Source organism: Planctobacterium sp. AWM4_229, from assembly GCF_056160305.1.
Map to the genome: position 1 here is coordinate 57,672 of NZ_JBSWWX010000012.1, position 49,105 is coordinate 106,776.

The 49,105-nt window shown below is 44.0% G+C and carries 45 protein-coding genes and 1 pseudogene (1 of these 46 running past the window's edge); 21 read left to right on the forward strand and 25 right to left on the reverse strand.

The window, feature by feature from the left end; all coding sequences use genetic code 11:
- From ACXAGP_RS20725 to ACXAGP_RS20775, 11 genes are all read right to left on the reverse strand, one after another.
- On the reverse strand, positions 1-807 hold the beginning of the coding sequence (locus tag ACXAGP_RS20725) for a contractile injection system protein, VgrG/Pvc8 family (RefSeq protein WP_475263639.1). It extends 1,992 nt beyond the left edge of the window; the window shows 807 of its 2,799 coding nt (coding positions 1-807); its start codon is at positions 805-807; its stop codon lies off the left edge, out of view.
- Positions 804-1,820, reverse strand: a complete 1,017-nt coding sequence (gene tssG, locus ACXAGP_RS20730) for a type VI secretion system baseplate subunit TssG (RefSeq protein ID WP_475263641.1) — start codon at positions 1,818-1,820, stop codon at positions 804-806. The genes ACXAGP_RS20725 and tssG overlap by 4 nt, the downstream gene beginning before the upstream one ends.
- Positions 1,784-3,613, reverse strand: coding sequence for a type VI secretion system baseplate subunit TssF (gene tssF / locus ACXAGP_RS20735; RefSeq protein ID WP_475263643.1), 1,830 nt, complete (start codon positions 3,611-3,613; stop codon positions 1,784-1,786). Before tssF ends, tssG begins: the two co-directional genes overlap by 37 nt.
- Positions 3,613-4,029, reverse strand: a complete 417-nt coding sequence (locus ACXAGP_RS20740; protein ID WP_338292578.1) for a GPW/gp25 family protein — start codon at positions 4,027-4,029, stop codon at positions 3,613-3,615. Before ACXAGP_RS20740 ends, tssF begins: the two co-directional genes overlap by 1 nt.
- Positions 4,029-4,574, reverse strand: coding sequence for an Hcp family type VI secretion system effector (locus ACXAGP_RS20745; RefSeq protein WP_229527273.1), 546 nt, complete (start codon positions 4,572-4,574; stop codon positions 4,029-4,031). The genes ACXAGP_RS20740 and ACXAGP_RS20745 overlap by 1 nt, the downstream gene beginning before the upstream one ends.
- Positions 4,575-4,597: 23 nt before the next feature.
- Positions 4,598-6,691, reverse strand: a complete 2,094-nt coding sequence (gene tssC / locus ACXAGP_RS20750; protein ID WP_475263644.1) for a type VI secretion system contractile sheath large subunit — start codon at positions 6,689-6,691, stop codon at positions 4,598-4,600.
- A 47-nt stretch (positions 6,692-6,738) separates the two neighbouring features.
- Positions 6,739-6,978: a hypothetical protein gene (locus tag ACXAGP_RS20755; RefSeq protein WP_338292581.1), complete on the reverse strand. Its 240-nt coding sequence runs from the start codon at positions 6,976-6,978 to the stop codon at positions 6,739-6,741.
- A 725-nt stretch (positions 6,979-7,703) separates the two neighbouring features.
- The gene (locus ACXAGP_RS20760; protein ID WP_475263646.1) at positions 7,704-9,026 is read right to left on the reverse strand and encodes a sigma 54-interacting transcriptional regulator; all 1,323 of its coding nucleotides are present in this window, start codon (positions 9,024-9,026) and stop codon (positions 7,704-7,706) included.
- A 269-nt stretch (positions 9,027-9,295) separates the two neighbouring features.
- Positions 9,296-9,943, reverse strand: coding sequence for a peroxiredoxin-like family protein (locus tag ACXAGP_RS20765; RefSeq protein ID WP_475263647.1), 648 nt, complete (start codon positions 9,941-9,943; stop codon positions 9,296-9,298).
- Positions 9,944-10,021: 78 nt separating this feature from the next.
- A complete protein-coding gene (locus ACXAGP_RS20770; protein ID WP_475263648.1) occupies positions 10,022-10,438 on the reverse strand; it encodes a hypothetical protein in 417 nt (138 codons plus the stop codon).
- Between the two features lie 227 nt (positions 10,439-10,665).
- Positions 10,666-11,862 (reverse strand): endonuclease/exonuclease/phosphatase family protein, encoded by a 1,197-nt coding sequence (locus ACXAGP_RS20775; RefSeq protein ID WP_475263649.1) that lies wholly within the window; start codon positions 11,860-11,862, stop codon positions 10,666-10,668.
- Positions 11,863-11,985: 123 nt separating this feature from the next.
- Here ACXAGP_RS20775 and ACXAGP_RS20780 point away from each other — a divergent pair, with 123 nt between their 5' ends.
- The 4 genes from ACXAGP_RS20780 (at position 11,986) to ACXAGP_RS20795 (ending at position 14,612) form a co-directional block, all read left to right on the forward strand.
- Positions 11,986-12,852, forward strand: a complete 867-nt coding sequence (locus ACXAGP_RS20780; protein ID WP_475263650.1) for a putative RNA methyltransferase — start codon at positions 11,986-11,988, stop codon at positions 12,850-12,852.
- Positions 12,849-13,526, forward strand: coding sequence for a YceH family protein (locus tag ACXAGP_RS20785; RefSeq protein ID WP_475263652.1), 678 nt, complete (start codon positions 12,849-12,851; stop codon positions 13,524-13,526). The genes ACXAGP_RS20780 and ACXAGP_RS20785 overlap by 4 nt, the downstream gene beginning before the upstream one ends.
- Positions 13,527-13,528: 2 nt before the next feature.
- Positions 13,529-13,948: a hypothetical protein gene (locus ACXAGP_RS20790; RefSeq protein ID WP_475263654.1), complete on the forward strand. Its 420-nt coding sequence runs from the start codon at positions 13,529-13,531 to the stop codon at positions 13,946-13,948.
- Between the two features lie 403 nt (positions 13,949-14,351).
- The gene (locus ACXAGP_RS20795; RefSeq protein ID WP_338292589.1) at positions 14,352-14,612 is read left to right on the forward strand and encodes a helix-turn-helix domain-containing protein; all 261 of its coding nucleotides are present in this window, start codon (positions 14,352-14,354) and stop codon (positions 14,610-14,612) included.
- 256 nt (positions 14,613-14,868) lie between these two features.
- On the opposite strand, the gene ACXAGP_RS20800 is transcribed toward ACXAGP_RS20795, so the two are convergent.
- Complete coding sequence (locus tag ACXAGP_RS20800; RefSeq protein ID WP_475263656.1) at positions 14,869-16,587, reverse strand: cytochrome-c peroxidase; 1,719 nt, start codon at positions 16,585-16,587, stop codon at positions 14,869-14,871.
- 335 nt (positions 16,588-16,922) lie between these two features.
- Positions 16,923-18,083 carry an iron-containing alcohol dehydrogenase gene (locus ACXAGP_RS20805; protein WP_475263658.1) on the reverse strand — a complete coding sequence of 387 codons (1,161 nt, stop codon included), beginning with the start codon at positions 18,081-18,083 and terminating at the stop codon, positions 16,923-16,925.
- A 187-nt stretch (positions 18,084-18,270) separates the two neighbouring features.
- Between ACXAGP_RS20805 and ACXAGP_RS20810 the strand changes: the two genes are divergently transcribed.
- Positions 18,271-19,164 carry an AraC family transcriptional regulator gene (locus tag ACXAGP_RS20810; protein ID WP_475263660.1) on the forward strand — a complete coding sequence of 298 codons (894 nt, stop codon included), beginning with the start codon at positions 18,271-18,273 and terminating at the stop codon, positions 19,162-19,164.
- Here ACXAGP_RS20810 and ACXAGP_RS20815 read toward each other — a convergent pair.
- Positions 19,106-19,654 carry a DinB family protein gene (locus ACXAGP_RS20815; protein ID WP_475263662.1) on the reverse strand — a complete coding sequence of 183 codons (549 nt, stop codon included), beginning with the start codon at positions 19,652-19,654 and terminating at the stop codon, positions 19,106-19,108. The two genes, ACXAGP_RS20810 and ACXAGP_RS20815, sit on opposite strands and share 59 nt — an antisense overlap.
- 63 nt (positions 19,655-19,717) lie before the next feature.
- On the opposite strand from ACXAGP_RS20815, the gene ACXAGP_RS20820 reads away from it, so the two are divergent.
- Both ACXAGP_RS20820 and ACXAGP_RS20825 read left to right on the forward strand, forming a co-directional pair.
- Complete coding sequence (locus ACXAGP_RS20820) at positions 19,718-20,635, forward strand: aminotransferase class IV (protein ID WP_475263663.1); 918 nt, start codon at positions 19,718-19,720, stop codon at positions 20,633-20,635.
- Position 20,636: 1 nt separating this feature from the next.
- Positions 20,637-21,356: a sulfotransferase-like domain-containing protein gene (locus tag ACXAGP_RS20825; protein WP_475263665.1), complete on the forward strand. Its 720-nt coding sequence runs from the start codon at positions 20,637-20,639 to the stop codon at positions 21,354-21,356.
- Positions 21,357-21,360: 4 nt separating this feature from the next.
- Here ACXAGP_RS20825 and ACXAGP_RS20830 read toward each other — a convergent pair whose 3' ends face one another.
- Positions 21,361-21,759, reverse strand: coding sequence for a hypothetical protein (locus ACXAGP_RS20830; RefSeq protein WP_475263666.1), 399 nt, complete (start codon positions 21,757-21,759; stop codon positions 21,361-21,363).
- 106 nt (positions 21,760-21,865) lie between these two features.
- Between ACXAGP_RS20830 and ACXAGP_RS20835 the strand changes: the two genes are divergently transcribed.
- The 3 genes from ACXAGP_RS20835 to ACXAGP_RS20845 all read left to right on the forward strand — a co-directional run bounded on the left by ACXAGP_RS20835 (position 21,866) and on the right by ACXAGP_RS20845 (position 23,729).
- Positions 21,866-22,234 (forward strand): hypothetical protein, encoded by a 369-nt coding sequence (locus tag ACXAGP_RS20835; RefSeq protein WP_475263668.1) that lies wholly within the window; start codon positions 21,866-21,868, stop codon positions 22,232-22,234.
- 109 nt (positions 22,235-22,343) lie between these two features.
- Complete coding sequence (locus tag ACXAGP_RS20840) at positions 22,344-23,312, forward strand: hypothetical protein (protein ID WP_475263669.1); 969 nt, start codon at positions 22,344-22,346, stop codon at positions 23,310-23,312.
- Positions 23,313-23,369: 57 nt separating this feature from the next.
- Positions 23,370-23,729: a hypothetical protein gene (locus tag ACXAGP_RS20845; protein ID WP_475263670.1), complete on the forward strand. Its 360-nt coding sequence runs from the start codon at positions 23,370-23,372 to the stop codon at positions 23,727-23,729.
- 5 nt (positions 23,730-23,734) lie between these two features.
- Here ACXAGP_RS20845 and ACXAGP_RS20850 read toward each other — a convergent pair whose 3' ends face one another.
- Both ACXAGP_RS20850 and ACXAGP_RS20855 read right to left on the reverse strand, forming a co-directional pair.
- Positions 23,735-24,667, reverse strand: coding sequence for an aldose epimerase family protein (locus ACXAGP_RS20850; protein ID WP_475263671.1), 933 nt, complete (start codon positions 24,665-24,667; stop codon positions 23,735-23,737).
- A 138-nt stretch (positions 24,668-24,805) separates the two neighbouring features.
- A complete protein-coding gene (locus tag ACXAGP_RS20855) occupies positions 24,806-26,647 on the reverse strand; it encodes an FAD-binding oxidoreductase (RefSeq protein ID WP_475263673.1) in 1,842 nt (613 codons plus the stop codon).
- Positions 26,648-26,772: 125 nt separating this feature from the next.
- On the opposite strand from ACXAGP_RS20855, the gene ACXAGP_RS20860 reads away from it, so the two are divergent.
- Complete coding sequence (locus ACXAGP_RS20860) at positions 26,773-27,375, forward strand: hypothetical protein (protein WP_475263675.1); 603 nt, start codon at positions 26,773-26,775, stop codon at positions 27,373-27,375.
- A 5-nt stretch (positions 27,376-27,380) separates the two neighbouring features.
- Here the strand turns inward: ACXAGP_RS20860 and ACXAGP_RS20865 are convergent, their stop codons facing one another.
- The 4 genes from ACXAGP_RS20865 to ACXAGP_RS20880 form a co-directional block, all read right to left on the reverse strand.
- Positions 27,381-27,989: a MarC family protein gene (locus ACXAGP_RS20865; protein ID WP_338292603.1), complete on the reverse strand. Its 609-nt coding sequence runs from the start codon at positions 27,987-27,989 to the stop codon at positions 27,381-27,383.
- A 94-nt stretch (positions 27,990-28,083) separates the two neighbouring features.
- Positions 28,084-29,307: a DUF1552 domain-containing protein gene (locus ACXAGP_RS20870; RefSeq protein WP_475263676.1), complete on the reverse strand. Its 1,224-nt coding sequence runs from the start codon at positions 29,305-29,307 to the stop codon at positions 28,084-28,086.
- Positions 29,308-29,347: 40 nt separating this feature from the next.
- Positions 29,348-32,479 carry a DUF1592 domain-containing protein gene (locus tag ACXAGP_RS20875; protein WP_475263677.1) on the reverse strand — a complete coding sequence of 1,044 codons (3,132 nt, stop codon included), beginning with the start codon at positions 32,477-32,479 and terminating at the stop codon, positions 29,348-29,350.
- 5 nt (positions 32,480-32,484) lie between these two features.
- Positions 32,485-34,281: a cellulose binding domain-containing protein gene (locus ACXAGP_RS20880; RefSeq protein WP_475263678.1), complete on the reverse strand. Its 1,797-nt coding sequence runs from the start codon at positions 34,279-34,281 to the stop codon at positions 32,485-32,487.
- A 478-nt stretch (positions 34,282-34,759) separates the two neighbouring features.
- Between ACXAGP_RS20880 and ACXAGP_RS20885 the strand changes: the two genes are divergently transcribed.
- Positions 34,760-35,140, forward strand: a complete 381-nt coding sequence (locus ACXAGP_RS20885; RefSeq protein ID WP_475263679.1) for a hypothetical protein — start codon at positions 34,760-34,762, stop codon at positions 35,138-35,140.
- A 163-nt stretch (positions 35,141-35,303) separates the two neighbouring features.
- Positions 35,304-37,154 (forward strand): methyl-accepting chemotaxis protein, encoded by a 1,851-nt coding sequence (locus ACXAGP_RS20890; protein ID WP_475263680.1) that lies wholly within the window; start codon positions 35,304-35,306, stop codon positions 37,152-37,154.
- Positions 37,155-37,218: 64 nt separating this feature from the next.
- Here ACXAGP_RS20890 and gpmA read toward each other — a convergent pair whose 3' ends face one another.
- From gpmA to ACXAGP_RS20905, 3 genes and pseudogenes are all read right to left on the reverse strand, one after another.
- Positions 37,219-37,965, reverse strand: a complete 747-nt coding sequence (gene gpmA, locus ACXAGP_RS20895; protein WP_475263681.1) for a 2,3-diphosphoglycerate-dependent phosphoglycerate mutase — start codon at positions 37,963-37,965, stop codon at positions 37,219-37,221.
- A 231-nt stretch (positions 37,966-38,196) separates the two neighbouring features.
- On the reverse strand, positions 38,197-38,535 hold the full coding sequence (locus tag ACXAGP_RS20900; protein ID WP_338294838.1) for a cation:proton antiporter regulatory subunit: 339 nt from the start codon (positions 38,533-38,535) through the stop codon (positions 38,197-38,199).
- A gap of 9 nt (positions 38,536-38,544) precedes the next feature.
- Positions 38,545-39,402, reverse strand: a pseudogene (locus ACXAGP_RS20905) (ATP-grasp domain-containing protein); the annotation flags it as partial.
- Between the two features lie 155 nt (positions 39,403-39,557).
- On the opposite strand from ACXAGP_RS20905, the gene ppk2 reads away from it, so the two are divergent.
- Entirely contained in the window at positions 39,558-40,325 is a 768-nt protein-coding gene (gene ppk2, locus ACXAGP_RS20910; RefSeq protein ID WP_475263682.1) for a polyphosphate kinase 2, read from the forward strand.
- Positions 40,326-40,490: 165 nt separating this feature from the next.
- Here the strand turns inward: ppk2 and ACXAGP_RS20915 are convergent, their stop codons facing one another.
- Positions 40,491-43,418 carry a TonB-dependent receptor domain-containing protein gene (locus ACXAGP_RS20915; protein ID WP_475263684.1) on the reverse strand — a complete coding sequence of 976 codons (2,928 nt, stop codon included), beginning with the start codon at positions 43,416-43,418 and terminating at the stop codon, positions 40,491-40,493.
- Positions 43,419-43,950: 532 nt separating this feature from the next.
- On the opposite strand from ACXAGP_RS20915, the gene ACXAGP_RS20920 reads away from it, so the two are divergent.
- From ACXAGP_RS20920 to ACXAGP_RS20950, 7 genes are all read left to right on the forward strand, one after another.
- The gene (locus ACXAGP_RS20920; RefSeq protein WP_475263686.1) at positions 43,951-45,045 is read left to right on the forward strand and encodes a sensor histidine kinase; all 1,095 of its coding nucleotides are present in this window, start codon (positions 43,951-43,953) and stop codon (positions 45,043-45,045) included.
- 27 nt (positions 45,046-45,072) lie between these two features.
- Complete coding sequence (locus ACXAGP_RS20925; RefSeq protein WP_475263687.1) at positions 45,073-45,825, forward strand: LytR/AlgR family response regulator transcription factor; 753 nt, start codon at positions 45,073-45,075, stop codon at positions 45,823-45,825.
- 209 nt (positions 45,826-46,034) lie between these two features.
- Positions 46,035-46,541, forward strand: a complete 507-nt coding sequence (locus tag ACXAGP_RS20930; RefSeq protein WP_475263688.1) for a hypothetical protein — start codon at positions 46,035-46,037, stop codon at positions 46,539-46,541.
- A gap of 32 nt (positions 46,542-46,573) precedes the next feature.
- Positions 46,574-47,380, forward strand: a complete 807-nt coding sequence (locus tag ACXAGP_RS20935) for a hypothetical protein (RefSeq protein ID WP_475263689.1) — start codon at positions 46,574-46,576, stop codon at positions 47,378-47,380.
- A 15-nt stretch (positions 47,381-47,395) separates the two neighbouring features.
- Positions 47,396-47,980, forward strand: a complete 585-nt coding sequence (locus ACXAGP_RS20940; RefSeq protein ID WP_475263690.1) for a hypothetical protein — start codon at positions 47,396-47,398, stop codon at positions 47,978-47,980.
- Between the two features lie 99 nt (positions 47,981-48,079).
- Positions 48,080-48,523: a hypothetical protein gene (locus tag ACXAGP_RS20945; RefSeq protein WP_475263691.1), complete on the forward strand. Its 444-nt coding sequence runs from the start codon at positions 48,080-48,082 to the stop codon at positions 48,521-48,523.
- Between the two features lie 18 nt (positions 48,524-48,541).
- Entirely contained in the window at positions 48,542-48,874 is a 333-nt protein-coding gene (locus ACXAGP_RS20950; RefSeq protein WP_475263693.1) for a hypothetical protein, read from the forward strand.
- Positions 48,875-49,105: the final 231 nt, after the last annotated feature.

Sequence of the window (49,105 nt, forward strand, 5' to 3'; positions counted from 1 at the left end):
AGTGTAGTAAGGCTGATCAGTGATAATCATCTTGTGATGTTTATCGTCATGCTCGAAATAATAAAACAAACTGACTTTTTGCATCAGTTTGTTGAGAAAATCTAAATCGGTTTCACCTGCCTGTAACCAGTCTTGTTTGCGATAGCTGGCAAGTCCTCTTACCACTCGGGAAGGTTTCTTCTCTAATTCTTCTTTGTTGAACTCAATACTGTTTTCACTGAGGATCTCGATAATGACATCCAGAATAGTTTTTTGTGAGAACAGGCGGTAGTTGTTTTGTAGTGAAAGTTTAAACACTGCCGGTTTCAGGTTGGCGGTATAAACACCGCGTTCAGCCATGGAGAAGTTACTGATTATGCCATTGAAATACAGTACCGGGCGGTCATTTGGGTATTCTCCCTCGTACATGTCTTTTTGGGTTTCCGGCAGACCCATGCGAATACAGGCCTTTGCTCCCAGGATTTTTTGAAAATCTAATTTTTGAGAAGTAACACCACCCTCACTTAGCAAAGAGCCATACTTACCCGCCAGTTCTTTTCCCCAAGGACTGTTGATGCCAGAAGAAAAATAGGTGTTGGCTCTGAGATTCAAAGTGAAATCAAACATTTGAGATAAGGATTCTTGACCAGAAAAGTTCTGCAATCGCAATGTCTGATCATCAATAATAGTGCCGTCATCCAGCTCAATATAAAAATCCAGGCTACAGCGGGGGGCTGGCGGCGTATCTGCTTGCCGAGTACCGGGATATTCGGTGTAATCAATTTTCTCCGCTATCTGAGTGGTGTTTTTTCCCGTGTTAAACTTCACGCGATATCCTCCCAAAACTGGTTGTTGAGAGTGGGGATCACCGTAAACTTAGGCAGGTTGAGGGTTTTACCCTGGCCAACATCTGACTTCAACCAACTGGATTGTCCTAAAAACATGGAAGATTTTTGGCTGAGTTGTGACTTGGGTAAACATTCCCAGTCTAGTTTTAGTCTGACATCTATTTCGTAGCGACCATCAGTGAGATAGGCCAACATAGATTTTAATACTTCGTGAAGATTGCCCTTGGGCATCAAACGACGACATTGATCGATGTTCTTTAAAGTGAGTAGTAACCCGATTTTTGCTTGGTTATCCCAGTGTTTTTTGCCCAAACCAACACCTGAACCTAAACGTGCGTTTTCTTTCCCTAATCGAGTTTGCCAGTTTTCCGGTAGCTTTCGCCAACCGCCCTTACAAGGCTCAATTTCCACCTTGCAATCAAACATACATTCAATAATTTGTTTTAATGAGGAATAATTTTGTCGATTACCGATCAATAACGCTGAGAAAGTAAGAAGCTTCTCCTGAGTGATAGGCAGACGTTTAAATAGATCAAAAGTGCTAAGCCCCGTCAAGGACTCCAGAATATTGAAGATTTCACTGTTAATACTGATATCGTTAAACAGCATCGGATCCAGCTGTTTTTTGATGTCGAATAGCAAGTGCAACAGGCGATTATTAAACAGATCAAGGAACGCTTCAGGACCCCGATTACCGCGTGACTTTTGTTCTAACAATAAATCGTTATACACATCGGGGAGTGGGCCTTGCTGACCTGTGAGTGCATAACCATTTACCTTAACTTCAGTAACCTGGTCATCGGATTTGAGATTGGCAATGAAATTAGGCATGAACGCCTGTTCGTTGACCGCTTTAAATCTTATTTGCGGGATGCCTTCTTCTTCCCGTACAACACACTCAAGTACGCGAATCGCTTGATAAAAATTGAATTCTTCTGCCTGACCTGTTAACAGATCTAGGCAAGATATTTGTGACCGCTCAGGGGTTTCCACTGATAAACCTTCTTATTGCCAACCATTAATTCCAGTCGGACGAACGAGTTGATATGGGCAAACAATGCCAAAAACTGGTTTAAAACAGAGCCGAATAAAATCATGCTGCTGCCTTCAAACTTGCGACCGTATAGGGTGAGTTTGAAGTTAACGCCGTGATAGTAGCCTCGCCAACCACTTTTTTGAACCGGAAACATATCATTTTCAGCAGTAAAATTTTCAATGCTTTCGATTTGGCGTTGTGCAACGTTGTTATCTTTTCCGGCATAGAGGTTTAGTATCGAAGTTAGAGAGTCCTGAGCGAGCTTAGGGTCTGTCAAAGACACATAGTACAAAGATAAGTGAGAAAGCACCTTCCACATGTGTTCTGAGTTGGCCTTTTGCGAACGATAACGGGTAGGGCGGGTAAGCAGTTTTGCAGACTTAATCGGTGAACTACCAATAACGGAAAACTCTTGCCCAATATTAAATAGTTCACTCCAGGTGCGATTGCAGCATAGTGTTTCTGCATAGAGAGTTTCGCCAATAGGAACATCTCTTACAAAGGCCTCACTGAATACCGATAACCAGGTTTCTGTTCCCGGCGTTTTGGTTTTGTGGCTGGCCTCTGTTTGTGCCAGCCAGCGAAAATCCGAGTCTTTGTGATCACTTCTTACAATAGAAAAGTAAGGTTGTAACTCTTTAGATTCGCCACGGCGATTCATGGAAAACACTTTGTCAACGCGATATATCTCCAGACAGTCGTAGTTTTCTCTGCTTGGGAATAATTTATAGCGATAGTCTTTGTGGGTCAGCGGTAAAGGCTCTGAGGTTTTCTTAAACAGATTTACCACTGGCATACAATTAAGCTTAAGGCTGTTGCGCGACAGGTTGATATTCTTTGGAATGGGCTCATCAAATACCAGCATCAACCGCAAAGATTGATTGAACTGTACTTGCTCCATGCCATCCACTTCGAAAAACAAAAATTTCTCAGGGAAGTGGAAGTAGTCAAATAACAGCGAATAACCTAAGTCTTGCTGATTAGTGCAAGGCATAGTGCGCTCGTCATCTTCGTAGCCACAGAATTTGAGGTTGTCCTTGCCTAGCGTTGCCACCCGTTCATTATTAGCGTCGTATACAACGGCACCGACAAAACCTTTGGCAAGGACATTATAAAACTGGTACTTGGCGTTATCATCGAGATTAATGAAGAAACGCAGCGGTTTTTTCATCATCAAACCATCGGCTGCCGCCTCTGGTGATGAAACCAAATTGATATCAATAATCGATTGGCCTGTTTTAAAGTGATTGCGAACGTAGTCTTCCTGGTTTATGGGAAACTTAGCAATACTGTTAACCTTCAAAGGCCAAAGGTTAACCGGGTGGCAAGAAGAAAAACGACACTGGTTCAAGCGCGCAGTTGCTTCTGTTTTACCCGAAACATTGATGGGTTCGAATTGGCGTTGGCCATTGAACAAATAGCCATTGTCAAAATCGGCAGAAAAACCATCCACGTCGCATTCCATAATCGCCATTGAAGGGATGGATGATACGAGTTGAGGGTAGAGCTGTTGCAATAGAATCGCTGGAAGCTGCTTAGTCTCAGCTTCCATATTTTGCCGCAGACGGCTGGTCATCCAGGCGAAGGATTGCAACAGCAACTCAATATGCGGATCTCTGGATTTGCCTTGGTTTAGCGCCAGTTCGTCAGCAATTGCGGGATAATCGCGGGCAAACTCCAAGGCATCACTGCGCAATTCAGCCAGCTCAGATTTAAAATAATCTGTTAGTTGATCTCGTGAATTGCTCATTACTTAACTCCAGCGACGCTCAGGGTGTGACTAAAGTCCTCTCTTACATCTGCTACTTTAATTTGACCTGAAACCGCTATTCTCTTGGGACTTAGCGGATTTTTGTTGCCTGTCAGGCTAACTTTGGGATTGATAATTCGTGGCTCGTAGTTTTTAACCATTTCGAGTACTTGCTCCATCAGCAGGGTACTGTCTTGACTATTAGCTGCGTAGTCTACCGGACTATCAATGCCAAAGTTAAGTATCGATTTCTCACCTTTGTGGCCTTTCCTCACGCCATCAAACCAAGAACGACCCGATACTAAACGTTGAAGCTCCTCTCTGATCGACTCCCGCAGGACGCTCATTTTGCCAAAGGTATCCTCTGGCATCTTGAGGTCAGGCTGACAAAGCCGATCAAAGAGAAAGCGACGCATTACATTGGTCCTCTGTTACGCGCCACGCTCCAGCTGTATACAAAGCTACCGGTGATCTGAGCTTGACTATCTTGATGCGAAGTCGTCCACTCGATATCGGTAAAGTTAAGCGTGATTTGCTCAGTTGCCATGTCATTTGGATGTGACTGGGCTTCTACTGAACTGATCATGCAGTTATACAGTTTAACGGTCATGATGTTACCGATGATTGAGTTACCGTCACCATCCATATTTGCATTGCGGCAAAGGAAGATTTGAGTCGGCTCAGAACCATCATCAATCGGTGCTGCAGACAGGCAGTACTTGTATAAAAGCGGTGACGTTTTATCAAGGTACTTAACTGCAGTAATATCATTCAAGTTAGGACGACCAGAGGTACGCGCAGCGTTACTCACGTCGGTTGTCATTTGCTGTTTCATGCCAAAATGCATGGATACCAGTTCAATACAACCTGACAGATCATCACCTGCGTCTACCAGCTCACCATCAATTAAGCTGGCGCCAGCAAGGTCTTCCAAACCTGGTTTTAATAATACTAAATCCATAACGATTTCCTCTTAACTAGTTATCAGGAAGGAAGATCTGCAACCAGTCGAATCGACGTGGATAGTTCTTCTAACTGAAAATGGGGTTTCAGGAATACTGTCGCTCTATACGCGCCTGGCTTTCCTGGTACATCAGTTACATCGATACGCGCTTCACGTAACGGATACTTGGCCTTAATGTGCTGAGGCGGCGTATCGTCGAGCAGTACGTATTGTGCGATCCAGGTGTTTAGATAGTTTTCAACGTTTTGACGCGTCATGAAACTACCAATTTTTTCACGCATGATGACTTTGATGTAGTGAGCAAATCGCGATGCAGACATTACGTATGGCAGCATTGATGAGATGCGCGCATTCGCAGTGGCTGAATCAGTCAGATACATCTTAGGTTTGTTGGTACTTTGACCACCGAAGAATGCAGCCTTATTGGTGCCCTTACAGTGACAGATTGCCATGAAGCCTAAGTCGTTTAGCTCTTTCTCACGACGGTCGGTGATTGCTACCTGTGTAGGGCAGTTCAATTCGATATCGCCGCTTTCAGTTTCAAATGTGTAAGCCGGTAAGCCTTCTACCAAACCACCACCTTCAACACCGCGGATCGCAGCTGTCCAGCCGTGTAGGGAGAACGCATTAGTAATACGCTGACCTAAGATGTAGGCAGGGTTACTCCACAAAATCTTACGAGCGTCTACTTGCTTAAGCGTTTTCTCAGTGGCATTGCCATCTTCATCGGTATCAACCAAGGTTACAGCAACATCTTCGTCGAAGTAGATACCTTCTACCGGGTTGTTCTCGTGATGATACGGCAGACGCATCATAACTTTAGGCAACGTTAATGTGACGTAGCGAGAGTCTTCACTTTCGCGGAATGAGCGCCATTGAATTAGTTCAGCACTCTCAAATAACTTGCTTAAGTCACGAGGTTTGTAAAGGTTTGAGAAATCATCCATATCGAATAATTTCGCATACGCTGATGCAATGAATGGCGCGTGAGCTGCCGCTGCGACACCTGAAATCATTTCCAGGAATTTGATGTCTCGTGCAGTACGACCAAATTCAAAATCACCTAACAATACGCTGTAGGGTTCGCCACCGAAGGTACCGTATTCTTCTTCATAAATGATTTTGAATAGGGCGCTTTGGTCAAACTCAACCGCTTTATCCAAATCTTTGAACAAATCGTCATAAGACACGTTCAACAGGCGGATTTTAAGCTTGTTGTTAGTTTCACTATTCATTACCAGGAAGTGTAAACCTCTCCAGCTGCCTTCCAGCGCCTGGAAATCATCGTGATGGATAATAAGGTTTAGTTGCTTGCTGATAGTGACGTCTTTTTCTGCGATACGGTGAGTCAACATACCACCATGGTTGTAATCCGGATTGTCACCTGTAGGGATCAAATCGTCTTTCACCATGATTTGCTCAACGTATTCAGCAATCAGTTCAACTGCATAAGGTTTTTGAGCATCTTCCAGAATCATCTGGCCTTCGCTCAGCATGCGCGCAATGGTTTGACCGTCTTCGAGTTCTGCTGCATAAGCTTCCAGAATGGCAGCTTCATAAGCAGCCTGGTCAATTTTGCCTGCCGCACGTTCAGTACGAGCAGTCTCTACAGCTTCTTTGGCACCAGCAACTGAAGCTTTTAACGCATCCCCTTTTTCAGAATCTGATAAAAGTTCTGAAAGGATGCCGTTCAGGCCATCGTTACCATCCAACTTAGCCATAAAGTCACGCAAGCGGCTACGCTCAAGGTAGATTGCATTGAGTTTAGGTACACGTTGAACAACGACTACAGGATCAAAGTCGTCGATGTGCATGAAAGGCACATTAACAGACAATTCGCCTGATTCGTCAGGAAGTGTATTAGGTACACTGAATTTCACTCGAGGTTCGATTGACTCAAGTACCTTGTTGAAGTTATCGCGATCAATCTGAACCATTTTACGGTCCCGAAGTGGGGGTAAAACTTTATCAGATTTTGCAGAAAGAGGAGCTATAACACCCACGATAAATGGGATCTCCTTTTTCTCCAACGCGCCGCCCGTTTCTACGTCATAGGTAATTTGTACCCGAGGTGGGCGAACCCTGCTTAGTTTATGTTGTATGCTATTCGACATTCGACTAGCCTCCGTTGATAAAAATTAAGCGTTAATTCGTTTAGCTACTAATGTAGCGCCTCTCGAACATAGATAACGCGCCCTCCATATACTCTTTTGTGTAGTTCCCCTTCCAGGACCAACATTTCAAGAGCCTCCATAACCAGATCCCTGGCGTTGTTCATGCTTTGTTTGGTTATCCACCAACTCGCAATACCTTCGACTGTGTCTCCGGCATGCGGATTGCCACGGAAGTATTCCCTAATGTCCTTGGCAATGCTTTCTACTTTGACCGGTTGTGATGCCATATCTCTCATCCACTTGTTCGTTAATTCAGGACTGTCCGACAAAATAGAGCGCATTATGCGTGCCAACTTTTAAATGTTTTTAAGTTATTGATATTATTGGCTTTTTGAAATGTGGAGAAAACCCTTGTAGGGGTATTTTGCCCTGGCAAAAATTAACCAATTACGCTGTGGCACAGGTAATTAAAGGGGGCAGCCAAAACCAGGGTATAACTGACCTACGTGGCAGATTAGCCCTAAGCATCCATACAGGGGTTTGAGGTAAAAATAAACAGATTACGCGTAACACTTGCGCTAGTGTTCTTAAGAGCGTTTCGGATAAGTCGCTGTATTAGAGGGGATTATGGGTATTTTTCCACTGAATTGAGCATTGCCTAATTCTTGAGATAAGTGCCATCAATCCCGAATAGGATTTATTGCTTGGTAGATTTGCCTCAATGTGGCTGTAAAAGCCCTGGTGATGTGATGTTGTTGATTGAAAAGTCTGATGGTTTTGGTTCGCCATCTTTATTGCAGAGAGCGTGCAGCTGTCCAGATAAGGCGTCGTTCTGGTGCCATAAATACTTCTGTGAGCATTATTGAGTGAGTATAGGGTCAACTAGACATGTTTTATTGTGTGCAAGACCTTGTAATGTGAAAGCCATCAACAATTGTAATGTTGCTTATTTTTTCAAAGAAACAAAAAAGGCGTGATAAAGATCACGCCTTTTATGAGAAGGTAACAGCTATCAGGTGGAAAACTGATTGCGTTCCAGACCGTGCTTTTCCATTAGTCGGCAAAAGGAACGGCGCTCCTTTTTGGCGATACGAGCGGCTTTAGAAATATTCCCCTCTGTTTTGACGAGGATTCGGGTCAGGTAGTCCCTTTCGAACTGCACGATGAGTTCTTCTTTGGCAGCTTGAAAACCATCGAACGCTTCAAGATCACCATTGATACGATTAATCACGTCGTTGTCTGTGCCATTGGACCCAGTGAGCAAGGATGTGTCGGAAATGATGAATCCTTCGGTCAGGTACCATGCTCGTTTAACGAAGTTTTCCAGCTCTCGAACGTTACCATCCCAATTCCAGGCTTGCATTGCCGTGATCATATTGGCAGAAAATACTTTAACTTCACTGTTGCTTTGCAAACTAAGCGTAGACAAAAAGTGCTGTGCCAGAATCTGAATATCTTCTCCGCGTTTCTTCAGAGGAGGTAAGGGGATTTGCAATACGTCCAGGCGATACATTAAGTCTTCGCGGAAGTCTTTTGCCTTGATGAGCTCCTTCATGTCTTTGTTACTGGCAGCGACAATGCGCACATCTACCAGTTTCACATCACTGCCACCAACAGGGCGTACTTCACTGTCTTGCAAAAACCTTAACAAAGCAACCTGAGCTTTCGGCGATAAACTATCAACCTCATCAAGAAATACCGTGCCGCGATTGGCAATTTCCAGTAAACCTGTTTTTGCTTTAGCTGCACCAGTAAAGGCGCCTTTTTCATGACCGAATAGTTCGCTTAAAATAAGGTCATCCGTAAAGGCACCACAGTTAATAGGCACAAAGGCTTCATTGGCGCGGTCGCTCATATAGTGTACTGCGCGGGCCGTCAATTCCTTACCTGTACCGGTTTGCCCTTTAATAAAGACATTGGTATTGGCATAAGAGACCTTCTTTATCAGGCGAACGGCCTTGATAAAGGAAGGGGATCGGCCATAAAAATTAAGACGCAAAAATGTGTCATCTAATTCTTTAGGATAGAAATGTTGTCTTTGCAGAATACGTTGTTCAGCGTAATGCAGATTGTCGATTAACTGACTTGCACCTGCTTGCCAGAAAACCGTATTGTCGCTTAAGTATGGCGGCAAAATCTGAGGCTTCTGATCAACAACTAAATACAATATCTGTTCATTAGTACCGTGGTACTTACGAATATCCAATGATTTGATCTGTTCCCATTCATTGACTACGACGAGCCAAATGATAGGAATGCTGGTATCTACCTCATCGTGGCTAATTGTATCATAAGAACGGGTGATAATTTGACCCGAACCTAGCAATTCTGCCACGGAGTAACTTGTATACTCGTCGGTAAACGAAACGAGTCTGATTTGTGTGTCCCTGATTATCATAACGACGCTAATAGTTATGTTTAGACATTATAAGTAGATGATTATGTTACAGTTTGCAACATGCTAGTGGTGAAAATTCACCAAATATCATAAATTTTGCTAATTAGAAGTAAATATGTCGTTAAAAAGTCTTTATTGTTTGAAAAGTGTTCAGGAATAGATAAAGCTTATTAAAAACATGAAGTTATACTTTTTCAGGCATGTATTCAGAGTAATTTATCGTAGATTTTTAGCACCTCAGCAGGCTCAGCCCTTAGTGTGTAGTCTTCCTCTATGAATCGAAAATGAATTGTGTGATTTTGACCAATGACGAAGGTTGCCGGCACCGGCAATTGAAACTGTTTTTCTTGAGTGCGCTCAGTTAAATCGATATTCCACTTCAGCAGCAAAGCTTTCATCTCCTCATCCAATTGCCAGATGAGGCCCAGCTTTTCAGCGTAATCCATGTTTTCATCGATCAATATGGGGAAGCCGATATTATTTTCCTGTTTTACTTGCGAGGTGTATTCAGGTAATTCTGGTGAAATTGCTACGATGTTAAAGCTTTCGAAGGATGCTTCATAATGACGTTGCCAGAATTGCATCTCGAGGATGCAGTAGGGGCACCAGCCGCCGCGGATAAAAACTATTACAAGAGGTCCATTAGCCAGTAACGTTTCGCTGGACACCATTTCTCCTGACAACGATCTCAACTCAAAGCCCGGAATTTTTGCACCGACGGGAAGGCAGCTGCTGCAGACAGAATTAGATTGAAATAGAGAAATACTGCGATTGATGGTTTCCAGAATGTCTGCTGGGGTGGAGGCATCAAAAGAGTTTTTGTATTGTTTAAGCTGTTCAGCTAGCGGCGACATGGCGAGAGCTCCGAAGGTTTGTTACCTACAGATATAGAACACTATTTTGAGTTGTAAAGGGGAATCGAGCGAGCGCTCTTAATTACTGGTTTTTTTTCTAATCACACTAAGTTCTTTCAGTAACTCGTTCTCACGAATGCGCAATGCTCCAAGTTCATAGGTGATTTCATCGGCTCGGTTGCCAAACTGTCCATATTCTCCAGATGACACATTAGTGGATACATCCATTGACGTTGGAGGTTCTGGGGAAAGTTGGATAGCCTCTTGTTTTGCATCTGATGCTTCTACTTCGTCAAACAGCAATTTTGATTTGCTTTTCGCCTGTGAGTCGAGCATTTGTAACTTTTCACCAAACCTGTCTAACGCAGGACGATTAACATTTAACCCTAACTCCACGCATTCTTTGTGAGTGGCTTCGTAATTGCCATAATCATACTTGCGTATGATCTTCTTCACCATTTCAACTTTTTCTACCTGGAGTTTTTTATTAAACATAGTGGCTACACGTCATTCAAAGTTACTTACTGCGTGATTCTTAGCTTACCCGTATTGAGGTTTTCGGCTAAAAATACATCGAACATTAATAAAATGTTAATACAATCTTGTCAATAATAAGTCAAAAAACGTACAGATAAAAGTGAATAATGCACAAAAACTCTATGATATTGGGGTTTTAATCTCTACTTTCTGAGTAAATTACCGAACTGTTCTCTTTGATTTGTTCAATTAATTATAGCTAAATCCAACCATACAAGTCTGTGATCGGAACTGCTCGGGTTGTCATTGCTACCTGTAACTAAGTGGCTCTGCGGTGACGATTCATCCGGCCAATACACGCCACCTGTTAATGTTTTTAAGCCAAACCCTGATGGCAACACATAGTCTGCCCTCATTCCCCACTGAGCGGTGTGGTACTGGCTATAGTTGTTATCCTTGGCTTCGGTGTTGTTACCGTTGCGCTTTGGAGTTAAGTCAGTTTTTTGAAGTTCTGAAAATCCTTTTGCTAGCAGCGGATCGTGTAATAGGGAGGTAATGGCTCTGTTACCATCGTGTTCGGTAACATCGCCTTCAACAGTCGAGGCATTTAAGTCACCTAAGATCACAAATCGACTAGCAAGGTCTAACCCGTTGACCTTTTTACCGTTGTCATCTTGCATCCATGCAGTATGGCCATTGATATAGTGCTGCCAAAATTTGATCTCATCGTGATTCCTTCTACCATTTCTGTCTTCTGCACCATCAAAAACTGGCGGAGTGGGGTGAGAAATGAGCAGATGTACCTTTTTATCATTTACTGTAATTGGCACGTCTACATGGTTTTTAGAGGACAACCTGAACTTGTTTAACCCGTCAGCCGAATACCAGGATTCGCCATTATTTTCTGGAAGCAAGGCGCCGGGCATTGATTTCCAAAGTAGTTTTTGAAAGGAATGTATGTCGTTGTCTAGTATTGGATATCTCGATAAAAGCACCATGCAGTATTGTCCGGGATAATGACCAAAACCATAGTTATCTATTGGACTTTCAAGCCCCCTGAAGTTCATTCCAGAGGAAACACCAGTATTGCAATGTGGTTGGTAAATATAAGGATATTTCAAAGCTTGTTGGCCTGACTGAGGCATGCCAAGATAGTCTTCGAGGTACACCTCTAAGGTTACACCACCATCATTACCATCAATTTCATTTATGAGCAGTATGTCGGGGTTGATACGCTGGATAATTTCAGCGGATTTTTTTGCAGGTATATAATTCCCTGTTTTTAACTTGTCTTTTAGTTCGCCTTTTTGTCTTGCTTGATCAAGACCAATGTTAAAAGTAGCAATGCGAAAGGACTCAGGTGTTTCTGTCATAATGTGGCCTTGGGTAAAGGAACAGAATATAGTGAAGGCAAAAAGCCATGGTTTAACATCGATTTTCATAAATAGCGTCGCCTTCCGGAATTAGTAGTAAGTTCCTGATTTACAGGTAAACTAGTAACATATCTAAGTAAAAAAATCCCAAGAATCAACCGCGCAATCGGTTTAAGGTGAAAAAACAAAGTGATGACCTTGGAGTTACAGCCAATCTATCGATGTCCAATTTGTCGTTTACCATTACAGCATCAACAAAAAACGTTTAAGTGCGAAAACAATCATTGCTTTGATCAGGCTAAAGAGGGCTATGTAAACTTATTGCCTGTCCATAAAAAGCGTACCAAGGCTCCGGGTGACAGCAAAGAAATGTTATTGGCCCGGAGACAGTTTCTGAACGCGGGATACTACACTTTTTTGCTTGATGAGGTTGGGGATATTGTCAATTCTGTACTTGGTACTGAGCATAGTCATATATTGGATTTGGGCTGTGGGGAAGGTTTTTACAGTTACCAGCTGAATAATCAATACTGTGTTGAGCGTTCTGCATTGAGCTTTTATGGATGCGACATTGCAAAACCCGCGGTACAGATGGCGGCTAAACAACACAAAGAAGGGCAGTTTTGCGTCGCCAGTGCAGCAGATTTACCTTATGTGGACAATGTTTTCGACTTTGTCCTCAATGTTTTCGCGCCTTACAGTGAAACTGAAATTATCAGGGTGACAAAAGAGCAGGGCTATTTTCTGTTGGTGGGACCCGGTCCGGACCATTTAAAAGAGCTCGCCCAATTTGTTTATTCTGAGGTTCAACCTCATCAGGGAAATCCTGCTCAAAATACCCATAATAGTGGACTGCAAAAAGTCTCCAACAAAACCTGTAGAGCCAAAGTCGAAGTGGCGGGACAGTATTTAGGATCGTTGCTTATGATGACGCCTTATTACTGGAGTATTAACGAGGAAAACAAAGCGCGATTATTGGCCTTAAAATCTTTAGAGATTACTTTTGAATTCACGCTGGAATTATTACAGCCTGTTTCTGATAATGGAGAAGCTAAATGATTGTTCAAATTAACGAAATAGAGAGCCGCATTATTGGTGTTTTACTGGAAAAAGAAATCACCACACCAGAGCAATACCCTCTTTCTTTAAACGGCTTAACTGTCGGATGCAATCAAAAAAGCAATAGAGAGCCGGTAATGCAACTTTCAGAGGTTGAAGTGCAGTCTGCCTTGGATTCTCTCAAAGAAAAAAGACAAATCATCGAAGATAACTGGGGTAGTCGGGTAAGCAAATATAAGCATAAGTTTTGTAACACCGAGTTTGGCAGTCTGAAATTCACACCTCAGCAAACAGCGATAGTTTGTTTACTTTTACTCAGAGGAGCGCAAACGCCCGGGGAGCTGAGAACTCGTAGCGGCAGACTTGCAGAATTTGTTGACGTAAACGAAGTAGAAAGTACACTGCAATCTTTGATGGACTTTAATCAAGAACAACTTGTCGAAAAGTTACCCAGGGAGCCAGGTAAAAGGGAAAGCCGATATAGGCAGTGCTTTAGCGATGCTCCTCAAAACGGTGAAGCTCCATTTGCAGCGCAATCATCCATTGAGCAAACCACAGCACCACAAACGAGCCCGGCTGAAGCTGAATTGGTTGAACGAGTTAGTATGTTGGAAAGTCAAGTGGAGCATCTAACAAAAGAGCTCAACGAGTTAAAGAGTTTGTTAGGGGAATGATTGTGACTGACACTCATGATCAAACACAGGTTCAAGGAACTTTGCGCTTATCTCTAGACGCAATTCAAAGAATACTTTTTATAGAAGCTACAGGGCCCTTTGAAAGTGACTTCGGTGAAAAATACCATGCGCAAATACTGCCACTTCGGGAAGCACTCAAACCAATATCCTGGGGAAGTTTAGCGATTCTGAAAGGAGGTGAGTCGTTATTGAATCCATTGATACGCGCCTTTTTAGTTGCTTCAATTAAAGATGCCCGACAACTTGGACTTAAAGTTACGGCCTTAGTTCTTGAGCCCGGCTCATCAGATGAAGTATTGCAATGGTGGCATTCGGTGTATCAAGAGACCGGACTTCGCTATCAAATATTCGAAGACCGACAGCAAGCACTTTCTTTTCTCACCTTAAACTTAGAGTCTTAAACCTTAAAAGCTATCCAATTGGAGTCGTTAGGCTCTTATGAAATATAACGAAAACAATTATCGCTAAACATTTCTCTTTGAGAGTGATTTTTGCCACTATTTCGTTCAAACCTTCTAAAAAATAGAACTAATATTTTGTGGATTAGTTATTAAATTTTATCATGTGGTATGTAAACAACATTTTGGGGTGGTATTCTCCACCAGCGCCACAGCCCTTTTAAATTGTACCATCCAGTAAATATCTCCATTTTTTAAATGCAACAAGGAGCAAGTGTTAATTAGATTACATATTGTGGGGCGTGTTCCACTTTATATTCAAAAAAATTGAAATTTCGAACTCACACCTTTGTCATTTAAATGATACTATTCGGTGCGTTTCCATCGTGACAGAGGACTACAAGCATTGGATAAAGAAGAAAAATTCAACCCCGAGCGCTTAAGAAATATGCGCAAGGAAGCGGGGATAACACAAAAACAATTAGGGGATATCTTGGGGTTGAGTCGTGAGACCGTGCTTCATATAGAAAATGGTGCGCCTGGCTCCATCGACACCTTAGAGATCCATGTTATTAAAAACTGGTACATTGCCTGTGAGGATAAGCTATGTCCTCTAACAAAAAAGGAATGGGCAGAGTACATTAAGTCATTTTTCGATATTCAGTAAAACGGGTTATCTTAAATGACATAAGCTCAGTTTAAGGTGGCCTTGACACCTACCTTAAACTGAGAGAACTTCCAAAAAGCTATAGTATTCCCCTACATTTATCGTCCTTCAAATCAATTTTCCCTACAGTCGCTTTTCAAACTCGTTCTATTGCATTGGCTGCAAGATAATATTGAATTACTGTAGTGCATTACATCAAAGAATATAGTCATCGATAAAAAAATGGCCGCTTGTTGCGACCATTAGAAGGATTTTACTAAAGACTTTGACCGTTTTGGTCTTCAGCTATTAAAGGAACATCATCTGGAAAATTGGCTTCTTCATCATGATCTACAATCCAAGGATCTAAACACTCTCTGTCTAACAAACAAGGATCGGTTAAAGCTTCCATAAATGCGACTAATTGGCTTACTTCTTGTTGGTTCAAATTGGGCGAGCCTCGCAAGGGGAATCGCGCCGGCGCATCGCCGTTTCTTACATTTTGAAGGTGCTCAACCACTTGAATAGAATTGTCATAGGCGTCAGGGTAGAGAGATTCGCAGGTTTGCCCTGTTTTTGAGATCAGATCGGCTACTTGCGGTAACTCACAGAAAGGCGCGTTGTTATTGGCAAATGGCTCCCCATTACGCGCGCCAAATAACCTATTGATAGACTGCCTTGGGTTGCTGTAATGTCGCACGACTTCCTCTAAGGTTTGATAAGCTCCAGTGTGGCCATATGGCGCGGTTACCGCGATGTTCAGCAGGCTAGGTGCTCGAAAATGATAGCGATCTTCATTGTCACCTGTAATATTTTCTCTACCGAAATCTTGATTGTTTGTCGCTACACCTGGATTACCTTTACCGGGGCCAAATTGTGGGAAGGCCACAAGTTGGAAACCACGTCCAGAAAGCGTAGAACCTGAATGACATGTACCGCAACCTGCGCCACCTTGATTGGCATTACTGAAAAAAAGCACCGCTCCGGCTTTTTCTTCGTCATTTAGTGCATCACTTTCTCCTGAGAGGTAACGATTCCAGGGACTATTGATAAACACCATTGAACGTTCGTATTCACCGATAGCTTCAGCAATACGATCAAAGGTAATCTCATCGTCATTATAAGCTTGCTCAAACGACACAGACCACAAGGTGTCGGTATCATTTAATCTTTCAGCTAAAACCTGGCGATACGCTTCATTATCCAAATCAAATTCAAAATCACCACGCATTTCGTCTGGTGATGTAACTGGAAAACGCGCTTGAGCTGCAGCGAGTGTGGTACCTTCCGGAAGGTTGCTGTCCGCCCTCAGATTACCACGACGATTGGGTTCGGAGTCGGGCGTGATGATCTGCCCGTTGTTTTGTCTTTCTACTCTACCATCCCAAAACATTCGCTGCTCATTTAAGCCAGCGTTAAAGATAGTGGGGGCATTCCGGGGTACTGATGGAAGATAGTCTGAATCGTTACCATTAAAGCGACCATGACCAAGCAGATCGTGTGCCGATTCATCCAATTCATCGACAGCATCAACACCCACCGATAGAGACAATTCATCACTGCCGCCTAAAACCGGGTGATGACATGAAACACAGGCTGCGCTTTCCTCACCACCCAGGTTTTTGGTAAAGAACAATGATTTTCCCAATTGAGGAAGAGGATCATCTATGGAGGGTAAGCCCTCAGCATTGATACTCTCTAACTCAAGTTGCTGCACCAGTTGTTGTAGTTGCTGTTCCAGGTTTTGGTTTCCCTGATCCGGATTTGGATTGCCGGGTCCGGGATTAGGGGTACCAGGACCTGGATTGGGATTACCGGGACCAGGGTTTGGGTTACCCGGACCTGGATTGGGGTTACCGGGACCAGGGTTTGGGTTACCTGGACCTGGATTGGGAGTTCGAGGTCCGTCTTCTCTAACAGGACCTTGTTGGGCGTTAACATCCATTGCTAATGCCGTTGCCAACATTAAACTTATCGCAATTGCCTTTTTCATCATCAACCTCTCTGCTGCCTTGCAGCGCTATTTTTATGCAGAACATGAAATACAGCATCACGTTCCTTATTTCATACAACGCAGTGGAGTTGAGTTGGTTGACACAAAAATTACAAAGTTGACAAAAAAATGTAATTTGCGTCAGTGATGTCACAGCAAAACTACGTCAGTTGCTTTTACCTTAGCGGTTTGAAGCTTGGTTGTGGCTGGAGAAAAATGAAGAACCCACAAGAAACTATGGTGACAAATGAAAGGTTTATTATTTGTGAATAGGCTCACATAACATTTATTTGCAAAAGTCATTCAGGCCGCTACGGCGGCCTGAAAAAAGTTTAAAATTACAGTGCTGAAATTAGAATCTTTCTCACTTCATCCAGTCCTAAGTCTTGTGTTTCAGACAAAGCTGTCATGCCCATTTTGTTTAGGTTAGATATGATTTTTTCTATTCCTTGCTCATCAATATTGTAATGAGATAGCTGTGTTACGATATCCAGTGAGTTAAAGAAGGCTTCTGTTTTAGTAATTGCCTCGTCAATTTTTTGCTCATCTGTGCCGCTGTTTATATTCCAGACCCTTTCAGCATACTGCAGCAGTTTGGCATGCTTTTGTTGTTTACGCGCCCTCAGCAAATGCGGCAATACAATAGCCAGTGTCCGGCCATGAGCAATATCAAACAGCGCAGTCATTTCGTGGCCAATCATGTGGGTGGACCAATCCTGCGGGACACCGACACCAATATTGCCATTTAGAGCGGATGTAGCTGACCACATGAAGTTTTTTCGCGCTTCAATATTGTTGTTGTCAAGATAAGTGACGGGACCGTCCTCAATAAGCGTTTTCAGGATCCCTTCGGCCGTCCTGTCCTGCACTTTAGCATTCACCGGGTAGGTTAAATATTGTTCAATAACGTGAATGAACGCATCAGCCACACCATTGGCTATTTGCTCTTTGGGTAGCGTCAAAGTTAAATCAGGGTCAAGCAAAGAGAACTGTGGGTATACCTCAGGTGAGAACATTGGATACTTTTGCTCATTCAGGGTGATGACTGCAAAGCCATTCATCTCAGATCCCGTTGCGGGCAGGGTGGCAACACAGGCGAGGGGTAATGCCTCAGTTTGGGGAACGGGTGCGAAACCATGTGACAGAATGTCCTGGTATTCTGAATCAGGCTTTAATACTGCTAAGGCAATAAATTTGGTGCCGTCCATTACCGAGCCACCACCAACTGCCAGTAAATAGGTTACCTGGTGTTGCTTGGCCAGCTCAGCAGCACGAACCAAAGTTTCAAATTTGGGATTGGCTTCAATACCGGAAAACTCCACTATTTTTCTGTTGCCTAATGCTTTAATAACCTTATCAATAGTGCCGTACTTTTTAGCGCTCTGTCCGCCATAGGTGATCATAACGCTGGCTTCTTTAGGGACGAGCTTATCTATTTCATCAAAACGATTCTGTCCGAATACAATCTGCGTAGGGTTGTGGTAGTTAAAATCTTGCATCTGTTGCTCCTTTTTAGCACCAAGAGAGAGAATTACTTTTTTCACTATAGTGTTTTGAAGTGGGTAAGAAGATACAAAATAGTGTCTATTTTATGCCTAATCGTCCAAGAGTGTATTGTTTTTGTTTTGTTATAAGGTGATTGGGGTAAACTTCAGATACCCCCTTTTTATTCAGTCGGGACTTGTTATGGGCATCGAAAAACAAAAAAAGTTACAAGATTTTAAAGGTTACATTGAGAGACAAACATCGCAAGAGGGGTTTACCGCAACCAACGTAACCGGTGTTGGGGTTTATAAGGCTAGCCACATCCATAACAAAAGCCCATACCTGTATGAGCCCCTTATTTGTCTGATAGCTCAGGGTGAAAAGGTATGTCACGTTGGTTCAGAGGTCTATCGCTATCAAGCGGGTAACTTCTTCATTAATTTCTTACCTATGCCGGTACAAACTGAGATAGTAGAAGCATCACCAGAAAAACCATTTTTATCTGCCGCGTTAGATATCGACCTGGTGAGGTTGGCAGATATCATCTTGCAAATCGAACGGGTGGAAGAAGAAACCGGAGAAAAGTCCCTTCAAAAAAGCTCTTGTGTTTTAGTGGGGGACGCCAATGAAGAGCTAATTGATGTATTTAATCGCCTGTTGGTGACTGCCAGTGATAAACGAGATGCAAAAGTGCTGGGAAATGCCATTGTTGATGAAATTTACTATCGCATACTCACTAGCGACCATGGCTTTGCTTTGCGGGAATTATTGAATCAATACGGGCAGATTCAACCCGTTGCCAAAGCGGTCAACTTTATCCACTCCAATCTCAATAAAACCATACAGGTAAGTGAATTAGCCAGTCTTTCCAATATGAGTAAAACCGCTTTTTTTAACGCCTTTAAACGCTTGATGCATGTACCGCCTAATCAATATATTAAAGCCACCAAACTGCAAAAAGCGCAGGCTTTACTGGTGCAGGGTATGCAAGCCAATGAAGCCAGTTATCATGTGGGGTACAACAGCTTTTCCCAGTTTAGTCGCGAATACAAACGCTTTTTCGGCTTTCCCCCGTCGCAAACTGCGGCGGCATAGTCCTGTTAGGCTCTCTTCTGTCGGGTTGTGCCTGATGAAGATACATCGCTAAGCCATCAACAGGATGCGCAGTGCCTGCAAGATCGAGGGCGTGAGCAATATTACCGCGATGGTAGCTAGCATGAGTCAAAAGATGCATTAAGATCTCCTGAACGGTTAATCTACCGGGCTTACCATCGGTAAAAATAAAACTGATTGGGGTTTGCAGTTGAATTTCGCCGTTGTTTTTAAGATATTCCTGCAACCACAGATTGTTGCGATTGTTTCTTTCTTGTAATTCCTCAAAGAGTGGAATAGTGACTGTGTTTGTCGACTCATGAGGGGCAGGGCGTTGTTCAATACGGGAGATAAATAATTCTTCAACAATGGTCATATGATTTAACTGTTGTAAACAAAACGCGGTGCTACCTTTTCTCTCCACAGCTAGCAGTTTAATCGCCTCTATGGTGTGTTTGTCTGCCCATTGTTTGTACTCAAAACACGATAACATGTTGTTCTTCCACAATTTTTGAACTAATACTAGGTAAATTCAGTTTACTTGGGTAGTAAAAATATGGCCAAAGGCACGCATGAATATGTCGATGATCCCCGCAATGCCGATATTCTCATCAATATCAATGGAAAGCTTGTTCCTAGAGCGCAGGCGAAAATTTCTGTATTTGATAGCGGCTTTATCTTAGGGGATGGTGTATGGGAAGGGATCCGGTTGCACCACGGGCGGTTAGCTTTTATTGAGCAACACATGAAAAGGTTATTTGATGGCTTTAAAGCATTGGATATGGAGCCGGGAATAAGTAAACAGGGGTTGATTGACAGGATACAGCAAACTTGTAATGCCAATAATATGCATGATGGTGTGCATATTCGCCTCATGGTAACTCGCGGCATTAAGGCAACTCCCTATCAGGACCCCAGAGTGACTATCACGCCTGCCACCATTGTGATTATTGCAGAGCACAAAACTCCGCTGATAAAGGACGATTTTAACGGTATTGCTCTGTTTACCAGTCACGTCCGTCGCGGCTACTCCGATGTGCAAGATCCCAAGTTAAATACGCACTCCAAATTAAATTGTATTTTTGCCTGTATTCAGGCAGCCAAAGCGGGCGCAGATGAATCTTTGATGCTGGATCCTCATGGTTTTGTGGCTACTTGTAATTCCACCCATTTTTTTATTGTTCGCCAAGGCGAAGTGTGGACTTCAACCGGTGACTATTGCCTTGATGGCATAACCCGGCGCAATGTGATCAATGTTTGCAAGCTAAACAATATACCTGTATACGAACGAAATTTTACCTTGTCAGACGTTTATGGAGCGGATGAAGCCTTTGTTACTGGCACGTTCGCGGGCTTGACTCGAGTTAAACAAGTTGATGGCCGTACAATCGGTGAAGAGGACGAAACACCGCTATTAGCTCGTTTACAGCATCTTTATGTTGATATGATCGAACGCGCGTGTGAGGAAAGTTAACATGACCACCAGAATAGCTATGTGGTCTGGACCACGCAACATTTCCACCGCCATGATGCGCAGTTGGGAAAATCGCAGCGATTGTAGTGTCGTGGATGAACCATTTTACGCCTTTTACCTGGCCCAAACTCAGAGCCCTCATCCAATGTTTGAGCAGGTGTTGACCTCTCAGTGCAGACATTATGACGAGGTTGCCACACAGTTGAGTTCGGGAAATGTAACAACACCAGTGCAGTATCAAAAACACATGACCCATCACATGCTGAATAACAGTTTCGATTGGGCCAAAGAGCTAAAACATTGTTTTTTAATAAGAAACCCCAAAGAGGTGGTGGCTTCCTACACAAACAGTCGTGGTGTCTGTACTGCTGAGGAGATTGGTATCATCCGACAAGCAGAAATCTACACACTGCTGACCCAGCAAACCGGTCAGAAAATCCCAATTATTGATTCTAATGAGGTGCTCAAATCTCCTGAGCGGATGTTGCGTAAACTGTGTGAAAGATTAAGCGTACCATTTGAGCCAAATATGCTGCAATGGCCCACAGGAAAACGTGACTCTGATGGTGTTTGGGCCAGCCATTGGTATCATTCTGTTGAGCGCTCTACGGGGTTCGCTCCATACCAGGAAAAGACAATCCAGTTGAGTGATTGGCAACAGGAGGTTGTGCAGCAGGTTATGCCTGCTTATATGGCATTATATGAAAAGCGAGTGCGATAACCTTTCAAACCTGAGTATCAATGCGTTTGCGTGTATAACGATAATGTATTAGCCGCAACAACATTAAATCCACGACTAAGTGAACGGCAATCGCGCCGAAGGCGCCCATTCCGGGCGTGTTCGCAAGCTGGGTTGCAAAGCGACCGCTGTTTTGTATTTGGTTGTGCAAGTCCTGTAATGCGGTTTCTAGCAAGCCGTATTCAGTGTTAATCGCTGAAACATTAATAACGGCGAAAACAATGAATAAACCGCAAATGGCGTAAAATTTATCTTTGGTCCAACTCATGCTGTCGGAAAATATCCAGCCTATCAATACGGCACAGGCAGTAACGTAAAAATTCCACAGAAAGTTGATTTGGTCCCTGATCTGAAACACTACACCAATGAGCTCCGACTCGGTCATTTTGTTATCCTGTTTACTTGCGTTGCTTCAGTGTAGACAAAACCGATAAAGTTGCCACTGATAAAACAGTTTATCCCACACGGGTTAGTTTGTAAGATGGGGAATTATGTCTCAAAAAAACTATCATCATCTCAGCCCTGCAGAAGAGTCCCTGTTTCATCAGTTGGTAGCTCCGGCTTTTCGTCGCGCCATACAATTACAACGACAATTTGAGCGCAAAAATGATTTGGATGTAACGGCTCATCAAACTTTACTGGCGGAAATTGAATCAGCCGAACATAACGTGTGGCAAGCGATTGCCTTGGCTACTGCAGACATTAATCCATCACTTATAACTGAAGTAACTGCAGCTGCCCCGATGGCGCTAACAAAATCTACAAAATTATGGATTGCGAAATGCCTCGAAGATGGCAGTTTACCTCTTTTGGAAGAAGGAGATTTTACACCCATTAGATTTTTGCAAGGTCGCTATTGATTCAGGTGCAAAAGTTGCATAAAAAAACTCAATAACCACATAAACCTGCTGAATTGCGTTAACACATGACAACTTCAAGCAAGGTTTACATTTTTTTGACGGAGTCTTCATGCAATACATTAAATCCCTTTTCGCAGTGCTCACCTTCGTTATTTTATCTAATTCAGTCCTTGCCAAGGACAGCCCGATGACGCTTTATGGACTGGAGTTGGGGGGCAATAAAAGCCTGCAACAACAACTTGGTGTAGGGCAGCAAAGCTTTTATCTGCAAGATGGCAACCAACAACTTAGCTCTGCGGCAACGGTACGGGAAAGAGCAGGGCATCAAATCGCCTGTCGGCAAACGAGTTTTGGTATAACAGAAATCGTAAGCGATACTTATCAAAAACTGGTCAGCGAAGACGAGTATTTATCCGGCAGGAAAGAAGCCTTAAAACGTCGAGTAAAAGACGATCTTACTGTTGCGCAAAACTCGTTAGTTCACACTATCAGTAAAAAGTATGCTCAACCGCAATGCCAATGGGCTTTTAACTCTGTTGTCTATGCCGATGCTGAAACACCTACCGTGGTGTCGAAATTCAAATCAAAATCCGGAGTTGATAAACTCGCAACCTTAACCTTTAGTGTCGATCATCAGGGTAAAATACTGTCCTTGAAAGCGGAGCAAATTGTGGAAAGGCTGGATGCTGAGCGAATTGACGTTATTCTTGCGGCCATTGCAAAACGCTATCAAGTGGATATTGATGCTTTCAGTAGCCTCAATAAAAAGACTCAAAAACGCGTGCTTGAGGGGAAACAAGCTATTCAATTTAAGGTTCAGTCGGCACAGTGTCAGTTTGAGGTAAAAAATACCTATTACCGCAGCGATGCTGCTGCTCGCTACTTTGGCATTAATGAGGCGCACGGCTATATCGAAATGGGTTGCCAATTACCAGCCTATAGTGCTTTTAGCAGCAAAGAGGTGGAAAAGTTTGTCTCTGTTAAAGTTAATGAGTCAATCGCGAAATTATTGGACAAACACAAAACCCAAATGAAGGCCGAAGGCCAGAAAGAGAAAAACTCAGGCTTTGTGTTTTAATTTTCTTAACTCATACGGTCAGGTTAAATATTGGTCTCACGGAGAAGGAACGAGTACTTGCAGCTTTCACTTTTGAATTTGATAAGAGCGGGGGCCGTAATTGTTCCACTGGTTTGTGCCATGATGACTTCTTACTACAATCCATCCACCTTTCTGCTTTTTGCAATACCCTACAGTGCTTTCTTTATCACGCTAAAACAAAGCGATGGCCTTATCGCAAAAACAATTGCTTGTATTGTCTTGTTTTTTTTAGCTGCAATTAGCGTTTTATTAACCTTTGGTGTAGCAAGTGACCCTCAAGCATCAATTGCCGCCGGTATACTGTTAATTATACAGTTCATCGTGGCACTGCTTTTTTTGATAGCTTATTGGCTAACGAAAATCTTCACCAAAAAGCGCAATAACAAAACACTCTGAGACTATCATTCCGCGTTCTTGAGCTGATATTTAATAAATTTGTGAAATGGTTTTCCCGGCTCAGTAAACTCAAAAGGGAAGTTGGCCTTATTTGGGGCATCAGGGAAGTATTGTGGCTCCAGGCATATAGCGTTACGCGATACGAATGGCGTGCTCATGTGATCAGCAGTGTACACCTGGATACCCGGGTAGTCAGAACAAACTTCAAGCGTAAGTTTGCCGTCGGGGCTAATTAGCGTGGCCACAGGCAATGAGTTTTGGCCATGCTTTACCACAAAATTGTTATCTAACCTTGCGGTAACGGCTTTGGCGCTTTCGAAATCATATTCCTCTGGCACTGCTTCAATACTGCCAGTAGGGATATTTTGTTCGTCTACTGGCGTATAACTTTCCGCATTCAGTTGCAAAGTGTGGTTGTTGATATTTTTACTGTGCTCTCCCAGATTAAAATAGGCGTGACCTGTAGGGCCTATGGGCACGATACGCTCAGATTGTGCTTTGATATCAATAATGAGTTCATCTTTTTCTGTAACCCTATAGGTCACTTTAAAGATGATGTTACCTGGATAACCCACATCAGATGAACCAAGGTGCTGATGCACTAACGTGATGGCGTTTTCGGTTTGGGATTCCAGTTGCCAATACACCGCTTGCAAGCCATCTTGCCCCCCATGTAAATGATTGGTACCTTCATTGGCCCCCAGGTTGATTGTTTTACCATCGATATTTACCCGGGCCCCTGCAATTCGATTGGCATAAGGACCTGCAATGGCTCCCATATAGGCACCATCTTGCAAATAATCTTCTACGTGATCATAACCGACAATAATATTTCGGCCGTTTGTTACATCAGCACTCCAGTCAAGCAAGCGAGCGCCATAATTTAAAATAGTTGCTTGATTGCCATTTTGGTTAGTGATTTGCCAGGTTTTTAACATCGTTTACTCGGATTATTTTTTTCAAGAAATATAACAGTTTTTGGTTTAATTAGAACCGCAGCGTTGGTATTTGAAAATCAGAAACGAGAAAAGATAACCACCCGAACACGAATGCTGGGTGGTGGCTAATATGCTGCGCTAGATAATGGTCTTGCGAGTACGCAGATGGTTGTAGGTGTCTTTGACATATGACTTTTTAATTTCTTTCAGTGGTTCATAATTTTCCTGAAAGTATATTTTGGTAGCAATACCAGGATCCTTGAAACTGATAAACGCGCCATAGGCGCCGTCAATATTGGTGGATTGAGAGACATCAATCCAGTCCATCGCTCGATTGGTATCCACAAACACTTCATTGGTTTGCAGCTCGATTTTGTTTTTGATGGATTCATTCCACCAGGTTTGATATTGAATGGTGTATTGGCAAGGGCGATAGGGAAACGCCACACCTAATACGCCGTCTACCTTTTTGGGTCCCTGACAAGCCTCTTCTTGCTGGATATCCATGTCTTGATAATATTTACCAGTGATTGCACCTAAGGTGACGTAGCTAAACAATCCAAGCTGCTCGTTTTGAGGACTCAACAGGTTAGATGACAAGGTTTTAATGAGTTGTTTTCTGCTGACATCTGTCCATAATCCCGAGGCCAAAGAGGGGACCAGTTTAGAGCTGATTTTGTGTGGTGCTGGAGCATCGTAATCAGGAGTGAATGGTGTGCCTTCTAAAAGTGCGGTCTTACCCAAACCATAACCCGAGTATTGGCTTACATCGGCCAGTGAGTTTCTGCCCCAATCGCCCATCAGATCGGAAGGATATTTGGCTGCCGGATCAGTCTGGCCCGCACCATTAGCAGGGTAGATCACAACATGTCCGCTTTTCCCTCCGGTTTTAGAGAAACTCTGGTCGATAAAGTCCAGCAGAGTATTCTCATCGCCCTCCCAATAACCGTACATCAGGCAATGATGATACAACCCTTTTTCATATTCTTTATTAAAATCACCGTCAAAGGGAATGGCGTTTATTTTCAGGTTAGTGCCCAATAGTGCCGCATTTTGTTTATTGATGGCCTCTTCCCATTCCTCCAATATGTCTATTGTCGGATATTCGTGACTCGGAGTAGGGCAGTCATCTGCAAGCTTGGTAGTACAGGGAATATTCCACTCAATCGTAAAGCGGTGGATCTCCTTGGGTAAATCGAAAGTTTGTACTTTCCACTCTGTAACTATGCCATAGCTCATACCGCCGCCACCTCGCAGGGCCCACAAAATTTCAGAGTGATTGTCTTCCGTTGCCTGAATAACAGAACCATCGCCTAATACAACAGTGGCTTCTTTGAGATGTTCACAGCACATGCCGTGTTTTCGGGTCCAAGGTCCCCAGCCCCCGCCTTGGATAAAGCCAGAAAGGGCAACCGTGGCACAGGTACCATGAGGGAGCATTTTGTCCTTATGGGCCAGAGCAGGCGTTAGCTGATAGAATCGATAACCAGCACCAATGGTTGCTATACCGTCATCATCTATAGAAATTTCTGGTTTTATGCCAGTGACATCGATTAGCACTGTATTGTCGCCACTGGATTCACCTGCATGATCATGACCGCCTGTTCGCACTCTCACAGGCAAGTTATATTTGATGGCGGTTTTATAGGTCATCACAACGTCTTGAGTAGACTGGCACATGGCGATTGCAAATGGGTGATATTGGTATCGGGTGTTAAAAACCAAAGATTCTGTTTGATAAGTATTCAAACCTGCCACCTGGCTGGTACCATTGTTTGTAGGTGTTAACAGTCGATTTTTATCGAAGCCCTGCGCTATCATGGCTTCAAAAAACAACTGTGCATTGTTTACAATGTCAGAAAACACATAAAGTACTTCTCTTCGCTGTTGCATTGGCTCCTTAATATCAGGCTCCATGTGTTCAACTGAATGAAGTACAGGGGTAGTAGCAGAAATATTGAGTCTTTTAGATTGAGTCATGGCACCGTTCCTTATTATGTTCCTTGTGGTGTTTTTTTTAATTCAACAGGCTCAAGTGTAGTGGTAAAGAATATATTTACCATCAAATGTAAATAAAATAACAAAAAAGTGATAAGTGGAGAGATATGAAGGAAAGCAATAAAGAACTGAGTCTAATGGCGGCAGTCACCATTGATGGTAAAGCCCTCAGCGCAAGTCACCAAATCCATAGTATTCAAGTCACCTTAAATACCGATGACGAGAGCTTGGCAACAGTGACTATCAATGAGTCTTCTCAAGCTACTGATAGCATCCATTTCCCGGATAACATCCAACCTCATTCTGACATCGAAATTGCTTTGGGCTACGACACAACAACCAAAGTCTTTTCCGGAACACTGATTGCACTTGAAGCGCGAGTGGCTTCAGGCTTGGGCACAGTCGTGCTATTGAACGCCGTCAATGACGCTGAATACCCTGAGGGTAATGAAGTTTCTGTTTGCTTTGAATATGGTGAGTCACTATTGGACTTTAATGGTGTCACGCATTTTGAAGGCAGTTCCACTGAGCAAAGCACATTTCCCTGTGAAGTGGAATTAACGGTGCAGGGGCAAGCCCACTTGCTACCGGGGCAAAAAGTAGCGTTAAAAAACTGCAGTGCCTGGTTTGATGGCAACTATCAAATTCTGGCCATTCGTCACACGGTTGAAAACGGTAACTGGCTATCGCAATTGGTTGTAGGCCGCTAGCTCCTTTAAATCGGTGCTTTTTGTAACAGCCCAAAGACACCGTTGATAAACATTTGTACTGACATAATGAGTAGTAACATCCCCATCAGCCGCTCAAGCGCTAACAACCCTTTGTCTTTTAATACTTTGAGCATAAATGGTGCTGACAGCAAAACCAGCATGGTGATGGTCCAGGCTATCATGACGGATAGCGTTAACATAGGCAGGCTTAATTGTGAGGTTTTCGACATTACCATGAGTGTTGCGAGCGCTGACGGGCCGGCAATCATGGGCATGGCAATAGGCACTACAAAGGGTTCTCCCTGACCGCCAAAAATACTCTGGCCTTTTGGCGGTGGGAAAATCATCTTTATGCCAATTACAAACAAGATCACACCGCCGGCGATTGTTACCGCTTCAGCCTGAAGGCCAAATAATTTCAGGAAGCTTTCTCCGAAGAACAGAAAAATAAGTAATAAACACAAACCTATGATAGTTTCGCGAAAGATAATTTTGCGTTTGCGCTCTTTGGGCACATCTTTTAATACGGAAAGGATAATGGGAACGTTACCGAATGGGTCGATTACAAATAGCAGTACCAAGGTAAGTGAAATGATGGAGTCAAGAATTTCCAAAACGATGTTCCTGTAGTAAAAAGCGACGCAGCATGGCCTATTGTAGACCATACTGTATCTTTTCCAAGTGTTTGAAAATTCAAGTATTTGAAGATTAAGTTAGTACGCCGGGAATTTCCTTTCCATAACCTAAATCAACATTGCAGGCCTTGGCGGCAGTATGTAGTAAATCCCAATGATCGTAACTGCTACCTGCCGCGGTCGTAACGCCTCGGTTGATGCTGCTGCCGCCGCCAGCGATCATCAATGGCACATCGCTATTACTGTGTAAATCTGCATGGCCCATATCCGTTGTTTCTACCACAACTGTGCTGTTTAATATTCCTGCGGCTCTGAGTTTGTTGATCAGATAGGCGGTAAAACTACCCAGGTGATTACGCATTTCAACGTAATAAGGGTAATTTTCCTGACCATTGCTGCCGCCGTGAATAGACTGGTGATAGATACCTTGGTAGTTCAGCCCAGGCAGTCGGAACTCGGATTGATGGTTGCCAAAACCGATAGAAACCGATGATGTCAGGTTACAGGTTAATGCGGCGACTGCGATGTCAGCTTGCAGGTGCGCCTGCTGGGTAAACGTATCATGAGACAAGGTAAACTCAGTTGCATCTGGTGCGATGGAACAGGTGCTGCCGCCAGATAAATCATCTAAACGACGTTGCGTGTCTGAAATGGCATCCAGGTGGTCATCCAGGCGTTGAGTCTCGTAACCGGCTAATTTAGTTTTAATGGCGTTTGCCGCCTGAGCATGGGCATCCAAAATCGCCGTTTTCGGGTTGGCATTCACGTTACCAAACAAAAGACGAAACGCGGTAAAAGGGTTGTCTTCAAAAGGTATTTGGTTCCGGTTGTCTTTGGTCAGCGCGCCCTGGCCGTTACTATGCACGCCTAGGTTAACATAGGTAAAAGGCAAAGCGGGCCCAAGAGCTCGTCCCATTACCACATCATAACTGTCACCACCCCAGCTATTGGCCAGTACCACTGGCATGCGGCCATGGCCGGCATTGGCATGAGACATATTGAGTAAAAAGTTACATTCGGTTTTAACCGAATCATAGGCCGCTGACATGGGCGCCATGACCATATCCTCACCACTGCCTGATGGTGCCCATAATCTGTGCACGCCGCCGCCGGGAATGTAGATAGCAACAGTTTTATCAGGTGTGCTGCTTGCCTGGGCTTCGACATTTCGCGCGTGTAGAATACCCGCCATCAGTGGCGATGCCCGCAACAGTGTTTGGGTAATACCCGTTGCCGCCATGGTTTTTAACAGGTCACGGCGATTAAATACGTTCGATCTGAATTTTGCTTGTTTCATGGTTTAATCCTCTTTACGTCTACCTTGATTTGAAAGGGGCTCAGTCGCGAGCCCAGGCTTTTCGGTAACGCACTGATTCAAGAGAACCAAAACGTTCGAACATGGCGCGGGGACTTTCATTCATCAGTGCATCGGTTAAATCTTCCACCTCGCAAGCATAGCCAGCTTGCTCCATCTCACTCATAGCACTGCTGTCGGGATTGCTTGGGTCTATTTCCTGGTGACCAACGCCCATCACAAAGCGAAACATTTGTTTGGGTAAACATGATTGCGCAGAGTCTAATCCTGTCAGCACTTGCCCAAGGCCTTTGGCGCCCAAAAACGGCAGAAATTGGTCAATATCACTGTATCTTTCAGGCGCATAGAGTTCGCCGTTTGCATCTATGGTATTACCTTGTAAATCGCTGCTTCTGATACGACCAGTCGTGTCAAAATCTTCCATGCCGAATCCCAGAGGATTGATATATTGGGTATGACAATTGGTACAAGGCGCATCTTCAGTGAGTCGGTGGTACTTCATTCGGTTGGTAGTTTCAGGGTCTTGCAGAAACTCGGACAATTCAGCCAGTTTTGCTTCACGGGCAGCAAAGGTTCCTGCTGGCGGATCCGGCTGATCCTGACACATCATTCTTCTTCTGACTCGAACAGAGCGAAGGATGGGGGAGGTTTCAACCGCTTCGCCCCAGCGAGACATGAAGGCGCCGTTAGCCAAGATCCCGCCTCTATCGGACGTGGTTACTTTGCGAAATTCGTCACCGCTTACGCCATCTATTCCATAGTGCTGTGCCAATGTTTGATTGAGGAAGGTAAAATTTCCAGCATACAGTGAGTTAAAGGATTCTTCATTATCTAGCATCACATAGGCAAAAGTTTGATTTAGCTCTTGCTTCATATCAGGCACTAAACTGGCAAAACCCGGCCATACATCCGTATCTTTTGCGGATAATTCAAGTTCTCCAGTACCCAGCCAGCTGCCAATAAACTGTCCCAGAATACCTTCGGCCTGGCCTGCGAGTCGGTTGGCTTGCGCAATGATATTTGCTGTATCGCGCAATTCATCCTTTGCGGCGGCTTCGCGCAGTGTTTCATCTGGAGTGGAGCCGGTGAAGGTGTAGGCTAAAAAGGTGGCCATTTCCCAAGAGGTTAATTCGAATGCGTCGGCGTCCAATGAAGGATTCTCAGGATTTGGCTCACCGAGTTCATGTCGGTATAAGAATTGTGGAGACGACAACAGGCCTTCTAATGCCAGTTGCATTCCGGCTTTTATATCACCATTGGTTTCGCTGCCATTGGCAATGCTAAGCCAGGTAGAGTTTTCATTAACATCTAATGGACGGCGGAATATTTTAGGCGCCAATTCATCAATCATCAATTGAGCACAATCTAGATCGATAGCCGCGCAGCTAAGTGCCGGGGCAAAATCCTGTTCAGCCGACCAGTGCGCCACTTCTTCTGCAACCAGTAAAAAGTTACTGTATGAAGAAGGCACAAAAGAAGCATGGGTATTGTTGGTAAAAAAGCCAATTTTATTATCAGCAGATAGCCCATCTGCAACGACATAATCGATACCGATAAGGTCCTCAATACTGTTTTGATACTCTTGTTGCGTTAATATCTTGAGCTGTCTGGCACCATAACTAACGGGCGTTAAGCTGGTGTCACAAGTAAGCTCTGTTACCCATAAGGTTTCAATAAAAGCGGCGACATCCTCGGCACAACTCTGACCGCAAGAGGTAGGACTGCCAAATGGCATGGAGGTAACAATGGTATTGATCATGGTAGACAAATCCATTTCGGTGTTAAGAGCAGGGAAACTGCCAACACCCTCGCCATTAACACCGTGACATCCCGCGCATTGCTCCATGAAAATGGATTGTCCGCGCACAATTGGGTTGCCCTGGGTGACTTCAACCGTGGCAGTGTTTGTAGCCAGGGAGGGTACACTGTCATTGAGTGCGATAACCTTATAACTGTACTGTCCTTCGTCGGGTAAACCTTCACTTAACTGGTTTACGTTGGAAGACAGTTCTGCAATGGTTTGCCAACGGCCCTCTGCTGGTTTGCGACGCACAATAAACTGCGATTCATTTGTGCTTTTATCCTGCCAGGTTAATTCAGCCTCCAGGTCATCAGTATTAAAGTTAGCTGTGAGTGACTCAGGGTCTGCCGGGGCTGGCGGCATCAATAACGGAACATTGTCAGGGTTGGCTTTTTCAAACACTAAATTGAAATAGACGGGCACAGCTTCACCGATTGAGGTCAGATTGGCGACAATGCGCAACGCTTCGATACCGGCATCCATATCGAAGCTTTTGCTATCAATAATGACAGGTTGAATGTTGCTTACGGATAGCTCAGTGGCTGATATTTTGCTTACCAACACTTGAGCGCTGACATCAAGACGAATCCCGTGCAAAGACAACTCGCCGGTAATGGAATCTTGTGATACTTCACCCGACTGGAGTTGAGCAAGGTAGTCTTCTCCTAGCTGCAAGCTAAACCAGGCATCTGGCAGGTATAGCGTCTCAAACAATAGAGATTGCAGGCGACTGTTACGGATGTCTACGCCTGTTGCCACATCGGTTAAATCGATGCGCAACAGCGCTTCACCGTTTTCATCAATGGAGCCCGATAGTGCCGGTGGTTCATCTTGAGCCGCGGTAAAGCTATTGATTTCAGCGGTATGTTCCTTTTTAACTGAAACATAGGTTAATCGGGAGTTTTCGGCATTTAATAACCAATCATCAGACTGGCCTGCATCAGTTTCTGACAGCGGTGCATCAGTGCATACATCACCACTTATCACCATAGTAGTATCCGCGCTATCACCACCTTTATTGGCAACAAACCCAAAGGTGTACGACTGGCCTTCGTTGATCACTGGCTGCCATGATGGTGGCGTCGCAGTGCATTCATTGCCGTTGCAGTTGAATGTTGCATTCCAACTGTTAACAAGCGTGCTGCCATCACTAAATTTCCAGGCTAACTGCCAATCACTGAAAGCAGGTTCATTTTGGTTAGTTATGGTGATCTCAGCTTTGAATCCGTTGTTCCACTCATCAACAACATCCCAGGAACAAGTGGCTGCCTGGCTTAACCCGGGTAAAGAGAACAAGCTGACCGCAAGGTAACTCAGGCACAGCGTTTTATTTTGCAATGCTAAACATTTCATGTTGCTTACTCCTGTGCAGCTTGTGGTTGAAACAGCAGGTGGAAGTTCACCGGCACGGCATAGCTGATTGAAGCCAGGCCCGCCAATTCTTTAAGCGTTTCGATACGTGCGTCCAGGTTAAAGTCTGTAGCGTTGATAATGATGGGCTGAGTATTTACCACCAGTAAATTACCGCTATTTAACTTGCTCACGCGCAAGTTGGCAGAGACTGGAACTGATAGACCATGCAGATTGAGTAGGGCTTCAACAGTTAAAAACTCACTGGTACCAACAGCCATAGCGCTGATTTGCTCGGCATCGAAACTGAGAAGTACTTCGGCCTCACTGAATGTCGCCGTGTCAAACAGGTGGTCGCGCATGCGCTGGTCACGTGTTGCAATGCCTGTGTCGACACTGGCGAGGCTAATTCTCAAACTGGCATCACCCTGAGTGGTTAACTCTCCAGCTATTTCAGTGAAAGTATGACTTTCCAGGATATGGAGTTTTTTCGTCGAAACAAACCACAGTGCAGAGTTAGCTGTATCAAGCTGGTAATCCTGCGGTTCACCTGTCATGGTGTCGAATACCCTAATATTAATGGCCTCTGCGTGGGTTTCACTGTTGCCATCGCTGACAGTCAGTTGTACTTGATAGTCTCCAGGTTCTGTAAAAATATGGGTTGGGTTAGCGCTGGTAGAACTGTTGCCGTCACCAAACATCCAATGAAAGGTCAGAGGGTCATTGTCGGCATCCGAAGAGTCACTACCTGAAAAGTCCAACGTCAGTGGTACATTGCCGGAAGTTGCCGATGAAGAAGCAATGGCAACGGGTGGGGTATTTGGAGGTGGTGCTACGCCATCACAAAAACCACTTAGCGAAGGTATAGTTACGTCACCTTGGTTATTATCTTTTTGGGCATTGAAGCCAAATTCAACAAAACTACCTGGTGAAATAGTGCTGTTATAACTGGCATTGTGAATGTTGTAAGGATTGTTACCAGTATAAGCCGAGTTCCACGTTCCCGTTACCATGGTATTGTCCGAAAAAGCCATGATCACTGTCCATGAATTAGCGGTATAGGGGCTTTGATTGGTTATGCGTACCTTGCCGGTAAAGCCTGAATTCCACTCGTGCTCAACAAAAAATTCGCACATACCGCTTTCAGGCTCGGGTTCTGTAGCAACAATGGTAACGCTAGCCGGAGATGATTCGCCATTGTCATCAACGACTGTGAGCTGTACCTGATAATTACCGGCGCTTTCGTATGTGTGAGAGATTTCAGCACCGCTGCCAGATTGCCCATCACCAAAATTCCAGAGCCACTGGGATATCTCACTACTTTGAGAGACCGAAGAAGCGCCATCAAAATTCACTGTAAGTGGAATTTGCCCTTCTACAACATCTTGCTCGATGATAGCTTCCGGCGCCATTACCACACTATCGTTATCACAAATACCGGACAGGATTGGGCTCTCAGAATTTTCTCCTGGCGTTCCTTTTTGCGAGTTAAAGCCAAACGTAACACTGCTTCCTGGGTTAATGGTTTGGTTGTAACTGGCGTTCGTAAAAGTGTAGGGGTTGCTTCCAGTGAAGCTGGAGTTCCAGGCTCCAGTGACTGTTGAGCCTTGTGAATAGGCCAGTCCCACTTGCCATCCCGTTATGGTTTGCTCTCCATCGTTAGTTATTTTAACTGAGGAGGTAAAACCTGAGTTCCATTCGTTCTCTACATTAAATTCACATTGTGCAGCCCAGCCAGAGCTGCTTGATACGATACCCATCAATAATAAGCATCGAATACCTGAAGGCTTTTTCGATCCCAACATGGCAATTAAACCTGTTCAGTTGTTAATAACTGGATCCTATGTCAGGAGTTGGGTTAAAAAAAATATCAAAACTCATACCTATGGGGGGCTGAGTTGTACCTTAATATACTATTAAGGGTATAAATATTGCGCGGATAAATATGGAGAATGTGGAGGCCAATATTGATTTTTAGCGTGCTTTCAACGATTGATTGTCACTAAGCCCAGCAGCGATAAAGGATTCATTCACTGTTGGTGTAAAAAATTGATTACACAATGTGTTTTTATGCAGTGTTTAGTCAGAACAGAAACGCATAATTGTGCAGGGAAAGTCCTCAAACTGAGTTTTAAAATTCAATACCTGACGATTAAAAATAATAACTAAAACAGACCTACGCCTTCTATTAATTTTGTTCGGTATTTTATTCCTGACTTGCATTTGTTACCTGTCACGAAATACAATTCGTGACAGGTAACAACCCCTTCTTAGGTCTTGTTTTTGAAAGCATCTGAACTTTTTTCTGTACAGCAGTATTTGTTGCGAGCAGTTTCCCGGCCATCGTTTTGGTCGGGCATTGATTATCAAACTAAAAATGATGCGATAGCTAATTTGCATCAGTTACCCGATGAGTTTGCTGCCTGGCATGACTGGATTGCCGCCCATTTAAATGATGAGCAAAAACAAAAGTTAAATAGCTCAATTCGCAAAACCCGGATGCGCGATAAGGGCAAAAATATAACTGTGTCAGAGCAAGCTCATCAAATGCTAAGCCTGTTATCGGATGGAGGCCGACTCACCTTGTCTGAGGTGATAGAACACAATTTGCGCAGAGCTTATCAAAAAAAACTTAAATCAGCAGATAATAAGGATATTGGGTGAAATCAGGTGGAAAAAGCGTTTTTTTGCCAGGAATACCTTTTAATCCTTACGCCCTTTGAGTAATCTGCCAAGTTCGAATTTGTCACAACAGACAAATCAACGCATAACCATATAATAAAACAACAATAATCAGCTGTAGCTGATGTAAACGTGGAAACAAGCAATGAACTCCATAAGTATCCGAGCAAGGCTTATGTTGAGTGTCGGGGTTGCCGTCTTCGTATTGGTAACTATTAACGGCATCGTCAATTATATGCAGGCCCGTTCAGGCCTGAAAGAAAGTGTCACGGAAATCATCGCAAGGACAGGCGAAAATACGACACGATTCGTTTCAAACTGGTTTAAAGTTAAAAGCCAAATAGTCTCTGGTGCGGCAGAGGCGTTGCAATTGGGTAACGATATTCAAAACACCGTGCAGCAAGGACAGTTAGCGGGAAAATTTGAAGTCATGTATGTAGGGGCGGCGGACGGCAGGATGCTGACTTATCCCGCGATTAATTTACCTGCAGATTACGATCCGCGTTCTCGCCCTTGGTATCAACAAGCACAGCAAGCGCGCAAGCAAATCGTAACCCCACCATATCAAGATGCCAGCTCCGGTAATATCGTGATGACATTTGCTCAACCAGCGGATGCGGATGTTATAGCGGCGGATGTTGAGTTAAGCGATGTGGTTAATGAAGTACTTGGGGTGAAGATTGGTGAGTCTGGCTACGCTGCGCTCATTGATGGCGAAGGCAAATTCCTGGTTCACCCGGATAAATCTATGGTAGGTAAATCCTTGTCCAGCATGGGGCGTGGTGTTCGCTTAAACAATACAGCTCAAGAAATAGAGATAAAAGACAAAAACTGGCTTGCCGCTACCTTTGACATTGATGGTGTTGATTGGAAGTTACTATTAGCTATGGAAGAGTCTGATGCCATGTCCGGTTTGGGTATGATTGCTTTCACCAATATTCTCATTTCTGCGGTTACCATCGCCATGGTCGTGTTGGTTTCTGGTTTCATGATTTCATACCTGTTGCAACCGCTGCTCACCCTAAACAAAGCCATGTCCGATATCTGTAAAGGCGATGCCGATCTCACCCGTCGTCTGGATGTCGCCAGTAACGACGAAATAGGGCGCTTGAGTCAGTCTTTTAATCGCTTTGTTTCCATCATTCACGACCTTGTGGCTGATACTATGGCGTCGTCAACACAACTGACAGCCCTGTCTAATTCAGCCCGTGACAATGCGCAAAACAATAATAGCGCCATTCAATTGCAACAGTCTGAAATTAGTCAGGTTGCTGCAGCCATCAATGAGATGTCTACTACCTCATCTCATGTTGCTGACAATGCCACAGACACCGCCTCAGCTGCACAAAGTGCCGCTGAAGAAGGTAATAATGGCATGAAAAACGCAGAAGAAAACAAGATGCGTATGGAACGCTTAACTAAACAGATTGACGACACTACTGTTGCCATTAATCGCCTTGATGAACAAGGACAGCAAATCAATAGTATCTTGGCCACAATTCAAGGTATTGCTGAGCAAACCAACTTACTGGCGCTAAATGCCGCCATTGAGGCTGCGCGCGCCGGCGAACAAGGTCGAGGCTTTGCTGTGGTTGCAGATGAGGTTCGAGCCCTGTCAGGCAGAACCCATGAAGCGACAGGTGAAATCCAGAATGTGATCAAAGAGCTCCAGGAACAAACTCAAAATGCTGTGAGTATTATGGAAGACAGCAAAGCCCTCACGGCAGAAACAGGCACAAGCGCTCAAGAAGTGACTAGTAGTTTGATGCGAATTGCCGAAGCGATTGAAGATATCTCGGGAAGAGCCAATACCATTGCCAACGCGTCTCGCGAGCAGTACACCTCAACAGAAGAGATAAATCGCATTGCCACGGCCATTCACGATGCCTCTAATCAGCTGGCAGAAAATGTACATCAGGCCACAACGCAGTCTGATGAGTTGCACATACTTAGTGAACAGATTGATAACAACCTGTCTCGTTTTAAAGTGAATTAAACGATTACTGCAGAAACTAAAAAGCCGCTTCAATTGAAGCGGCTTTTTTTATTGCTCTAACCGGCTATTTAGATTTGCCTTGATTAGCAACGGCATCCATCATCTTTTTAATTTGTTCAGGATCGCCAAGATATTGTTTGCTCAACGGCTTCAGGTTTTCGTCTAGTTCATAAACCAGTGGTACACCTGTCGGGATATTCAACTCCAACACTTCTTGATCCGACATGTCATCCAGGTACTTAACCAAAGCGCGTAAGCTATTGCCATGGGCCGCGATAATGACTTTTTTACCGCCGCGGATTTCAGGAACGATGGTGTCGTGCCAGTAAGGCAAAACACGGTCGATGGTTAGCGCTAAACTTTCCGCTTTTGGCAATATGCGTGGATCAATGCCGGCGTAACGCTTGTCATGTGCGGGAAAGCGCTCATCCGATTCTTCCACGGCCGGAGGCGGAATATCAAAACTACGGCGCCAGATTTTTACCTGGTCTTCACCGTGCTTTTCTGCCGTTTCAGCTTTGTTCAAACCAGTTAATGCACCATAGTGGCGTTCGTTTAAACGCCAGTGACGCACTACAGGAGTGTACAGCTCGTTCATTTCGTCCAGTGCAATCCACAGTGTGCGCATGGCGCGAGTTAACACTGAAGTGAAAGCCAGGTCAAAACTGAAACCATTTTCCATTAGCAGCTTACCGGCCATTTTTGCTTGAGCCACGCCAGTTTCAGTCAAATCGACATCATGCCAGCCAGTAAAGCGGTTTTCTTTGTTCCATGTGCTTTCACCATGACGAATAAGTACGAGTTTATACATCTACATGTCTCCTTTAACACTGAGAGATATTTGGGTTTATTTGGATTTTGTGCGCTTAGTAGGGTGGCAAGCGGTTGATGCAGCTAGTGTAAACAAAGCCGTTGCTGCTGTCATGGGCTAAATGGCAATTCAGACCAGATAAATTTCGAAGCGAACAAGAAAGTAAAGTGCAGGGAAATATAACCGCAGCAGTTCCAGCTCTATGCTGGTACTGCTGCGTTATAAAAATGACTAACCGTTACTGTCTCTGGTAACTTCAGTATCTGGCAAGTCTTGAATTTTGGGTGAACGTTTGCGCTGAGCTTTTACCGGCACCATGCCGCGCATGGATTCCAGTTTACCGAAGCAAAGCAATTTATCTTCTTTCTCAAGAACACGTTCGGATTTAGGGTTAGGTATCACCTTATTACCACGGTATAACGTCAGTACATTGAGGTCTTTCTCTGACAATCCGATTTCTGCCAGCTTTTTACCCACGTAATTTGAACCCTCAGGGACATAGATCTCACTCACCCCATAACCTTTGCTGACGGTAAGGCGCTGACGAATATCTATTTCCGGGAAATCCACTTGAGCGGCAATGTAATCAATGATGGCACCAGCGATATCCAGTTGAGTGCAATTTTCAATGCCTTCAAGTCCAGGTGAAGAGTTCACTTCCATGATTTGCGGCCCCTTAGAGCTCTCAAGCATATCCACACCTGCGACACGCAGCCCCAGTATTTGTGCTGAACGGATGGCCGCCTGCTCGTATTCCTCGGATAGCTCGACTTGTTCTGCTATTCCTCCGCGATGCACATTGCTTCTGAATTCTTGACCTTGAGCCACGCGACGCATGGCGGCAACGACGCGATCGCCAACCACCAAAGCTCGAATGTCTTTACCACGACTCTCCGCAACAAACTTTTGAATAAGTACGTTTTGCTTTTGGCTTTGTAAAAGCTCAATGATAGCTTCGGCTTGTTTTACCGTATCTGCCAACAATACCCCAATGCCTTGAGTGCCCTCTATGAGTTTAATAATAACCGGGGCACCACCAACACGCTCTATGGCAGGTAAAACATCTTTCTTGTCACGCACAAACGTGGTTTCGGGGATCCCGATATGATGCCTGGCAAGCACTTGTAAACTGCGCAGTTTATCGCGTGAATTAATGATGCCGTGGGCGGTATTGGCACAAAACACATCCATCTCTTGAAATTGACGTACTACTGCAGTGCCATAATAAGTAATGGAAGCGCCAATTCTTGGCAAAACAGCATCAAAGTCGGCGATTTCTTTTTGTTTGTAATACAGGTCGGGATCACCTTGTTTGAGGTCAATAGCAAACTTTAGGGTATCCAACACCTTTACGTCGAAACCACGGTCTTTGGCTGCCTCTTTTAATCTTCGAGTACTGTAAATATTGGGGGAACGGGACAATATTGCCAATTTCATAAAGGCTCTCCTTATCAATTGCCACAATGGTAGATCAGAGTGGTGAAAAAAGTTAGTGATGTTTGCTATTTAATTGAACTTGCTTTCTCATCAAAACAGCCCCTAAGCTTAAACAATTGAAAAGCGCATGTTTTTATCCACAGATTAATTGGCTAATGAAGAAACAAAGATACGAGAAAGAACTCAAAAGGCTACAGCTGGAACTCACCTACCTGCAAGATTGGGTGGTGCGTACCGGCCTGAAAGTTGTGGTGCTATTTGAAGGAAGAGATGCCGCGGGTAAGGGCGGGGCAATCAAAGCCATTACGGCGCGACTAAATCCCAGAGTGGTGAAAATCGCGGCGCTGGGCAAGCCTTCTGATAGAGAAAAGACCCAATGGTATTTCCAGCGTTATGCCCAATATTTACCGGCAGCAGGTGAAATCGTGCTGTTTGATCGCAGCTGGTATAACCGAGCCGGGGTTGAAAAAGTCATGGGGTTTTGCACGGAAAAGGAATATCAGGATTTTCTTGTTTCTTGCCCTGTGTTTGAGAACATGTTGTTGCGTTCAGGAATTGTGTTGCTGAAGTATTGGTTCTCTGTTTCTGATGAGGAACAGGAAAAACGCTTCAAAGAACGGCTTTCCAATCCTCTAAAGCGCTGGAAGTTCTCTGAAATGGACCTTGAGGCGCGTAAGCACTGGGTTGAATATTCCAAAGCAAAAGACGCGATGCTGGAGCACACTGATACTGAATCCTCTCCTTGGTATATCGTAAATGCGGATTGCAAAAAATCTGCTCGATTGAATTGCATATCTCATTTTCTGGAACAAATCGATTACCGAAAGATCAATCATGAGGCAATAACACTCCCGGAGATTGATAGAGAAACCTATCAACGCCCTCCAGTACGAGAGTTAAAATGGGTTCCTGAAATTTTTTAAAGCAATAAAAAAGCCCCAATTACAATAGAATTGGGGCAAAGAACACAACATTTAATGAAACCTGAGGCGAGTCCGTCCTGGACTCTGTCAGGGGGTGTACAAGACCAACTTTTCAGTTGGCTTGCAATAGTCAAACAGTCCTTTGTTTGAAATTCTCATTAACCGTTAGAAACGGGCTCGTGCACCCAAATACCAGCGACGCCCTACAGGATCATAGGTGCCCGCTTCGGTTTCCGTTCCGGTATCGCTACTGGCCATTCCACTTAAAATCGCTGGCGGTTCAGGGTCAAACAGGTTGTCTACACCGGCAAACAACTCCACAGTATCTGTCAGCTGATAGGTTACCTGCGTATCAACGTAGACCTCTGAGCCCACCTCGATTGCACCTGGGGCAAGATCAAAACCAGCCAGGAACTGATCATCAAAAGCAGCAGAGCCGATATAGGTTGCGCCCATACTGACAGACCATGCGTCCCAGTCGTATGACACATTCAGGTTGGCACGGTGCTCAGAAGCGCCAATTTCACCCACGTAAGGATCGGCTGCAGTACCGGGTAGAGGTACTACACCACCTTCAATTACATAAGTATAAGCAAGGCGACTGTTTAATCTGCCTGGGCCGACGTTACCAGAATAGGTTAGGGTTAAATCTACACCTTCGTTGACTTCACCACCACTGTTTGAGTCAGCACTGTCAATGAACTCCAGTGATCCGGCGCTATTGGTGCCCAAAGGTGCTGCACGGCGAGTGATAAACTGACAGAAGCTTTGATCACCACCGTAACACTGATCAAGAATGAATTGTCTTGGTGTAGGTACGATGGCGTTTTCGATTTCGATATCAAAATAATCGATAGTCAAACCAAAATCTTCTAACATGCCATCTGGTGTAAATACCAACCCTATGGTTGTAGACTTACCCGTTTCTTCTATCAGGTTGGCGTTACCGCGGTTGAAACCACTGATACCCTGAATATCTGATTGATTTAGGGTAAAAGCGCCATTGGCCGCGATATTTGCCGCTATGCCTGGGTCGGCTTTACATCTGTCGGCAACAGTGCCTGTATCTGAAGCAGTCACACCAGCACAAGGATCGTTCAGATCCGGTGGGAAGGTTTGACTCGGCGGTGAAAACAGTTCGTTGATATTAGGTGCGCGCACAGATTCTGCCTCAATAGCACGCAAGCGCATCCAATCGGTAATCTGCCAATCAAAGCCCACATTCCAGCTGGATGTGCTACCCACAGTAGAGTAATCTGAAGTTCGATAAGCTGCTCTTGCCGTAACATCTTCAATTATCGGGATGTTGGTCTCAATGTAGAATTCGGTAACATCAAACTCACCTTTGGTGGCCGGAATAGCGTTACCTGCGTTTAAGCCAGCTTGTTGTAAAGCGTCGAACTCGTCGCGACTGGTTTCTTCGCGATATTCAAAACCCACAGCGACGCCAAGCGGACCTGCAGGAAGTTCAAAGGCATCACCGCTGATGTTACCACCAAAGATTTCCTGAGAGATAAAGGATGACAGCATGCCCGGTGCGTTGATGTAGGCCGCGGCCTCTGGCGTAATGGAGCCAAAGCCGTAGATATCGATGGGAACACAACCGAAACTGCGAGCCGTTTCGTCTACACAGATGGCTTCATCAGTAATACCATCTTCATCTAAATCCAAGGTATCTGTAACTGCTTCCAAGGCATAGCGGAAGTTTTGAACATTAACCTGACCACTGGAAATCTGAGCTTCTTTGGTTTGACCGTATACATAGTAAATGTCATAGAACCAGTCATTAACCAGTTCGCCTTCAAAACCCAAGGTAAATCTAAAGGTGTCCCTATCCGCGATATTACCGCGATTGGCAACACCCAACAGACGTTTGGCGAAGAAATCTAAATCCCTTAACCCATCACCATTAACATCTACCGCAGAGTTAAGGATTTCATCAGGCACATAAGGGTTAGTTAAAATTGTACCATTAACATCAAATTCTAAAGGTACTGCACCATCGGCATAGATGTCGTCAGAGGCAAACGGGAAAGGTTCCAGTTCGGTAACCGTTTGCGAAGCAGCATAATTCGCCTCAAAAAATACGGCATGGTTATCTGAAAGCTCATAGCTTCCTTTCGAGGCAAACAAATAGCGCTCAGTAGGGATGGCAATTCTGCGATAGTCACTGCGATTAAAGCCATCGGGGCCAATAGTGCCGTCGCCGTTAGTACTAAAGCCTTCCTGCAAATTATTGTTGCTGTCAAAGGTGTATCTTACTCCGCCAGCATCAAATCGACCTTGTGGCGGATACGACGAGAAAAATGGACGAGTAGGGGTGAATGCATCAGCTGGATCGCCGGTAAAACGGAAGGTGGAAAACTGGTCCACCGCAGAACGCTCACGATCTCTGGAAAATACGCCACCTTGGTCGGTATAGCCCAGGTGAAACATGATGTTTCCTTTGCCACTATCCGTTGTCGCACCTGTAGTGATACTAAATTGACGCTCGGTATCATCACCCTCAGAGCTTTGACCGTACTGTCCTTCAAATTCCACGCCTTCAAAATCGTTTTTAAGAATGAGGTTGACAACACCTGCCACAGCATCTGAACCATAGACTGAAGAAGCGCCACCGGTTAAGATTTCAACGCGCTCAATAAATTGTGCCGGGATGGTATTCATGTCAACGGCCATTTCACCAGGTTGACCGGAAACGAAACGACGACCATTAACCAGGACCAGCGTTCTGGCAGTCCCCAGGTTACGTAAATCAACAGTAGCAATACCGGCGCTGGCGGTACTAAAGTTAGAATTAGTTCTGCTGATAGTTGGTGTACCAAAAGTTGGATTGTCTAATAACAATTCCTGGAGATTGGCTACACCGGAAGCATCAATGTCACCAGCATCGAAACTTTGCAAAGGTGAAACTGAGTTTAAATTGGCAGAACGGATCCTTGAACCTGTTACTGCTATCTTCTCAACGCCGCTCGCTTCTTCTTCAGCGTCCGCTTCCTGAGCAAATACAAAAGCCCCTGGAAGCGCTGTCGTTATTGCGCCTATGGTTAGAGCCAATCGAATAGATTTGGCTATTTTAGACTGATTCTTCATTTTGAATCTCCCCGAGATATTTATTTTTTTAATAGGGATAACCGCAGTTATCTCCGCGTTTGTGCAAGACAAAACTAAGATTTGGTTCCGGGTAGCACCAGCGGTGATCCGCAGCCGATGGAATGGAAGTGACAAGCGGCCTTAATTCTGGGATGAAAGTATTGGCGACGTTACCAATTGCGGGGAAACTGCAGTAAATGGGAGGTAATCAGGGGTAAGCTGTCGTAAGGAAATGCATCAGGAAACGACTATTATTTTGAAGAGATTGCTTGATTTGTGACGAATGCACCTGTTTCTGGGATGAACAGTATGTTTTATAATGTCATTTTAGTCACAATGGCGAAAATCAGGCACTTATGCGTCTGTTCGCAATGAGTTTTTATCGCTTAACCCGACTTAAACTCATCACTTAAATTGCTCAATTCGGCAGATTTGTTCATAATTTTAATTGAAGAGGCTTTTAACTCTATTTAATTATTAATGTGCAAGTTTTGCTTAATTCTCCTCAGTGACAATAACGGGATGTTAAAACTTGAATGACGCAATCGTTCGATTAAAAAACTGGCGGATCTGGATAGGTTGCAGTGTGATACTGCTCATTCAGGCGTTATTGAGCTTTAATCTCAAATTCCATGCTGAAAACATATTCCAACAATCGCTAGATAGTTGGTTAAATGCAGCCGCTACTGTTTTTTACTGGTATTTGCCAGCGATTGTAGCAGCGCCATTTTTAGTGGCTTTTGCCCCTCTAACTCGCAGTAATGAACTGGGGTGGGTTCGATTTACAATTTTTAACTGCTTGTTTGTTGTTTCCGCCACCCTGTTTATTCAAATCTTGTCGATGGCCATTTTACACTATGGTTTAGCGCAAGATTGGCAACAGGGCAGTTTTACCAATATGGTGGGGTATTTCTATCGCAATACCCCCTGGCATGCCGATCTGATCCTGATTTTTGCGTTATTTGCGTTTGGCTATGCGTTTGATTATTCGCAGCGCTTGAGAATAAAAGAGCTTGATGCCCAAAAATTAAAAACGGAATTGGTGAATGCCGAATTGCAAACCTTAAAATCTCAGCTTAATCCCCACTTTTTGTTCAACGTCCTAAATGGTATTAGCGGTTTGATCAGAGTCGGTAGACATGAGGATGCCACCGATTCATTGAGTGATTTGAGCGTGATGCTACGTACGATCCTTGAAAACCGGGATGCAGAATTGGTTACGGTTAAAGATGAGCTGGATTTTATTGAACTCTATCTGGCGCTACAACAAATGCGTTTTAATGATAAATTAGAAGTGAATTTCAATTGTGATAAACAGGTTTTAAAGCACAAATTACCCTTTATGGTGATGCAGCCGCTAGTGGAAAACGCCATTCAACATGGAGCTCAATTGGAAACTACTGGCAATGTGATAGATATTAAGTTGTTTCAAGAAAACAATAACCTACATTTTGAAGTTACCAACCGGGTACCGACAAATACCTCTGAAAGTGGTTTTGGCATTGGCGTAGGGAACAATCGAGCAAGGTTGGAAAGAATTTATGGGCAGAATTACAGCCTTGAGCTCAAAGCTTTACCCGAGCGATATTTTTTAACTAGTCTGATCATTCCTGTTAATGTGGTCTAGTGGGCATAGATAAGAAGGACTAAAAAAATGCTAAAGATATTGGTTGCCGATGACGAGCCATTGGCGAGAGAAAGCATCGTTGCACTGCTTAATAAAGAGGATGAGACTCACAGAATCTATCAGGCCAAAGACGGTCAAGAAGCCCTGGAAATAGCATGGCAAGAACGTCCGCAACTTTTATTTTTGGATATTCAGATGCCGAGAGCAACGGGCGTTGAAGTGGCAGCGGAACTCCCTCCAGAAACAGTTGTGATATTTACTACTGCCTACGATGAATATGCAGTAAAAGCCTTTGAACTAAACGCCATAGACTACCTGCTTAAACCCTTCAAAAATATTCGTCTTTACGAGGCACTAGACAAAGCTAAACGATTACTGGAAGAACAGTCTTTTCTGGACCAACGAGATATATCTGCCCTGCATTCCGAGCTAAAAAAAGAATCAACAGATTACAAAGAACGTATTGTTATTCGCGAGCCCAAGCGGGTGCGCTTTGTGGAGGTCAGTAACGTCAAATACATCTCAGGGGCCGGGAATTACGCTGAATTACACTTACAAGATACGGGCTCCATTCTTTATCGAGAAACGTTAAGTAATCTGGAAGAAAGCCTCGACCCCAAAGAATTTCGCAGAATACACCGCTCAACAATTGTCAGGCTCTCTTCGGTTGCGGAATTACAACCGAATTATCAAGGTGACTATACGGTAGTATTGACTAGCGGAGAGCAGTTGATGTTGTCTCGTCGATACAAAGATAAATTACAGGATATTCTCACATAAATATTGAACAAATTGCACACCAATAACTTCAAACTTAAAGCAATTGTAATATTTTTTTCATTTTCTCAGCCCTTATACCATCTGACTTACGACCATTAAAACAAGGTTTCTTCACCGGCCAAGTGTGAAAAGTGGTTGATTTTTTATGCGGAATAATAGATAACAAAAAGGTCAGGGATTTACAGAACATTTACAATAAGGGGTAAGAAATGAATCGCCTCACACTTTTTGCAGTTTTGGTATTGTCAGCGAATGTTTCGCTGCATGCTGCGACGAATGTTAAGTCCTATCCAGCTTCACTTTGCTATCAATCATCAGGCCCTTTAAATAGCGTTACGCTGAGTAACATCGGCAACATTTCCAACATCAATCAAGAGGAATCTGTTTCGTTAATGTGCCCGGTTGTCGTTTCTGAGGGAAACGCCTTAACAGGGTTACAAGTGAGCGTGATTGTTATTGACGATGACTCAAATGGTGTAGGGGTGTCATGTCAGGTTTCTGGTACGCAGCACGGTCAGCGCTTTACTTCAAGGTGGGGCACTACTGCCTCCAGCAATGGTGGCGCAGGGCGACAAGAACTGACCACGACACTCAGCCAATTAAAATCTCATTCCAGCTCATACGCCAAAGCAAGCCTGAGTTGCTCATTACCTCCTTACTCAGAATACAATTCGGTTTCCCTGGTTTCATATCAGGTTACTGAGTTATCTCGTTAACTACTGCCAGGCGAATAAGGGAAATAACTTAGATGAATCAGGTTGGAACCGCGCAAAAACTGCTACTAGCGTTAAGTACGATGCTTGTCGTAGTTGTTGTGTATTTGGTATCCGCATCGAACCAAAACCTTATTCAGGATGAAGGGCAAAATAACGACCACCAATTGCTATCAGAATTAATGGACATGGAATCTCGGCTTCAACAGCAAATTGCAACGCTGAAAAACATTGCAATATCGGGTGAGAACAGTCGTAATAAATCTGATTACGTCAATGAAATAGACAGGATGAATCAACAGTTAGCTTTGCTCGCAGAACGACAGGAAAATTACGAAAAACGCTTTTCTGATATCGAAACACAATTGCTTCAATTAGCCAATCGCGATAACCAAGTTCGAGTTACTCCCACTCGAGAGATAAATGTGTTGAGTAGCACTGAAGTTGAGTTTAAAAGCACGCAACGAAAAACCGTAGCTGATGATCATTACGAACATCAGGACACTCAGAATCAATACTTTGCCATTCAACAACAAATTAATGCTTACGAAAGTCAGTTAACTGAAGAAACGCCGGATCCTCAGTGGAGCACCACGATAGAAACCAAGGTGATCAGAATGCTAAATGAAACACCGCAGCTTGCTGGGGTGCATTTACAGGAAAGCCAATGCAGTATGAGTTTGTGTAAGTTGGAAGTCTATGTGGAAGAGGGAGAAAGTGTTGAAGAAAAAGTACAAATGCTGATGGTGAATAGACCCTGGCAAGGAGAGTCCTTTGTATCTTTTGAATACAACGGAGAAGGCGCGATCTTTTTCGCCCGAGACGGTGAGATACTTCCTTAACGAGAGGATTGAGATATGAACTCCAGAAAATTTGCAAAAACAAACTTACTGTTTTTGCTATTTGTATCGGTGCAAGCTGATGCGGTGATCTGTTTAGCAAACAATAATCAACCCTCTGCCAAAGAGTTATATCTGGCCAACAACTGTCATTATTTTTCCGGCTCAAAAGAATTGCGCATGGATCGCTCAGGTGCGTTATTTAACTATAACAATCGAGGTGATTATCTGGACCAACTCAGTGGCAGTAGTTTTATATACTGCCCAATACTCAATGATAAAAGCTTTGATGGCTATCTCTCCGCAGAAATCCAGGTATCGGATCTCAACCAACAACAGGATGTAATTTGTCAGTTGGGTAAGTCTAGTTATACCGAAAAGGGCTTTGCGGCCTATTGGGGGGAAACCGCAAGTAGTAATAGTGTAGGGGCACAGACCCTCAAAACTAAATCGCTAACGGCCAGTCGTTCCAAATCGATGCCCAATAGTTTTATAACTTGTTCCTTACCACCACAAAATAATGCCGATCAAAAAGCGTCTTCGCTAGTGGCTTACAAGGTGAGTAAGATGGATAATGTCACTATGGCCATTCGAGGCAACTAAACAACAAAACATTCTAGTTCGCCAGAGGAATTGTCAGAATCGGCGCAGCTTGTTGAACGGAGCCTGATTGCAAGGCAAATATCTGTGTTAACAGGCTAAATGTTGATTTACTGGCTGAATTACAAATTAATTTTACTCCGACCCCATTTATTCACAGTTTATCGAGTAGATACTAATGGCTTTGAACCAAGAATTTTAGGCGATGGAGCTATTCCTGTTGTTCCTACTCGAAAAGGCGGAGAGAGGGCGTTATTTGTAAACTTCAATCAACCTGAAAGAGCAAGAGACTTTGCTTTAGGTAATCGTCAGGGGAATGCGACAGTTACAGCGGTTGATGTTAATGCCTCCCTACTTAACAAATTGAGGTCAACATCCGTACATGATCGCAGTGCTAGCGCAAGCCTTAATCCTCAAGCACCATTGAAGGTTGACATTGAAGCGGCTCCTGATCAGTTTGGTTTAAGAACTCCAGAGCAAATTCAGGCATTTAGAGATGCTATTGTTCCTGGCAGTGCGCGGATTATAGATCCTAATGATTTATAGATTTAAAAAAGGTAGTAAATGGTCAAAGTATTTATCATCCCCTTTCATGTAAAGGGGATGGAAAACTCAATTATGCCGCCAGAAATATCTGGTGCTTACGTTAGTTGTTACACCAGCGGTGAAAACTATGTTGAAGCAACGGAAAAATCAATAAAAAAACTTCAAGGAGATGGGCTTCATCCAGAAGAAATTCTCCAACCTATTAATGAAATGGATAGCAGAGCGTGGGAAGAGCATGCACAAGAAAACTGGCCCGATTACTTGGATAGTTTACCGAGCCAGATGGACTTCGAAGCTTCAATGAAGTCTGGCCTCGTAATATATGGGCCGTTTGGCTCATATATTACTTGAGTTAACCGGGAACTAAAAAGGACATCCACCTTAAAAATGGTGTGAGGAACTAAAAAGGACATCCACCTTAAAGATGGTGTACACCAGTTATGAACTAAAAAGGACATCCACCTTAAAGATGGTGTACACCAGTTATCGTAATTTTGTTTTTGGTTTGCTGATAACGGAGCTTAAGGGCTAAAAAGCGCCTTTTTGATTCAGGTTTTGCTTTTTGGTGAGGTGTGTTTATTT

Bases quoted from the DNA above. Each gene is read 5' to 3' on its own strand.
- tssF (WP_475263643.1), bottom strand. From the start codon at position 3,613: ATGAGCAATTCACGAGATCAACTAACAGATTATTTTAAATCTGAGCTG.
- ACXAGP_RS20740 (WP_338292578.1), bottom strand. From the start codon at position 4,029: ATGCGTCGCTTTCTCTTTGATCGGCTTTGTCAGCCTGACCTCAAGATG.
- ACXAGP_RS20745 (WP_229527273.1), bottom strand. From the start codon at position 4,574: ATGGATTTAGTATTATTAAAACCAGGTTTGGAAGACCTTGCTGGCGCC.
- tssC (WP_475263644.1), bottom strand. From the start codon at position 6,691: ATGTCGAATAGCATACAACATAAACTAAGCAGGGTTCGCCCACCTCGG.
- ACXAGP_RS20755 (WP_338292581.1), bottom strand. From the start codon at position 6,978: ATGGCATCACAACCGGTCAAAGTAGAAAGCATTGCCAAGGACATTAGG.
- ACXAGP_RS20765 (WP_475263647.1), bottom strand. From the start codon at position 9,943: ATGTCGCCGCTAGCTGAACAGCTTAAACAATACAAAAACTCTTTTGAT.
- ACXAGP_RS20770 (WP_475263648.1), bottom strand. From the start codon at position 10,438: ATGTTTAATAAAAAACTCCAGGTAGAAAAAGTTGAAATGGTGAAGAAG.
- ACXAGP_RS20775 (WP_475263649.1), bottom strand. From the start codon at position 11,862: ATGAAAATCGATGTTAAACCATGGCTTTTTGCCTTCACTATATTCTGT.
- ACXAGP_RS20780 (WP_475263650.1), top strand. From the start codon at position 11,986: ATGACCTTGGAGTTACAGCCAATCTATCGATGTCCAATTTGTCGTTTA.
- ACXAGP_RS20785 (WP_475263652.1), top strand. From the start codon at position 12,849: ATGATTGTTCAAATTAACGAAATAGAGAGCCGCATTATTGGTGTTTTA.
- ACXAGP_RS20800 (WP_475263656.1), bottom strand. From the start codon at position 16,587: ATGATGAAAAAGGCAATTGCGATAAGTTTAATGTTGGCAACGGCATTA.
- ACXAGP_RS20805 (WP_475263658.1), bottom strand. From the start codon at position 18,083: ATGCAAGATTTTAACTACCACAACCCTACGCAGATTGTATTCGGACAG.
- ACXAGP_RS20810 (WP_475263660.1), top strand. From the start codon at position 18,271: ATGGGCATCGAAAAACAAAAAAAGTTACAAGATTTTAAAGGTTACATT.
- ACXAGP_RS20815 (WP_475263662.1), bottom strand. From the start codon at position 19,654: ATGTTATCGTGTTTTGAGTACAAACAATGGGCAGACAAACACACCATA.
- ACXAGP_RS20820 (WP_475263663.1), top strand. From the start codon at position 19,718: ATGGCCAAAGGCACGCATGAATATGTCGATGATCCCCGCAATGCCGAT.
- ACXAGP_RS20825 (WP_475263665.1), top strand. From the start codon at position 20,637: ATGACCACCAGAATAGCTATGTGGTCTGGACCACGCAACATTTCCACC.
- ACXAGP_RS20830 (WP_475263666.1), bottom strand. From the start codon at position 21,759: ATGACCGAGTCGGAGCTCATTGGTGTAGTGTTTCAGATCAGGGACCAA.
- ACXAGP_RS20835 (WP_475263668.1), top strand. From the start codon at position 21,866: ATGTCTCAAAAAAACTATCATCATCTCAGCCCTGCAGAAGAGTCCCTG.
- ACXAGP_RS20840 (WP_475263669.1), top strand. From the start codon at position 22,344: ATGCAATACATTAAATCCCTTTTCGCAGTGCTCACCTTCGTTATTTTA.
- ACXAGP_RS20850 (WP_475263671.1), bottom strand. From the start codon at position 24,667: ATGTTAAAAACCTGGCAAATCACTAACCAAAATGGCAATCAAGCAACT.
- ACXAGP_RS20855 (WP_475263673.1), bottom strand. From the start codon at position 26,647: ATGACTCAATCTAAAAGACTCAATATTTCTGCTACTACCCCTGTACTT.
- ACXAGP_RS20860 (WP_475263675.1), top strand. From the start codon at position 26,773: ATGAAGGAAAGCAATAAAGAACTGAGTCTAATGGCGGCAGTCACCATT.
- ACXAGP_RS20870 (WP_475263676.1), bottom strand. From the start codon at position 29,307: ATGAAACAAGCAAAATTCAGATCGAACGTATTTAATCGCCGTGACCTG.
- ACXAGP_RS20875 (WP_475263677.1), bottom strand. From the start codon at position 32,479: ATGAAATGTTTAGCATTGCAAAATAAAACGCTGTGCCTGAGTTACCTT.
- ACXAGP_RS20880 (WP_475263678.1), bottom strand. From the start codon at position 34,281: ATGTTGGGATCGAAAAAGCCTTCAGGTATTCGATGCTTATTATTGATG.
- ACXAGP_RS20890 (WP_475263680.1), top strand. From the start codon at position 35,304: ATGAACTCCATAAGTATCCGAGCAAGGCTTATGTTGAGTGTCGGGGTT.
- gpmA (WP_475263681.1), bottom strand. From the start codon at position 37,965: ATGTATAAACTCGTACTTATTCGTCATGGTGAAAGCACATGGAACAAA.
- ppk2 (WP_475263682.1), top strand. From the start codon at position 39,558: ATGAAGAAACAAAGATACGAGAAAGAACTCAAAAGGCTACAGCTGGAA.
- ACXAGP_RS20915 (WP_475263684.1), bottom strand. From the start codon at position 43,418: ATGAAGAATCAGTCTAAAATAGCCAAATCTATTCGATTGGCTCTAACC.
- ACXAGP_RS20925 (WP_475263687.1), top strand. From the start codon at position 45,073: ATGCTAAAGATATTGGTTGCCGATGACGAGCCATTGGCGAGAGAAAGC.
- ACXAGP_RS20930 (WP_475263688.1), top strand. From the start codon at position 46,035: ATGAATCGCCTCACACTTTTTGCAGTTTTGGTATTGTCAGCGAATGTT.
- ACXAGP_RS20935 (WP_475263689.1), top strand. From the start codon at position 46,574: ATGAATCAGGTTGGAACCGCGCAAAAACTGCTACTAGCGTTAAGTACG.
- ACXAGP_RS20940 (WP_475263690.1), top strand. From the start codon at position 47,396: ATGAACTCCAGAAAATTTGCAAAAACAAACTTACTGTTTTTGCTATTT.
- ACXAGP_RS20945 (WP_475263691.1), top strand. From the start codon at position 48,080: ATGTTGATTTACTGGCTGAATTACAAATTAATTTTACTCCGACCCCAT.
- ACXAGP_RS20950 (WP_475263693.1), top strand. From the start codon at position 48,542: ATGGTCAAAGTATTTATCATCCCCTTTCATGTAAAGGGGATGGAAAAC.